A 57,671-nucleotide genomic window follows, 5' to 3' on the forward strand; every position below is an offset into this window, starting at 1 on the left:
ACAAAATCTATATCCTGCTTTAAAAAACCAATCTTCACTTCTTTATCCATAGCTATTTGACCAGAATCTGGTTCTTGCTCTTTGGACAAAATCTTAAGCATGGTAGATTTTCCTGCACCATTCTTTCCTATCAATCCAACTCGATCCCCTGCATTTAATCTGAAGCTTATTTCTTCAAAAAGGTACTCTCCTCCAAACGAAATCGATAAGTTATGTATGTTTAACATCTGCTTTTGAATATTTTGTGCAAAGATGATTAATTTTGCGTTAGAATAAAAACGCTCATGAACTTCTTAAAAGGAACAAAAATTTATAGCATTATCACTGGTAGCTGCCCTGTATGCCAGGAAGAAAGTATGTATAAGGAATCTAACCCTTATAAATTAAGCCAAACTTTAAAAATGCAGGAACGCTGTAGTCATTGTGGCACCAAATATAAAATAGAACCTTCTTTTTTTTATGGAGCTATGTATGTGAGTTATCCTGTAGGGATTGCTTTTGCGGTTGCGGCTTTTGTGGTTAGTAATCTCATTTTTAAGCTTGATCTAGTGGCTACTTTTATTATAATTTCTATAACGATGATTGCTTTTTTGCCAGTTATTTTAAGGTTATCCCGAAATATATGGATCAACTTTTTTATGCATTACAAAAAAGAAGAGCATTCTTCATAGGTAACTATACCGTTTACAATCTATTTCTTTGTCTAAAGAAATTCCTTTTTCTATATGGTTATATAGTTCTTTTGCCATAGTAGGAGCCAAGAGGATGCCTCTACTCCCCATACCATTTAAAATATGCATATTAGCATACCTCGTATGCGTTCCTATCAAAGGTCTTCGATCTTTAACTGTAGGACGTATTCCTGCTACCTGATCCACTATTTTGTAGGGCACTTTTAAAAATTTTTCCAGCTTTTTTTGCAATTCTTCCCTGGCAGTAGTTGTTATTTCTGGAGATTTATCCTGATTGTTATATGTTGCTCCCACTTTATACAAATCCTCTCCCAGAGGGATAATAAATATCGAAGATTTTATCGCTTCCTTTTGCTTAAGTGCTTCAGACTTAATAATAATATATTCACCTTTATTACCATATAATGGCAGATCATTAAAAAATGGATTGTTTTTTACTCCATAACCCTCAGCAAATACAATATGTCTGCATTTTATTTCTTTATATTGAATATAATCTTCTGTTACGGTGATTTTATCATACTCAAAGGATTCATCGATTAAAATATCGTTTTCTTTAAGTTCTTTCGCATAGGCAGAAAGCATATTGCTGATATCAATTTTCCCGGTATGTTTTACTTTTCCATAATGAAATGGAATATCTAGCGCCGAATTAGTATTTCGGATCAATTCTGAAGAAAGAAATTCTCCTAAAAGGGGTTTATCACAAGCTTCAAACCAGTTGTTTTGCTCCTCTACGGCATTAAATCTACGTAATATCGGAAGTTCTGAAACTAACGTTTTCTGGAGCTTTGTTTCTACATTTTTATAAAAAGAGACTGCTGTTTCAATTTGCTGCGAGGCTTGCCAAGCCATCGTAAAGCGCTTTAAAATTACGGGGTTATATAGGCCTCCTGCTACTCTTGATGATTTCTGTGAAGCGTCTTCGAAAACTACATATGATTTGTTATGACTTTCTAATTCTTCTACAAAAGATAATCCCGATAACCCTAACCCTACAATAATATAATCTAATAGCATTTAACTTCTGAATTTATGTAACTAGCAGTACTCATTTATAAATAATATAATCATAAAATGTAAGTTTGAGATTATAACCTAATTCGTAAAAATCATTTGGATTAAATGGTTTTATGATCTCAAACTCATATTAGCATAGTTCAAAAATAACAAAACGCCCAACTATAGTTGGGCGTTTCATCTATTATTTATTGAAGAATATCAGAGTCGTTAATAACTCCACATATCCATTTCAAAATTTCGGATACTTTCTTTAATTCTTTCACTTTCAAGTAGTTGCATCAAGGCATTATCAATAACATAATCTTTGATTTCGCGGTCACCTTGAATATTATCTTCTTTATAAATCACAGAATTAAAGCGTCTTGCATTAAGGATATGATCATACGTAAAAGGCATTGATGTATTTTTCCTATTAAATGCCATTGCATTATGAAATATTTCTCTAGCATCAGGATACCATATCCAGAATAATGCTACCATATCTGGCTCATCATCATCGATAAAGTTAACATCGGGTGCTACAGGTGCTAATCCAAGCAATCTGTATCTTAATTCCCCTAGTCTTTTATCAAAATACCAATATCCTCTTATTTTGTATTCTGATATATCTGCAGAAGTAATATCCCTTCTGTTAATGTACTGAGGATCTACTTCTTCTCCAGCATTATACTGCTCAAATCCTAAATCGGTAGTATCGATTTTAGACATTGTAGACTGAAGATCTTCAAAAGTACGTGTCTCAGTAAAATATGAATCTGAATAAATATTCTTGATTTTTCCGTTTTTGATATTTGTTACCAATACATCATATAAAGATCGACGATTAGCACCAATATTAAATGTATCAATAGGATAGTACAATGGGAAATTTATTCGCTCATCAAGGTCAATAGTTTCCCAAGTGGTTTTTGCCCACAATACATCACGTTTATCTACATATCCGTACTCTAAGGGACGATCATTGTCATACAAAATCTGCTCTTGAGTTTTCTTTCCAATCTCATCAGGATTATTGGCATTTAAAACATTTGCCTGCCCGAAAGAAAGAGAAGAAACCAATAGACCAAAAACGGTTAATACAAAATTTCTCAAATTCATAACTACGTAAGTTTATTTTTTAATTTGTTAACTCAATAATAACCGGAGATATTTTTTTCAACTTATATCCAGAGCTATTAGCTAACTGTGCTTTTATATCAATAATTTGAACAGAAGAACCTCTTTTTGCTTTACGCAAAGCTGATTTTGCTTTAGAGTTAAGCCTTCCTCCAGGAACACTTACTGTTGGCTGTCCTTCTACTTTAAATTTAAATCCTGTCACTTTTAATTTAATATCAAAGTCAAAATCAGGCAGAATAGCACCTACAGATGAAATTTCTAAGGCATTTCTCGCCATTTTGATTGCTCCATCTTCACCACGTACTGTTCCTACAGGTCTTGGTATACCTTTAATTCTAAATTTCTTACTGTCGCTTACTGTTGTACCATTTGCTAGTTTACCACTAACTTTGATATTAACTTCACGAGCTTTTACAGCAGTAACATTCATCATATATTTTCCTGCTCCTCCAATTTTTCTTAATCCAGGGGCAGAAGCATTTACAGCTGGTACACCAGGAATAGAAATAGTCATTGGGTTATTAACTCCACGATATACCACATTCATTTTATCTGCAGAAATTACAGCAGAATTTGGTCTAGGAATTACAGTATATGAACTCTTAATTGGAATCGTTACTGTAGAATCTCCTTCTTTAAATTGAAGTTCTCCAGCCACATCTCTTTCTCCTACATTTCCTGCAGGGAAATCTAACATGATTTGTCCGTTTGTAACTTCTGTTTGCTCTTTACCATTAACCATTACTTTGGTTGGTTTTAGTGTAGCATCAAAACGTCCAAGAACGATTCTACCTTTAAAACTCTCTCCACTAAAGAAAGCTGTTTTATCTGCAACTACAATCGCCTCATAGTTACTAAAAGAAAGTTCAGACGCTTGTTGTCCAGCTAATAACGCTGAAAGCACTTTACTTTCTGTTGTTTTAACATCGGCTTGCATTTGAGTAAGCTTAGTTAAAGAAGCAACCAAAGGAAATCCTTCAAAGTTATAATTTAACCATTTTTTAGTTACTCCAGATCTGTCTTTTACATCAGCTGTAGAAAAGGTTTTAATCACATCATCAGCAACCGAAGCATCTACTTCTTTTACTTCTTTGATTGCAGCAGATACACCATCTCTATATTTTGTGATTTTATCCAAAAATTCCTGAGCCCCGGCAGTAACCTTACCACCTTCAAAAAACTTTTGGTCTAATCTATCTGGTCTATCCATAGTTTCATAATCCGTAGGATCTTCTCTATCGTCAACCAATTCAGCTTTAAGTTGATCTAGATATGAGTTAAATTCATTAGATAAAACACTTATCTGATCTGCTTTTTCTTTTAATGGGGTATATTTTTCTGGCTGTTCTGAAACCTTTTCGGCCAGACCTGCCATAAATCCAGTATTTCGTTGAGTAGCCAACTCATTTGATTCTGTCAATTTTTCTGACATTAAACCAAATGCAGTTAATACTTCTTTTGACATATTTAATGCCATCATCGCGATGAAAACCAAGTACATCAGGTTAATCATCTTCTGCCTTGGGGATAATTTTCCTCCTGCCATATTCTTTTTAGATTTTGGTAGTTATTATAAAATATTTAATTAAAAAATGTTAACTTCTGTTCATTGCAGTTAACATACCACCATATACTCCATTAAGCGAAGAAAGGTTACTAGCAAGGCTTTCCATTTGACTTTGAAGCTTAGTTGCGTTTTCAGCAATAGCCTGGTTAGCTTCAGCCTGACGTGCAGAAGATTCTAACTGAACTTTGTATAAGCTATTTAAAGATTCAAGGTGCGATGCTGCGCTTGCCATCTCTTCACTATATTTTTTAGTTCCTGCTATAGCATCTGTTGTAGGACCAAGGTTTCTTGCTGCTCCTTCAAAATTACGGATGCTATCACCAAGGCTACTCATAAGAGTAGTATCAAGTCTAGCCTCTTTAAGCATATCGTCTAATTTTTGAGACAATAATCCTTCTGGAGTTTCTTTTTCTTTTTTGTCTTTTTTGTTTCCTCCTGCTAATTCAGGGTACACTAGAGACCAATCTAGATCGTTGTCTACAGGTTCGAATGCAGAAACAGTAAATACTAATGCTTCTGTGATCAAACCAACAATAAGCATTTCATTACCAAATGGCCAGTGCATAATTTTAAAAAGTGCACCTAATATTACAACGGCTGCTCCCAGACCGTAGACCATGTTCATTAATTTCTTGCTTGCTTTTGAATTTGCCATAATAAATTTGTTTTGTTTTTTTAAATCTTAAGTTTTAAAAAAGGGTTAGTAATTAAGTTGATAGAAAATTTTGGGACTTAGTTTTGATTTTGAGTATTAGCTTCTCCAGTCGATTCAGTACCCATGTAGTCCTGAACTGTTCTAAATCCGATAAAACTCCTCGCAGAATCTGCGTATTCGTAATCTCTGGTACTTACCTGTAGGAAGTAAGCAACATCTTTCCAGGATCCTCCACGTACAACCTTACGTTTGTTTTCATCATCATTGACATTTGGGTTCATTGATGACACATACTCGTAAGCTGCGGGATCATAAGACGACTGTACCCACTCAGAAACATTACCCGCCATGTTATATAGGTTATAATCATTAGGGTCGAATGTTTTGGCTTCTACAGTATATAAAAAGTTATCTGCTGCGTAGTTTCCTCTAAGAGGCTTAAAGTTTGCTAAGAAGCAACCTCTATCATTTAACGCATATGGGCCTCCCCATGGATACGTAGCTGACTCAAGGCCTCCTCTAGCGGCATACTCCCATTCTGCCTCTGTAGGCAGTCTGAAGTAATTCACGAATTCTTTACCTTTTTTCTTTTGATAGGTATTTTTCTCGATAGTTCTCCAACGACAGAAGGCTCTAGCTTGTTCCCAAGAAACACCTACTACCGGGTAGTCATCATATGCACTATGCCAAAAATAGTCATTATGCATAGGCTCATTATATGAGTAGTTAAAATCCTTGATCCAAACTGTAGTGTCTGGATATACTTTTATAACTTCTTCTTTTACAAAATCTTTTCTTCCTCCTTTTCTAGCACGTGCAGCTGCCTGGATATCCATCCATGTAAATCTGAATTCAAATTTACTTACATCTAAAGTACGTCTACCATTATAAGATTCTTCTAGAGGAATATACATAGTATCCATAACTTCGGCATAAAACTCATCGGGATAATCATTTACATCCCATTCGATATCTACATCCTTATTAAGTTTTCTACCTTCGTAGCCAGTTTCTCCTGTACCACTATAGTTATCGTACATATATTTTTCATAGACGGACATGTTTTCGGTATCAGCATCTAGAAATGCAAATTCTCCAATACCGTCATCACCTGGGGTTTTACCCAGCTCATCAGCCATTATTGCTAGCCTCATCCTAACAACAGAATCGCGAACCCAATTTACAAATTGTCTATACTCGCTATTAGTTACCTCAGTTTCATCCATATAAAAAGAACGAACCGTAACCATTCTTGTAGGGGCATTTGCAAGTGCTGCTTTATCATCATCCGACTTACCCATAATAAATGAACCTCCGGGGATGAGGGCCATACCATATGGTTTTTGCGGGTGCCATTTTTTCCCTTGTGCTCCTACCAGTTCTCCTCGGTTTCCACCACCACAACTGTAGAGCATTGCTAAAATAGCAAAGAGTGATACAAATTTCTTCATAACGTGTTTTAGGTTAAGATCTTCTAGATTTAAGGACGTAAACCTATTTATTTATTTCCAGAAAAACAATTTTTTTCTAAAAAAAACCTTAAATCGACCTAATAAAAATGTTAAACTTCGTTTTTTTGTTTTGCCTTATACCATCTTTCAGGTATTTCCTGATTACAAGCACGCTCATAATCGTTGTATGTGCAAGGTAATAACGTATGTCTTTTCAATTTATTATTACCAGATGAAATAAATGGTATTTCTATCCACCATCTTCCAGTCATAATACTTTTATAAAAAGACAAAATTTCGTCTTCTATCGGCACATTATAATGTAGTGTACTTTTTAAATTTTTAATATCAATTTCGTTAGATCTGTAATTGATTCCTTCTACAAAATACCATATCATCTGTGCAATCAACAAGGAAGCAGTTTCTTCGTTTTTAAAGTTTTTAAATTCATAAATTCCAAAACTTTTAACCTTATCACTTATTCCTGCATATCTCGAAATCGCACAAATTTCGCGACCATCAAAACCATTAGGAGAAGCAGCATACCCACTTAAACTTGTAGAATTAACAACTCCCAAATCTATAGAAACGATATCAGCATCTCGCATAATTGGCTCTACAACAGTTACGTCCGAAATAACCTCTCCCAAACGATAAGCATCAAAATATAATTTTTCTATCAGATCTATTTCTTCTTGAGTATTAAAATACGTTTGATACCCTATATTACTATAGTTAAACAAATTATACGGTTGTTCTACAATAATTTTACCTACAAATGAAGTATTCGTGATAGGCTTAGAAGAATTTCCTAAGTCAAATTTACTATCTACATTAACCAAATTTACCATTCGTTCTAAAATATCGAATGATCTATATTGCGCATAGACTAAATCTTGACTCCCCCCTATAATAATGGGGATAATATTTTTCACCAATAATGCAGACAATACTTCCTGCACCAAATAGTAAGTATCGCTAACCTCGTTACCTGGAGTGATATCTCCCAGATCTACCATATTAGTACTCCAGTTCCCGGGGTAAAGCTCGTATAACGATTTACGAATGGTATCAAAGTTTAAGTTTTCACCTAAAAAATTAATATCATTCCTATTCTCCCGAATACCGAGAATAGCAACATCTATTTTTTCCAGATCAGGTACTCCGCTAGCTGTTGTATGAATTTTAATTTGATTTCCTAATGCATGTTCAGAAAGTAAATTAGTATGAGCAGTAACTAAATCACTAACTGGTATAAGAAATTCGAAAGACATATATTGGTTTATTTCTTTTTAGTGGTCTTTTTTGTAGTTTTCTTTTTTGCTGCAGTTTTTTTCTTGGGAGCATTTTTCTCTATGAGATCTTTTACTTTATCCAGCGTTAATTTTGAAGCATCAACGGTCTTAGGCAGTTCAATTTTAACTTTACCTTTTATAATATTACTACGACCCCATCTGGCTTTTTCAACTCGAATCCCTTCTTCTTCCCAATTATGAATAACCTTATCAATTTCTTTTTGCTTCTTCTCTTCTATAAGTGACACGATATCATCATCAGATAGATTATCAAAGTCATACTTCTTATTTACATTGATAAACATTCCGTTCCACTTAATAAAGGGGCCAAATCGGCCTTTTCCTTTTTGAACAGGAAGGTTTTCATATACATATATAGGTGCATCAGCTTTTTCTTTAGCGTCGATTAACTCAATAGCCCTATCTAAAGAAGTACTTAATGGATCTTCTCCTTTTTCTAAGGAAACAAATTTTTCGCCAAAACGCACATAGGGTCCAAAACGGCCATTATTAACTACAATAGTCTCTCCTTTATACACACCAAGTTCTTTTGGCAGTTGAAACAAATCCATTGCTTCTTCATAGGTAATACCACTTAATGTTTGTCCAGGAGGCAAACTAGCAAATTTTGGTTTATCCTCATCATCGGCAGTACCAATCTGAACCATTGGTCCAAATTTACCCAATCGCACACTTACTACCTTACCTGTAGCCGGATCTTCTCCCAAAATACGCTCTCCCACTTCTCGCTCTGCATTCTGTGATACATCCTCTACTCTTGGATGAAACTCTTGATAAAATTCTTTCATCACATGAGTCCAATCTTCCTGACCTTCTGCTATTTCGTCAAAATCCTGCTCTACTTTTGCGGTAAAATTATAATCGAGAATTGAAGCAAAATGATTTACCAAAAAATCATTTACAACCATCCCTACATCGGTTGGAATTAACTTTCCTTTATCGCTACCTACTTTCTCAGATAGTTTTTTCTCATTCACAGCATCTCCCGAAAGAATCATTTGAATATAATTACGAACCTCTCCTTCTTTAGATCCTTTTTCTACGTAGTTTCTATTCTGAATTGTAGAAATCGTAGGAGCATATGTTGATGGTCTTCCTATCCCCAGTTCTTCTAATTTTTTAACCAGCGAAGCTTCTGTATATCGCCCTGGCGCTCTTGTAAATCTTTCTGTTGCAGAAATATATTTATTAAACAAGCTTTCTTGCACTTTCATTGCAGGAAGGATTCCTTCTTGCTCTTCATCCTCATCATCATTACCTTCTAAGTATACTTTTAAAAAGCCTTCGAATTTTATCACCTCTCCATTGGCAGTAAATTGCTCTTTATGTGTATTGGCATCAATCTTTACATTAGTTCTTTCTAATCTGGCATCACTCATTTGCGAAGCAATAGCTCGTTTCCAAATCAATTCGTATAAACGTTGTTGATCATAATCAACATTTACACTATGTCTTGAAAAATCTGTAGGACGTATTGCTTCGTGAGCTTCTTGTGCTCCTTTAGATTTCCCTTTATATTGTCTTGGATTGCTATATTCACTACCATAAGCCGAATCAATTTCTGCCTTTGCTCCATTTTGAGCTTCTACAGATAGGTTAACACTATCTGTTCTCATATAAGTAATCAAACCTGCTTCATACAACCGTTGCGCCATCGTCATTGTTTTACTCACAGAGAAGTACAATTTTCTTGAGGCTTCTTGCTGTAATGTTGATGTTGTAAATGGCGGAGCTGGTGATTTTTTTGCAGGTTTTGTAGAAAGATCTGCTACCTTAAACGATGCTCCAAGGTTTTTCTTTAAAAATGCTTCTGCTTCTTCTTTGGTTTTAAAATTTTTAGGAAGCTTAGCTTTAAAAGATTTACCAGCTTGATTAGAAAATTCTGCATCAATCCTATATGAAGCTTCTGGTTTAAAGCCTAAAATATCACGTTCTCGTTCTACGATCAATCGTACCGAAACAGATTGTACTCTTCCTGCAGACAACCCTCCTTTTACCTTTCTCCACAATACAGGAGACAGCTCATACCCAACCAAACGGTCCAAAACACGTCTGGCCTGCTGCGCATTTACAAGGTTGTAATCTATAGAGCGAGGATTCTCTATTGCTTTAAGAATAGCATTTTTAGTAATCTCATGAAAAACAATACGACGTGTTCTGTCTTTATCTAATTTAAGAGTTTCTGCAAGGTGCCATGCAATAGCCTCTCCTTCTCGATCCTCATCACTTGCCAGCCATACCATATCAGCATTCTTAGAAAGATCTTTCAGTCTTTTCACAACATCTTTCTTATCCTTGGAAACAATGTATTTGGGCTTAAAATCCCCATCCACATCAACTCCTAATTCTTTGGAAGGTAAATCTGCAATATGCCCAAAACTGGATGCTACTGTATATTCTTTTCCAAGAAACTTTTCTATCGTTTTGGCCTTAGCAGGCGACTCCACAATCACTAAATTCTTAGCCATAGTCCTTTAATTTCTGACGACAAAAGTATATCAATTTTTTGATATCAAGATTCTTTATCAAAAAAATTAGTTCAAAAAAAACCTGCTGATCAGCAGGTTTCTTATTTTTTATTTTACAAATAATGTTTCTTTGTTTTCAAATTCATCATCTTCAAAACCCAATGCATCCTTATATATAAAATAGATTGGCAAATAAACAAAAGAGGCTGTAAAAAACACCCCCACAAAACACAAAATCATCCCTACTAATTGAGATAAAATAGACGCTACTAGTATTAAACCAAAACAAACGCCCCAAACTTTATTCCCTAATTTAAAGCTAGCTTTTATAAGATCTGAAGCACTATACTCTGGATTAAAAGCAAATATAGCACCTAACAACTGCAGAGGAACCATTACATAAAGAATCGGAAGGTAACACAATAGTGCAGCTAAAATTGCTATCCCAAATATTGCTATTGCCAACGTAAATACTTTTCCTAAATATTTTCCTTTAAGAAACATAAAATATGAAGATGTCTCTGGCAAACCTAAATCTACCTGTTTACAAACTCTATAAAAATGTGCGGTAATCCCAAATTGAAGTGCAGAAGCAATCATACTCATAATCAAAACCAGCACAATAAATAAAAACATTAGACCCACAGACAATTCTTCACCAGGGTATCCGTAGTCACCATAACTTTCATAACTATTTTCGAATCCTGATATGCCGGCAAGGGCAATAATAGGAATATACATCACAAAAAATAAAGGAAGCATAACCAATATCGTAATAAGCAAGTGTACAAACCCCTGAAGCCATACTTTTTTAAAAAGCTCAATACTTTTATTAAAAATATCACCAAAATCAATGGCCTTACTGTTTTCTATTTTCTCAAAGAGTGTATTTGTCATTACATCTACATTTATGGGTTGAAAGTTATCAAATATAGATTTTTTAGAAAATAAATCCCTGCCACTTTGTCACAAATCGTATTAAAAAGTATCTTTGCACACTATTTGACCCCAATCGGTAAGGAATTATTTTATGGAGAAGATTATTGACGAAAGTATACAGGGACAGTCGCTTGCTCTTGATCAGAACAAAGAAAATAAACGTAAGCTTTTTATAGAAAGTTACGGTTGCCAGATGAATTTTAGTGATAGTGAAATTGTTGCTTCCATTCTGGCCAAAGAAGGTTTTAACACTACACAACATCTTGAAGATGCTGATTTGGTATTGGTAAACACTTGTTCTATTAGAGAAAAAGCCGAACAAACAGTTAGAAAAAGACTAGAAAAGTATAATGCAGTAAAAAGAATCAATCCAGGAATGAAAGTTGGAGTTCTGGGATGTATGGCAGAACGCCTAAAAAGTAAATTTCTTGAAGAAGAAAAAATAGTCGATCTTGTCGTTGGACCAGATGCATATAAAGATCTCCCTAACTTGATCGAAGAAGTAGATGCAGGGCGTAATGCGGTTAATGTTGTCCTTTCTAAAGAAGAAACTTATGGCGATATTGCACCTGTTCGTTTACAAAGCAATGGCGTATCTGCTTTTGTATCTATTACCCGGGGTTGTGATAACATGTGTACGTTTTGCGTAGTACCATTTACCAGAGGTAGAGAACGTAGTCGCGACCCCCAAAGCATCTTAAAAGAAATCGATGACCTGGTAGCTCAAAATTTTAAAGAAATTACTTTATTAGGGCAAAATGTAGATAGTTATTTATGGTATGGTGGTGGCCTGAAAAAAGATTTTCAAAAAGCCAGTGATTTTCAAAAAGCTACAGCAATAGATTTTGCCAAACTATTGGATATGGCAGCCCAAAGACATCCAAAATTACGTATTCGTTTTTCTACATCTAATCCCCAGGATATGACATTAGATGTGATAGAAATTATGGCAAAACATAAAAATATCTGTAAGCATATTCACCTCCCTATACAAAGTGGTAGTGATCGTATTCTTGCAGCAATGAATCGCTTACATACGCGACAAGAGTATATGGATTTGATTGATAATATTAAACAAATAATCCCAGATTGCGCAATTACTCAGGATATGATTATTGGTTTCCCTACAGAAACAGAAGAAGATCATCAAGATACATTGTCTCTATTAGAATATATAAAATATGAGCACGGATATATGTATGCTTATTCTGAAAGACCAGGAACACTTGCCGAGCGTAAATTAGAAGATGATGTTCCTGAAGATGTAAAAAAGCGAAGACTCGCAGAAGTTATTGCTTTACAACGAACACACTGTGCCTATAGACATCAAAGTTATATTGGACAAACTTTTGAAGTATTAATTGAAAAAGAATCTAAAAAATCTGATCAACATTGGAGCGGGAGAACTACAAAAAATATTGTAGCCATATTCCCAAAAGGAGAATATCAAATTGGAGATTTTGTAATGGTTCGTATCGATGAGTGTACCAGTGCGACTTTACTTGGTGAAGCAATTGGATATTCTGACAATAATTAACGATAACTTTATAGCACGCATTTAAAACAAAAAACAAACTCCATAAATGGAATCAATTCAAGCCATAAAACAACGATTCGGAATCATAGGAAACGATCCTAAGTTAAACCGTGCTGTGGAAAAAGCGATCCAGGTAGCTCCTACCGATATTTCGGTTTTAGTGACCGGAGAAAGTGGTGTAGGTAAAGAAAGTATTCCTAAAATTATACACTCTCTGTCTCATCGTAAACACGGCAAGTACATTGCCGTAAACTGTGGAGCAATACCCGAAGGCACAATAGATAGTGAGCTTTTTGGTCACGAAAAAGGAGCCTTTACAGGAGCGACACAAACCCGAAATGGTTATTTTGAAGTAGCCGATGGCGGAACGATATTCCTAGATGAAGTAGGAGAATTACCACTTACTACACAAGTACGTTTGTTAAGAGTATTAGAGAATGGTGAATTTATTAAAGTAGGATCGTCAAAAGTTCAAAAAACAGATGTTCGTATTGTAGCAGCTACCAATGTTAATATGTTTGATGCAATTAAGAAAGGTAAATTTAGAGAAGATCTTTACTACCGTCTTAGTACAGTAGAAATTCTTTTACCTCCACTTAGAGATCGCAAAGAAGATATTCATTTACTATTCAGAAAATTCGCTTCCGACTTTGCTACCAAATATAAGATGCCTACAATTCGGCTAAGTGAGGATGCAGTTATCTTATTAGAAAAATACCACTGGAGTGGTAATATCAGACAATTACGCAACATTGCAGAGCAAATTTCAGTCCTTGAACAAAACAGAACGATAACAGGAGCCACCTTACATGGATATCTACCAAATATCGGAAGTAATTTACCCGCGGTGATTTCTGCAGATAAAAAAGAAAGTGATTTCAGTAATGAAAGAGAAATATTGTACAAAGTGCTTTTTGATATGAAAAGTGATCTTAATGATCTCAAAAAACTAACCATGGAGCTAATGCAAAGTGGTAACACACAACAAGTACAAAAAGATAATGAAAGGTTAATTCAAAAAATTTATCAGGAGAAGGAAGAAGAAACACATTTTGAAGAACCTCAGAGACCAACAACCTCTGAAGTACTCGAAATACCGCCTCAAATTGCAATTCAGCGACAAGAAGATGATAAATACCATTTTGCCGAAGAAATTGAAGAAGAAGAAACATTATCATTGCATGATAAAGAACTAGAATTGATTAAAAAATCTCTAGAACGCCATAGAGGTAAACGTAAAGCAGCAGCAGAAGAATTAGGAATTAGTGAACGCACCTTATACAGAAAAATAAAACAATACGATTTATAACATTGATGAGAAAATTAATATATATAGCAGCGATACTAATTGTAATGGTCTTGCTTCAAGGATGCGGAGCATACTCCTTTACAGGAACAAATATTTCTCCCGATACAAAAACATTTCAGGTTAATTTTTTCCAAAACCAATCCCCAAGAATTTTTCCTGGAGCCGATCAAACTTTTACAAATCAGCTACAAGATTTAATCCTTAATCAAACTAATCTTAGTTTATCTACTTCTGGAGGAGATATCATCTACGAAGGAGAAATCGTACAAGATTATGTTTCACCAAATACAGCAACATCAAACATAACAGCTGCTCAAAACCGATTAACGATTGCGATAAACATGAGGTTTTATGATACAAAAGATCCAGCTCAAGACCTAGAACAACGTTTTTCTTTTTTCTTTGATTATCCCGCGTCTTCATCAGAAAATACGATAAGAGATCAGGCCTTGGATGTAATTTTTGAAAGAATCACACAAGATATGTTTAATGCCACACTGGCCAGATGGTAAAAACAATAGTAAACTCTATCAAAGAGTTGAATAATATATATATAATTAGTACTAGTTGAATATTAAAGAGTTTTCATATTTGCTTCAAAATCCTGCCCAACTTAATAAGGAGCAGGCAAAATCCCTTGAAAAAATCACAAGGACATTTCCTTATTTTCAGTCGGCAAGAGCATTGGCATTAAAATCCTTAAAAGATCAGGAAAGTTTTAGGTACAACCAGGAATTAAAGACCACCGCAGCATACACTACAGATCGCAGTGTATTATTTGATTTTATCACCTCTGATCTTTTTAAAGAAAATAACATTACCGAAGAAGTAAAAAAGAAACATAAGTCCGATATAACAGTTATCGATCCAGAAGAGATTAAAATGCTTCCGAGAATAGCTATGGATGATGCTGTAAGAATGAAAATGAAAGAAGCAGAAAATGTTCTGGATCCCAAATTATTTTCTAAAAGAAAAGAAAACAGCACTCTTAAACAGATCGAAATTGCTAAGTCTGCAACTCCTGATATAACAGAACAAGATCAAACAAAAAATATTCAAGATAAAAACAAAACTCCAGAAGAAACTTTACAAATTGATAAACCTCTGGATTTTAATAAAAAAGAAACACATTCTTTTGCAGAATGGTTAAAACTAACCTCTTTACACCCAATAGATAGAGATTCTGATCAGGAAACCAAAGCTCCGATTCCTGAAATTGAAGAACAAAAGCCTGTTAAATCATTAGATCAAAAACATAAATTCGATTTGATAGATGAGTTTATCGCTAACAATCCTAAGATACAACCTGCTGCCAAGAATACTCCTGCGCGTAATCTGGCTAAGGAAAATCTAGTTCCTTCAGACGAATTAATGACAGAAACTTTGGCCAGAGTATATTTGGTTCAGAAAAACTATAAAAAAGCAATTCAGGCTTATAACATATTAATTTTGAAAAATCCCGAAAAAAGTGGTTTCTTTGCAGACCAAATTCGAGCGATAAAAAAATTACAAGAAAATAAATAACAATATAATGACAACGTTTTCAATATTCTTAATCCTAATCGTTATCGTATCTTTTTTACTGGTAGTAGTAATTATGGTACAGAACCCTAAAGGAGGTGGATTATCTTCTTCTTTTGGTGGTGGCGGAACACAACAACTAGGTGGTGTAAAAAAGACTACAGATTTCTTAGACAAGAGTACCTGGACATTAGCGACACTATTACTGGTATTAATCCTACTATCTAATATAGATTTAATGGGCGGAAGCTCTATTCCCGAATCAAAAGTTAATACCGAGGATGTTCAGATAGAAACTCCTGTTACTCCTCCGGCAACAGAAAATGATGACAAAGAATAACATCTATTAAAAAAAACAACAACAAAAATGTCGACTTGTCATATAGTCGACATTTTTTGTTTCAATTTGTCAGTATCGTCCCACTGGCATAATTTCTGAAATAAGAAGCATCGAAGATTTCATTTTAATTTTAACAAAAAAAAACAACAAATCATAATGGGAGTAAACATCAAACCTCTTTCAGACCGTGTGGTTGTAGAGCCACTTCCTGCAGAGACGCAAACAGCATCAGGATTATTTATTCCTGACTCAGCCCAGGAAAAACAACAAAAAGGTAAAGTAGCTGCTGTAGGTGGCGGTAAAAAAGATCACGATATGACTGTTAAAGTTGGTGATACCGTACTTTATGGTAAATACGCTGGTACCGAATTAAAATTAGATGGAAAGGATTATTTAATCATGCGTGAGGATGATATCCTTGCTATCGTATAAGAAGTATCAATTTAAAAATCACAAAAAACAAATCCACTGCTTTATTCAATATATTCTATGAAAATATTCTGGAAGTTTTGAATGTTGAGATTTGGATTTTAATTTTTTAAAAAATTAATTATGGCAAAAGACATAAAATTTGACATAGAAGCACGTGATGGTATCAAACGTGGTGTAGATGCATTAGCTAATGCGGTAAAAGTAACTTTAGGACCTAAAGGTCGTAACGTAATTATTAGTAAATCTTTTGGAGCTCCTACAGTAACCAAAGATGGTGTTTCTGTAGCTAAAGAAGTAGAACTTGAAGATGCTCTTGAGAATATGGGAGCACAAATGGTAAAAGAAGTAGCTTCTAAAACTAATGATCTTGCAGGAGACGGTACTACTACCGCAACTGTATTAGCTCAAGCTATCGTAAAAGAAGGACTTAAAAATGTAGCTGCTGGCGCAAACCCAATGGATCTTAAGCGTGGTATCGATAAAGCTGTAAAAGCAATCACAGAAGATCTTTCAAAACAAACAAAAGAAGTAGGTGACTCTTCTGATAAAATCAAACAGGTAGCAGCTATTTCTGCTAACAACGATGAAACTATTGGAGACCTTATTGCCAAAGCTTTTGAGAAAGTTGGTAAAGAAGGAGTAATCACAGTAGAAGAAGCAAAAGGAACTGATACTACTGTAGATATCGTAGAAGGAATGCAGTTTGACAGAGGATATCTTTCTCCATACTTCGTAACCAACAGCGAAAAAATGACAGCTGATCTGGAAACACCATACATCTTACTTTACGATAAGAAGATTTCTGCTATGAAAGATCTGCTTCCAGTTTTAGAGCCTGTTGCTCAAACCGGAAAACCACTTTTAATTATCGCAGAAGATGTAGACGGAGAAGCATTAGCTACACTTGTAGTAAATAAACTACGTGGAGCTCTTAAAATTGCAGCTGTAAAAGCTCCAGGTTTTGGAGACAGACGTAAAGCAATGCTAGAGGATATTGCCATCCTAACGGGAGGTACTGTAATTTCTGAAGAGCGTGGTTTTACACTAGAAAATACTACTATTGAACACTTAGGTACTGCTGAAAAAGTAGCTATCGACAAAGATAATACGACTGTAGTTAATGGTGCTGGTGGAGAAGATTTAATCAAAAACAGAGTAAATCAAATCAAAGCACAAATAGAAACTACTACTTCTGATTATGACAAGGAGAAATTACAGGAGCGTTTAGCAAAATTAGCTGGTGGTGTTGCTGTACTATATGTAGGTGCTGCTTCTGAAGTAGAGATGAAAGAAAAGAAAGATCGTGTAGACGATGCACTTCATGCTACTCGTGCTGCTGTAGAAGAAGGTATTGTTGCCGGTGGTGGTGTTGCCCTGGTAAGAGCTAAAGCTGTATTAGACAAAGTAAAAACAGAAAACGCTGATGAAGCTACTGGTATACAAATTGTAAACCGTGCAATTGAATCACCGCTTAGAACGATTGTAGAAAATGCAGGAGGTGAAGGATCTGTTGTAATTTCTAAAGTTCTTGAGGGTAAAGATAATTTTGGATATGATGCTAAATCTGAAGATTACGTAGACATGCTTAAAGCTGGAATTATCGATCCTAAAAAAGTAACACGTATAGCTCTTGAAAATGCAGCTTCTGTATCTGGTATGATCCTTACTACAGAATGTGCACTAATAGACATTAAAGAGGATGCTCCTGCTGGAGGCGCAATGCCACCAATGGGCGGAGGTATGCCAGGAATGATGTAGTCGCCTGGCGACAGCAAAAACATTTAGCAAGTTTGCGAATATAAATTTGTTAAGAATACAAAACCCCATTCTGAAAATTCAGGATGGGGTTTTCTTTTATCGAAAAGACAGTCTTTAAACTTATCTAACACTAAGAATATTGTTTCATGATACCTTCTACCAACTCTGCTGTCTTTTTATGTTTTTCCTTAGCTAATAGTTGCTTGGGAGGAGCCATCCTAGCTTCACAATCTACCAACGAACACGATTCGCAAGTGACCCCCACTTTTTCTTTTAATATTTTTGCATCATTAACAAAATTGATTTTTTTCTCTAGAGTAGAAGATTTCAAAAACCCAATCCCTATACTACGATAATAGTCTTTTTTAAAAGGGTCCTTTGTCGCCGAAGTAAATACCAAATATTGCTGATCTGTATCTACATAATCAGAGATTTGAATATTAAATGCATACTCCAAATCTTTAGTAGCCGTATGCTGCAAAATCTTAATAGCCATCCATCGTCTACAATAATGCTCGTTTACCTCATTAGCATGAGGTTGCTGCTGGTGCGTGATATGTAACTCTTTAACCAAATTAAATTTCTCTGCCCCTAATTTATGAGTAAACCGAAGAAAGAATACATTCTGCATACCAAAATCTTTTGGTAGTACATTAGTAAGACGTTGGTAAAAAGATTCTGGAGAAGCATTATACAATTTCATAATTTTATGAAAAGCTTTCTCAGAGAATCGTTTCATTAAAAATAATTCTTTAAGGTGCTCTTTCAAATGAGCTCTGGGAATAATTAAAGCACCAGCAAAGTACGACGCGTAAAAATTGTGTAATACTTCTTCAAAATTATCATACTTTATCCATGAAAAGGTATAAGGTCTTTCGGTAATTTCCAGGTATTGATATCCCAATTCCTTGGCATAAATAAACGTTTTTTGAGCCTCATCTACTCGATCTGACAACAATAGTGTTTTTGTAGAGGGCACAAATACCGATCTCAGGTTATCCAATTCTTCCTGTTTTGGAATCCCGGCAACATTAATTGTATATCCATATTCTTCCTTAAGAATATCTTCTAAATCAGCCGAAGTAATTTTTCCACTTAAGTCCAACTGATATGAGTTAGCACATCGCAAAGCCTTATCCTCTAGATCTTTAAAAAAGTTGTTATGCGCTTCTTGATAAGATCGTAAAGAAGCCAGATAAAAACCTTCACGACTCATGTTATAATGCTGTGCAATTTCAATAATCGTACTTATAAACGCATTTACTTTTGATGGTGCATTAGCTATAATATCAATTAAATCGCTTTGCTGTATACCAAACAATTCTAACGGAATCTCATCTAGTATTCCAGATTGTAAAATTTCACCAATTGGGGCCAGGTTTTTATCTAATTTTAGAGAAACCAAATTATCATAAGGAACATCAAATGTCTCTGCAAGTTTGATAATTTTATCTGTCTTAGGGTATTTTTTTCCTTTTTCTATTTCATTTAAATACGATTTAGAAAGCCCGCATAACTTTGACAATCCGAAAAGAGACAAATCCTTCTCTGTTCGTATCTGCTTGATTTTCAGACCGAAAATCAACCTAATATATTCTTCTGCTATCGCCATAAGTTCAAAAGTAACCATTTTTGCGTAATTCACGAAAAAACAAAAAGTTCACATTTAGCGAACGTTCGCTTGTTTTGTAAAAAACTTTTTTATAATATTGTTCACTCAAACGATATTAGTTATGGAAACACAGACAAACCTTAATCAGAAAATTAGCTTCACCAAAGAAGTTAAAAACTACCATCCAGAAATATTGACCGATGGAGCCCTGATTTTTTTAGAGGCCTTACAAAATCGTTTTAACGAAAGACGATTAGTCCTTTTAAAAAATCGCCAAAGCCAGCAACAACTATTTGATCTGGGAACCCACCCTTCTTTCCCAGAAAACACCAAAGAGATTCGCAATAGCGAATGGGCAGCTGCACCAATTCCTATGGATCTACAAGATCGAAGAGTCGAAATCACAGGGCCTGTCGACAGAAAAATGGTAATTAACGCTCTAAACTCTGGAGCCAAAACATTTATGGCCGACTTCGAGGACAGCAATGCTCCGCTTTGGGAAAACTGTCTTCAAGGGCAAAAAAACCTAAAAGATGCGGTTAACAAAACTATTTCGTTTTATAACCCTAAAAAAGATAAAACCTACAGGCTTAACGAAAAAACAGCCACATTAATCGTACGACCCAGAGGCTTACATCTTAATGAAAAACATCTTTTATCAAAAGGTGAAGAAGTATCTGCTTCTCTATTTGATTTTGCTTTGTACCTGTTTCATAACAATGAACAGCTTAAAGAAAACGGTACCGGGCCTTATTACTACATCCCTAAACTAGAGCATTTTACTGAAGCCATATGGTGGAACGATGTAATTGATTTTTCTGAAAACTACTTAGGCATCAAACACGGAACAGTAAAGGTGACAGTTTTGGTAGAAACTATTACAGCAAGTTTTCAACTCGATGAAATTATCTATGCATTAAAAGATCACATCGTTGGACTGAATTGCGGAAGATGGGATTATATTTTTAGCTACATCAAAAAACTAAGAAATCACCCAGGTTTTGTAGTTCCTGATCGTGCCCAAGTAACAATGACCAGTCCTTTTATGGATGCATATAGCAAGCTGGTAATTCAAAGATGTCACAAAAGAAATATCCTGGCAATTGGTGGTATGGCTGCACAAATCCCAATTAAAGATGACGAAGACAGAAATGCAATTGCATATGCCAAAGTACAAGCAGATAAAGAGCGAGAAGTAAAAAACGGTCATGACGGTACATGGGTAGCACATCCAGGATTGGTAGCACTGGCAATGCGCATATTTGATACTCATATGCCAAATCCAAATCAAATGGATGTAAAACGTGATGATATAAACATTACCGAAAATGATCTTTTAGCCATCCCAAAAGGTACGATTACCGAAAAAGGAATCCGACAAAACATTAATGTAGGAATTCATTATATCGCCACCTGGTTGGGAGGGAATGGAGCAGTAGCATTATATCATCTTATGGAAGATGCCGCTACTGCAGAAATTAGCAGAACTCAAATATGGCAATGGCTACAACATGAAGTAGTTTTAGAAGATGGCAGAACACTTAATAACTCATTATTCACTACTCTTTTCAAAGATGAACTTGAGGTAATTAAAAAGCAGGTAGGAAACGTACTCTTCGAAACCGAAAATTATCAAAATGCCATCCAGATATTCGAAAAACTGGTAACCTCAGATGAGTTTGAAGAATTTCTTACCACCAGAGCATATCAATACATATAAAGTAAATCAATATATAGTAAAATCAATAAGTCATGAACACAGAACAAAGAATAGAAGAATTGATTATCGATTGGACCACAAATCCAAGATGGAAAAATGTAGAACGCCCTTATACTGCCCAAGAAGTAGTAAAGTTACAAGGTTCATACAAAATCGAGCATAGTGTAGCTAAACAAGGTTCTGAAAAACTATGGATGAAACTAAAAACTCAGAATTTTGTAGCGGGATTAGGAGCACTAACAGGCAACCAGGCTGTACAGGAAGTAGAAGCAGGATTAGAAGCAATATACTTAAGTGGGTGGCAAGTGGCCGCCGATGCAAATCTTGCCGGACAAATGTATCCAGATCAATCTCTATATCCTGTAAATAGTGTTCCGCAAGTTGTAAAGAGAATTAATAATGCATTACTGCGAGCAGATCAAATACAAGTAGTAAATGGCGAGGAAAACAAAAAGGATTATTTGGTTCCTATCGTTGCAGATGCCGAAGCCGGTTTTGGAGGAAACCTAAATGCTTTTGAATTGATGAAGTCTATGATAGAATCGGGTGCCAGCGGAGTTCATTTTGAAGATCAATTAAGTTCTGCAAAAAAATGCGGCCATCTTGGCGGAAAAGTATTAGTTCCCACCCAGGAAGCTATTAATAAATTAGTTGCCGCTCGTCTTGCCGCAGATGTAATGGGAGTACCTGCAGTTATTATTGCACGTACCGATGCTGATGCTGCTAATTTATTGACCAGTGATGTAGATGAACGCGATAGAAAGTTTGTTACAGGAGAACGCACAGATGAAGGTTTCTTTTATGTTAAGAACGGGATAGAACAAGGCATTGACAGAGGGTTATCATATGCTCCTTATGCCGATCTTATTTGGATGGAAACCAGTAATCCCGACTTAGAACAGGCTCGTGAATTTGCCGAAGCTATCCATGCCAAATATCCAGATCAAATGCTGGCATACAATTGCTCTCCTTCTTTTAACTGGGCTGCAAAGCTTTCTGTTTCAGAAATGGAAACATTTAGAGAAGAGTTGGCTGCTATGGGGTACAAATTTCAATTCATTACTCTTGCAGGATTTCATGCATTAAACACAAGTATGTTTGAATTATCTAAAGCATATAAAGAAAGAGGAATGGCTGGCTATTCTGAATTACAAGAAAGAGAATTTGCGCTACAAAAAGACGGATTTCGTGCAGTAAAACATCAGGGATTTGTAGGCACCACATACTTTGACGCTGTACAAAATACAGTAACTGCAGGTAAAGCTTCGACTGTAGCTATGGAAGGTAGCACAGAAGTCGAGCAGTTCTAAACATAAAGCATGATTTTTTTCCGATTTTTACAATTATTGTGCTTTAAAACGGCACTCATTAAGGTGAGTGTCGTTTTTTTTAATCATTACTCGCCTCTAAAAACAACAAACGTTAATCACATTTCCACCTAAAATCTGATATTTTATACTTTGTGTTTCCTTTAAAATTATAGTGCCACCATTCTGTTCTAATGGTCTTAAAGCCATGCTTCTCCATAGTTTCCTTTAACAACTTACGATGCCCAAGTACCGTTTTCGAAAGCGATTTATACGAATGATGCGCTTCTTTTCCGAAATGATCAAAACCTGTCCCCATATCAACATGCCCACCTGCCGATCTAACCAAAGTTATATCTACAGCTGCTCCTCTATTATGTACAGATCCTCCTTTTGGGTCTGCGACATATCCAGGGTTAGGAAAAATCTTCCACATTTTTTTCTGTACACTATATGGTCGATAGCAATCAAAGAATTTTATTCTGTATCCTTGAGTAAGCAAATCATTATTTACCTTTATAAGTGCTTCTGCCACGTCTTTTCTAACAAAGCATTTGGCGCAAGAATATACTTTTTCTTTTAAAAAATTATCAGAAGTAGCATATTTCATATCCAAAATAAACTCATCAGACAAGCTTTCTATGTTTACAAAATCCTTATCATTCGAAGAAACTTCTATACTCGGTCCACCGATAAGCATTACTATCGAATCTTTTTTTCTGAGCATACTCTGTTCTACTTTCTTCCCTCGTAACTGTAGTGCTTTAGATTTTTCTATAAGAGCAATCGTCTGGACCGTAGGTCCAGGAGTCATTTTTGCTTCACTACAGGAAAAAAAGAGTACAGAAAAAATCAACAAGATTAATTTTTTCTCAATCATATCCTTTTTGTTTTATCCCAATTACAATACTAATCCAGTACGTATTAATGTCTTAAATTTCCCTCAAAATTCAGTTTATTTACGCACTTGATTCCTTATAAATATAATCAATATTTCCATTATAAGTATTTTCTTACTTCTCTATAAGTGAAATATATTTTATACTTTATGTTAAATAACACGAATTTACCTGTTACTTAAAGGTTTTTTCTACATTTCCGCAGGCAAGCATTTTTTTTCCATAATATGGATTTCTAACTTCTTTAGAATCAGATAACCAATACCCTCCTTCTCCATCAAATGCCATAGGACAAAATTGCTTATACACTTCACCCGATGTAATTTCTGCTTTACCTATCAGTTTTTCTACTTCACTAGTTAGTGTTACAAAAAAATCACGTTGTTTTTTGATGTCTTTGGTTAGTGAAATGAGTTTTGAAACTGCTTTAAGCTGCTCATTCTCTTTTGAATCCTCTATAACTGCTTCTAATTTTTTTGTTTCTGCCTGCACAATACTACTTTCAGAATTTACTAAAGCTGCTTTTACAGATAGATACAAACCATATATTTCTTGAATTTTTACATCAGAAAACTTAACTTCTGATCTAGAATCGGTCTTATTATAATCGGCAATTTCATTTACACTATCATCTACAGTAACTGATTCGGGTTTCTTATCTTTATTACAGGAAACTCCTGCCAAAGTTATAAATACTATTACTATAAAAAATCTTCCTGTTGTTCTCAAAATACTACTACACATGCAATTATACACTAAAAATTAGTCTAGTTTCTTTACTATTAAGATGTCAAAAATACTCTATATATAAAACAATCGCCAATGCATTTTTACTTTTTAAATGATTTTTTAACAAAACAATACCATTCTAAATAAGAGGCTTTTATATTTTTTTTAGATATTTTTGCCGGGAAAAAATTGTTAGGAATGCTTTTTGAAGATTTAAAACCCCAGATTACTTATATACTTAAAGACAATGACGAATCTGTTACAGACAGATTGTACATGATTTGCAAACTACTTAAAGACAATATAGATCACTATGATTGGGTTGGTTTTTATTTTAAAAACGAAGACAAAGAAGAATTAAAACTTCGTACATACGTTGGTGAAAAAACAGATCACGATATTATTCCTTTCGGAAAAGGAATCTGTGGTCAGGTTGCTATTTCTAATGAGAATTTTGTGGTTCCTGATGTGCAGGCACAAAATAATTATATTGCATGTAGTCTAACTGTAAAATCAGAAATCGTAATCCCTCTATTTAAGAACGGAGAAAATATTGGACAGATTGATATTGACTCTGAGAGCTCAGATCCTTTTACTGAAAAAGATGAACGATTTTTAGAATTTGTAAATCAAGAAGTTGCTAAAATCCTTTAATTATTGTTCCTTCGTTGGTGCAAATATTAAATCATTTTACATATGAAAATCTTAGTCACGGGGGGATTGGGGTTTATTGGTTCTCACACCGTTGTAGAGTTACAAAACAAAGGGTATGAAGTTGTTATTATCGACAACTGTTCGAATTCATCACCCGATGTGATTAAAGGAATTTGTGAAATCACAGGAAAAGATCTCATTTTCGAAAAATTTGACCTTAGAGAAAAGGATAAGGTTCAAGATTTTTTTAACCGTCATAATGATATAGAGGGGGTTATTCATTTTGCAGCATCAAAGGCTGTAGGTGAAAGCGTAGAAAAACCTTTATTATACTACGAGAATAATTTATCGACTCTGGTATATATCCTTCAGCAATTAGCTAATAAACCATCGGCAAGTTTTATTTTTAGTTCTTCTTGTACGGTATATGGTCAGGCAGATGAGTTACCAATTACAGAAGATGCCCCGGTTAAAGCAGCAGAGTCTCCTTACGGAAACACAAAACAGATCGGGGAAGAAATCATAAGAGATACCTGTAAGGTATATCCTGCCTTAAAAGCCATTGCATTACGTTATTTTAATCCAATTGGAGCGCATCCTTCGGCAGAAATCGGAGAACTTCCTATTGGAGTTCCTCAAAACCTGATTCCTTTTATTACACAAACAGCAATAGGGCTAAGAGAGCAATTATCTGTATTCGGTGATGATTACCCCACATCAGACGGAACCTGCATTAGAGACTACATACATGTCGTAGATCTTGCAAAAGCTCATGTAGTAGCCCTACAACGATTATTAGAAGGCAAGAATGCTTCTAATTACGAAGTATTTAATGTAGGCACTGGTACAGGAAGTTCTGTTCTAGAAGTGATACAATCCTTTGAAAAAGTATCTAAGCAAAAACTAAACTACAAAATTGTAGAACGAAGAGAAGGTGATATCACAGCAGCTTATGCAGATACTACTAAAGCAAATAGTGAACTAGGTTGGAAAGCAAAAAGTAGCTTGGACGACTCTCTTACTTCTGCCTGGAAATGGGAACAAAAGGTTAGAAGCTAGACACAAAAAAATAGAACTAGTATATAAAAAACCCTGAAGAATAACTCTTCAGGGTTTTTTATTTTAATATATCAACCTACTTTTTAGTAGAATTTAGATCTCTTATCTTCTATTTCTGCAGCTTCTTTAAGTGCTTCAAAAACTTTGGTATTCACTGCTCCTGTCTGAGCTTTGGAAACTTGTGATGCATAACTCATATATGTATCTAAACCGCTAGCTGGTGTTTTCTTAGTTACTTCTATAACATATACTCCGTTGTTACCAACAATAGGACCAGATACTTTTCCTGCTTCTAAAGCAAAGGCTGTTCCCACTACTTTTGGCTCTGTTCCTGCTCCGCTAATAGTTGGAGTTTTCATAGTTAATGCAGAAGCGACTTTTACAGTTTGCCCCTGACTTTGAGCAATTGCATCTAGTGCGCTACCAGAAATTTTACTTTTTAATTTTTCTGCCTTCTTTTTATTAATCAAGATCGGCTTTATAGTTAGACTTGCATCTTCTACTTTCATTGATCCCTTATCTTCTTTTTCGGTTAATTGAACTACCGCATATCCTTCAGGGATATCAAAACGTTTTATTTCACCTACTTTAGATTCTTCATTAAAAGCCCATTGCACAACTGCTCTTCTAGCTCCTAATCCAGGGATATTCTCATCTAATTCTTTGATTTTATTTACAGGTCGTACTGTTAATTCATTTTCTTTAGAAACTTCCTCAAAATCTTTGTCTCTAGCCGAAATCTGAAACTTGGTTGTTTCTGTAAAAATAGCATTGATCGTTTTTTCACTTGGCTCAACCTTTTGAGCTACTGTAGCTACTTTTATAGCTTTTTGCTCATTTTTTTGATCTTCTATATTTATAATATGATATCCAAATTGTGTTTCAATAATTCCCTGATCTCCAGTTTTATTTTCGAAACAATAATCATTAAAAGCAGGAACCATTCTACCTGGTGAGAAATACCCAAGATCTCCTCCTTTATCTTTACTAGAAGTATCTGCAGAGAATTGTGTTGCCAGCGCCGAGAATTTTGTATTATCTGCTTTGGTTACTGCAATAATACTATCTGCTAAGGTTTTTGCTTCTTCTTTAGTTCGTTTTGTATCACCTGCAGTACCTAATCCAGCCCAAGAAACCAAAATATGACTTGCTTTAACCGAGTCTGGCATTTGTTTTTGGGCAACTACTTTTGAAATTTTAATATAATCTCCATCTTTATATGGCCCATATACATCTCCTATACCTAGATTATAAATTGTATCTGCTTCTGTAGTGGGTAAATCTTTTTTAAACTTGAATCCCCCATCAAATTTTAAAGCAGAATTTTGATTTACAAACTCTTCTGCATCTTTTACATCAATGTTTTTGAATCCTAAAACCGAATCGTTCGTTTTGGTTGCTTCATTAAACTCTACTTTATCATCTAATAATGCAGCTACTTCTGCTTTTATTTGATTCTCATCTTCTTCACTAGGAACTTCATTAAATAGCACATAACGTATACTTCTCGAAGCTTCTGCCTTATATTGATCTTTATGAGCATCGATATATGCTTTAATTTCTGCATCCGTCACTTCTACTTCTGTATCTTCAATACTAGAGAATGGAAGCTGTACATATTTGATATCTACATTATCATTTTCCATTTTATAAGCCAACTCTCCTTCTTTTAGTGTAGACCCTACACCAGCTTTAATCATATTGAGATAAGTTTGCTCTCTAGCACCTTTACTTACAGAAACTTCAAAATCTAACCATTGTTGATATGCTTGTGGCGAAGTAGCTTTTACATTAGCAACATATTCTTGCATTTTGGCTTTATCAAAAACTCCAGCTTCATTCAAAAACGTTGGGTTATTTGCTAATGACTCTTCTAATAACTGGTTTACCTGATCTTCTCCTACTCTAATGTTCAGTTCTTCGAATTGCTCTTCAAAAACTGTTTCTCTCAATTCTTGATTCCATACATAATTTACAGCCTGAATACTTGATGTTCCTCCTCCAAAACTTCTTGATGCTAGCTCTACTTTTCTAGCAAACTCTGTTCGATCAATATCTTTTCCGTTTATTGTTGCAATCGTATTTTCAGCTTTCTGGGAAATAGCTCCTCCATTACGAATCAAATCTGCTAACACAAAAGAGAAAAGTGCTAATGCAATGATTACGATTAGAAAAACCGAACGCTGTCTGATTTTATTTAAAACTGCCATGGTATATTATAATTTATTCAAAATATAGTGGGCGAAAATACCATTTTATTGTAATAATACCAATTAAAAAACTGAAAGTCTTATGAAGTTTTAACTCTTTCGGTTTTTAATATAGAATAGTGTGGTTTCTACGTACTTTTATTACTTTAAAAAATTTGATTTTTTTGTCTTAAAACACCACAAACAATCAAAAGCTGAGCTGTTGCATATGTAGTCATAATCCATATGTTACTCATAGGCAAAGGTTGATAAAACATTGTAAATGCCAAAATGCTATCAGAGATCATAAAAAACAGGGAACCTATAAAAACCATAAGAAAACTCATTTGAGAGACTCGTTTCTCTCTTAAATATGATGCATTTGACATTAACAAAATCACGATCATATACACCATCACAGGGATTAACATATCTCCTAGCCCAGGGTATAACAAATAGAACAAACCTGCTCCATAAGCAACGGTTAGCATAAGAAAAATCTTGTTTTTTTTGTGCTTATTATGCTTTTTAAGAAACACCAAAATATACATTACATGTGCCAACAAAAACATAACTAGTCCTGCAATAAAGAAAAGTTGAGATTGTATAACAAATAAAAGTAGTATATCTCCGGCCAAAGAAAACAACAAGGCCAATATCATTAATCTAAATATAGAAATACCCAGTCCTTTTCTATGTGCCAAAAAAAAGATGATTAATGAACCCAGAATTGAAGGTTTCGTAATATTTCTAAGATCCGAGTACGCTTCATTACTACTACAAACCAGATCACATATCACAATAATGATATAAAATACAACAAATACTACAATCCCCTGGTTTCGTGTTTTTTTGCTCATCGCAATAGTATTATTAATCCTCTGGTATCACATGTAATTCTACAATCTCAATTTTGGTATTAGAAGTCTCTATAATTTTAATTTTGAAACCATCTATTTTCACTTCTTCTCCTTGTTGAGGAATTTCTTCGGTATGGTTTACAATCATCCCTCCCAATGTTTCATAATTTTCATCTTCTGGAAGGTCTAATTTATAGGACTCGTTGATGTGGTCTACTTCTATTCGTGCAGAAAATCGATAATCATTTTCTGACAATTGTTCTTCGATAAGTTCTACAGAATCATGTTCGTCTTCAATTTCACCAAAAAGCTCTTCTACAATATCTTCTACTGTAATAATACCACTGGTACCTCCATACTCATCGATCACCACTGCTATACTTTTATGTTTTTTGGTAAGAAGATTAAGCACATCTTTAACAAACATTGTTTCTGGCACAAAAACTACTGGCAAAAGAATTGATCTTAACGATTTAGGTTTTTTAAATAACTCGAAAGAGTGTACATACCCAATGATATCGTCTACAGTATTGTTATACACAATTATTTTTGACAGACCTGTATCTATAAATAAGGTACTCACTTCTTCTATTGATTGTAATTTCTCTACGCCCACTATCTCTGTCCTGGGAACCATTACTTCTCTCGACTTAACGTCTGAAAAATCCAATGCATTTTGAAAAATCTGGATTTCACTATCAATTTCGTCATGCTCCTCGATAGTTTCCATTTGCTCGTTTATATAATCTCCTAATTCTGTTTTACTAAAAGCAAGTTGAACTTGATCCCCATCTGTTTTCAGAAATTTTTTGAGCACAAAATCAGAAACCCAAATTACAAATGATGAAATAGGTGTAAATACAACATAGAAAACATATGCCGGAAATGAAAAGGCTTTGAGTAACGTATTAGAATAAATTTGAAAGAATACTTTAGGTAAAAATTCTGCTGTAATTAGAATCACCAAAGTCGAAATACATGTTTGCAATAGTAACGTAATACTACCTGCTATTTCAGGAAAATACCCAGCTATTATTTTCATCAGTATTTCACCCATATAAAACCCATATATAACTAATGCTATATTATTGCCTACAAGCATTGTTGCAATAAATTTGGAAGGTTTTTTTGTTAAACGGGCTAGGATATTTGAGATAAATCCCCCTTGTTTTTTCTCAATCTCTATGTGTATTTTATTAGAAGAAACATAGGCGATTTCCATTCCTGAAAAAAAAGCTGAAAGAATAAGGGAAAGAATAATAACAATGATATGTAATTCCATGAATTAGTCTTTGTTATTGGCGTCAAATCGTTTTCTAAAGTTTCTTTTAAAGAAAAACATAAAAATTGCGGCAATTGCAAAGAAAATATAGAGCATACTTCTTCCGCCTTCTTGTCCCCATTCTGCATATGCTTCGTAGATAAAAAAACACATGATCGCCAAATAGGCATATTCAAAAAATCTAAATACTTTCATCATAGTACTGGATTACTCCTCTATAAACATTACCCCATCATTTATTCTTGAATTCAAGATAGTAAAATCCTGATTAGCATCAAAACCATCTGCTTCATTAATTGTTCCATCTGGCAAATAACTTTTATAGGGCTGGTCTGTAAATATCCAATTAATATTTTGGTCCCAATATAACTGCTTGGCTTGCAAATGGGTACTATCTGCAGTTCGTATATCTACATTACCTCTCATATCGATTAAGCCTGTTTGCTGGTAAGAAATTGCATAATCTGAGGTAACCACACTTACTTTTCCTTCTTTATCAATAATATCTAACACAATACCTTCTGGGAATTCGTGATATACGAAAGGTTTATTAGAATAATCTAATATTTTTGATGTTTTAAGTATTGCTGTAAGCCTTCCTGAGTCTGTATATTTAAGATTTATCTCATACCCTTCTGCAATAGGGGCGTCTTCTAAGATTAAACCTCCCAGATCATTTTTTGTTGTTGATTGACATGAAAAAAACATTGTCACAGCAAATGCTGTGACAATGTTTACTATTGTATATATATTTTTATTTTGCATTATAGCTTTGGCACTCTAACCGTTTCACCAATCCAGCATCCAATACTTACAGATTTTTTTTCTGGGTTGTTAAAAATATCAGTTTTTGATGGTGCTTTAGCATGATAGTTAGCTGCAAATTTATTTGCCGTAGATTTTAAACTTGGATCTACTTTTCCTGCTCTTCGAGCATAGTTTTCTGCCAACCAATATACTGCTCTTTTACTAAACACATCGTCTCCACAGCTATTTGCACTACTTGCTATCATACTTGCAATTCTAAGATAACAAACTCCCATAGATGGTCTATGCTTAAGTGCTTTTCTATAGTAAGATCTAGCTTTTCCTTTACTTCCTTGTCTTTTCATCACTTCACCAATCTTGAAATAAACTTTAGCCTTATCTCTCGTTTTAGTTTCTAATTCTGCAGATTGATTAAAATACTTTAATGCAGTTGTTGTCTTCTTATCTTTTAATGCTAATATCCCTAAATAATAAGCTGATTTTGCAGATGGTTCTGTTTTATGTAGTGCTTCTACTAACTTAAAAAACAATGGATCATCGGTACAATCTTTAGACGACATTCTTCCTGCGGCTCCTTTTAACCAACCTGCATCTGTTTTTTTAGATTCAAACTGTCCAGTATAAAGAGGTATTAGGTTTTTACAATCGGCTAACTCCCCAAGTTTCTGGTTAATCCCTGCTTTTACTTTACTAAAGGCATTTAGGTTAATACCAGAATTTTTTAGTTTTCTTTTTTCTTTAGACGATAATGTAGTTCCTGATTCTTCTTTTTCTGTAAGCTCTGCTATTGTTTTTGCCAACCTACTTTCTTCATTCTCTATCTTTTCTGTAATATCATCATATAGATCAAAAACTCCTTGAAGTTCTTTTTTTCCTTCACCATGAAGATCAACAAAAAGAGAGAAATAAGTATATAATTTCTTAGGTCTTTTAAAGTTTTTCTTATCTTTTGTATATGCTTTATCAAACTCTACAAACTGATTTTCTTTACTATCAATTTTATTATCATACATTAACTGACCTATATCAGAATGCATATCACCTATTTTAGTTTTTGCCGGGAAGTACTGAAAACGCTCTTTCCATAATGTAATGATTTCATTTGCAAGAGCAGATTTCTCTGCAGCAGAAGCTTTTTTATATTTAGCTGCTAACAATTTTTGTCCAAATTGATATGTTGCGACGCTATATGTAGGACATTCTTTTCTCACCTTCCACAGAGGTTCCTCTGCAGCAGTATAATTCTTTACCTTAGCATGCTCATAAGCGATGGATGCTGTAGTTGCACAGTCTGTAGCCTGAGCACTTACTTTTGTAGCACTTAAAACTAATCCTGTTGCTATTATAAATAAAACTTTAGTATTCATAGCTGTAGTAATTATTGTATTTAATTAAATTTTATTTTTCTGAACCATTTATCATTTAATGACAAACTTAAAGAGATATTAAAAAACTCTTCTTTAACAAGTCCAAAATTTGTTGTTCCCCGTTGACCATACTCAAAACCTATATTAGTATTCGAGAATAATCTACCAACTGGTAAGCCTACTCCAAAAGATATGCCAAACTCATTAATCGAACCGTTATTAATATTTAATCCTGTCTCTTCATAACGAAATCCAGCACGGTATACAACCCTGCTAAAATAGCCTGTTAACGAGTTATAATTAGGAATATAATATCCTCCCGTTTTGAATTTTGAAGCGTTCTCGTATACAACATTATCCTGGTTAGATACAAGATTCGTAAATTTTCCAGAATCCATGTATATATATTCTGCGCCTACAAACCATTTTTTAGGTTTCCCAATCCCGGCACCAAATTTAAATTCGGCAGGAAGATCTATTTCTTTGTCTTCTACAGCAACATCTTGTCTTTCTATAACTCCTTCTCTACCACTATTATCAATTACAATAGTAGCAAGTTCCCTCGTACTATCTGTTGTTAATTCAAAAGAAGGTGTTGACACTGCAGAAGCAACTAGTTCTAGTTTTTCTGTGATCATAGTTTTATACGTCACTCCAAAAGATAAGCTAAAGGATGATAAATCTGAACTATTTATTTCTCTTGTATCAAATTGAACACCTGGTCTTCGTAATATTGTTTTGTTTTCAATATTCCCAAAGTTATAATTTAAATCTAAACCTACGCTTAGATTCTTGTTAACTTTGAACCCTGTAGACAAAAAGACCTTATTCAATCCTCCTTTTCCGGTGAATCGAAGCTCGCTTCCATCATCTTTAATACTATTAAGTTCATACCCTACAGAAGTAAGGGGAATAACTCCAAAACCAAAACCAAATTTGCCAGCAGGAATACCAATAGCCAAATAATCTAATGAGGCGTTTTCTCCAGATGATGATTGATTGGCATTACTAATCTTATATCTACGATATGAGGCTCCTACTGTATATGTTGTGAGTCTCAATTCTCCATAAGACGCAGGATTTTGAAGATTTAAATGGATACTATCTGTATATATACTCAATCCCCCCATCGACCTGTTTTCTACTGTTCCTTTGAATTTCGGAATCCCTATCCCATAAAAAGAATACGGAGACGAAGTCCCTTCCTGAGCGTAAGATATTATGGTAACGTGTACCAATATGATTACTAAAATCTTCTTTATCATTTACTATTATTAAAAGCTAAAATGCGGTTTAATCCCTCCAACAAAAAATTAGAAGTGGCAAATATGCTATTTTTTAATCTTTTAGACAAAAAATGTGCATCTCCACCAGTTAAAATAACTGTTAAATCAGTATAAATGTTGCAATATTCTTCAATTACTCCATCAATTTCATGCAAAATTCCAAAAACTACTCCCGAATGTATTGCTTCTTCTGTACTATTTCCTATGTGATTTTTTGGATCAGTTACCTGTAACAATGGTAGTTTTGCTGTATAATTATGAAGACTCTCATATCTAAGTCGCACTCCCGGCCCAATTGCGCCACCAAGATACTCTTCTTTTTTGTTTTTAAAATCATATGTTATACAAGTTCCTACATCAATTACCAATACATCCTTATTAGGAAACTGATCTACCGCCGCTGCTACCAAAGCTAATCGATCTATTCCTAGTGTAGTTGGGGTCTTATACAGGTTTTTGAATGGCATTTCTACCTGATGATCTAACATAAGCGTATTATACAAACGCTTAACATCTGTTATATGATTCTCTTCTATAGTAGATACTGAAGAAATTATGGCATTGGTGATCAAAGGGTATTCTTCTTTGATATTTTGGATTGTTTCTTTAAAATGATATTGTTCAATCCTTTTTTTATAGACAATTTTCGATTCTTCAAAAACTCCTATTTTGGTATATGTATTCCCTACATCAATAATGAGATTCATACTTTTATTTGTAAGTCGTAAAAATACAAAACGATTTTTTTAATTTTTTCTTTTGAGTATTAAAAAAAGCGTTCTATATTTGCATCCGCTTACAGCAAGGTGCCTTAGCTCAGTTGGTAGAGCAAAGGACTGAAAATCCTTGTGTCCCTGGTTCGATTCCTGGAGGCACCACCTTAAAAAACCCGAACAAATGTTCGGGTTTTTTTATTACATATCATTAAAAGGTTTATACTATTCCTCTACCGGAACTGTTTTTGTTGGTATCGTGAAACACTTATTCTCTGTATTGCACAACCTTTGAGAGGCAGGTGGTATATTACCTCCCTTAACTACGCTTGTGTTCACCAATTTGGTGATTTTTATCTTTTCTAACCCTAATGATTTTATATTCTTATTTGTGCTCATAACAATTCGGTTTATAGGTTCTCGATACTAAAAATATAGTTTTTAACTAACTTCCAATACAATATACTAATTGATATTTATAAATTTAAAGCATAAAACACTGAATTTGATACTACAGGGCTTTACCTCATATCTCTAAATGCTTGATAAAATAGGATGGATAAATACCTGTTTTTTTATAGAATGCAGAAGAAAACGATTGTGCATTTTTAAACCCTACCTCTTCTGCAATGGCCTTTATCGTATAAGAACGTAATGATTTATTGGACGTAAGCTCATCTACCGCAAAATCAATCCTTAAATTATTAAGGTAATTGGCAAAGTTGACATTTTTATACACATTTATAATCTTTGATAAATATGCGCTATTCGTATTCAGCTCTTTAGCTAATGAATTAAGTGTGTAATGTTTTTTAGAAAATTTAACCGAATTCTCAAAATTATGAAGCTTTTTTAATACCGTTTCTACAACATCTTTTGGGATATCTATATCTTGTTTTTTTGAAATATTAGTATTGATATCAACAAACTCTAGTAGATTATGTTCTTTATTTTTTTGATCTTCAAGTAATCTTAAAAAACGTTTTCTATTTACATAGCTTTTGCGAAAACCATATGTAGCAAGTATGATCAAAACAACAAGAAATACAATTAGAATAGTTATCGTTTCTTCTTTTAAGAATTTATCGCGCTGCAATTGATCTATTAATTTTTCTTTTTCAGAAATTAATTCTACAGTATCGTATCTCTCATTAATATTTTTGGTTAAATATATTTGATTAGCATGTCTTATGCTATCTAATCTTAATAATGTATTGATGTATTCAATTTGTTTTTCAAGATTTTTTTTTGCTTTAGAATCAGCAATCAAATAATCATACGTATCGATTAATTCGGGAATAACATCTTCAGTTTCTTTGAGAATACGATCTACATTTCTAAAATATTGCATACCCTTCTCTACCATACCCTGATCCTGATATGAACGAGCAATATAATAATCACAGATAGCAACTCTTGTCTTTATCTCATCTGATTTTTGTATTAAACTTTTTCCTTTTTTTAGACTATCAATTGCCTTATTGTAGTTTTTAGAGAAATATTCATACATCCCCGAATACATCACAAAATTAGAATAGATAGATATATCATTTGTTTTTAATGCTTCCCGAATTCCTTTATCAATATAATCTTCGGCCAGTTTAAATTGATTACTATAAATGTATGAATCAGTAAGAGCAAATAGAACTCTATTATACGTGCTTGAGGTTTTAAATTTAGGGTTTTGATCTAAAAAGTTTAAATACTCCAAAAATATAGTTTGAGCCTCTTCCCTTTCTCCTGCCGTATTTTTTAATAATCCTATATTAAATTTCAGCTTTAGATATAACAGCTCATTCCCATTTTCTTTAGCAGATTTTGATGCTATGAGATAAAGTTCTAAAGCCTCTTTATAGTTTCCTTCTTCATAACGCGTATTACCCTTACGTAAATAACCCAATGCCGGATATCTTTCATAATTTTTATTCTTGGTAATTGCAATAAGACTATCTGCATAATGTAATTGATTAGAACGGCTTAGTTTGGATAAAAAATAATATGCATCGGCCATACGCAATGTATCTAATTGATATATAGCTTTATCGAGGGAGACCTGTGCTATTTTTAATTTTAGGGAGTCTTCTTGTTGCTCTGCAATTATCTCTTTTAACTCATCAAAATCTAGTAAAACCTGAGCATCATTAGGCCTTTTAACTTGTCCGCGTAATGGCTGCACAAAAACAAATAAAATTAGCAGATAACCTAAAAATGAATACTTCCTGATCATTAAAGTGATTTTTATAGTATTTGAAACCTGCTCAACAGAATTCGAAAACCATATCTTATTAATTCAATATATAAGTGAATGACATAAAAAATAATACGAAATAAAACTACCAAAAAAAACAATGTGAATGATTTATTCAATACATAGTTTGGTATACAATAGCAAAAATCAAACTCTTGCAACATACACAAAGTATCAGTTTAAATTTATAAATATCAAGAATATTACTTTGTATTTCATGTACTCATCGTCATATTTTTGAATTCTGTAGAAGGTGAAATACATACCAATCTTAAAACTAATTTCATCAAATACTAATTTTTAAAACTCTTAAAGCCATGAAAAAAACCAAATTCTTAGTTTCAATTTTAAATTTGACTTTTGTAATATGTTTACTACTGACTTCTTGTGAATCAGAAAATGAAGAGTTACCTCTAGAACAAGTTTCTAATGCAACCGAAAACAGTAGCAACACCAAATCAAGGGCCTTGAGTTCTCAAAATGTGTATCGATATTATAGTGGGGGGTCTGCATCTCTTCATACCTATAAAACACAAGGAGGTCAAGGTATTGGAATAGGTCGTAGAGAAGGGGTTTCCTTTAGGACCGACGTAGCCAGATCTCGTCGAGAAATTGATTTTAACACATATAACGAATTATACTTTTTGTTACATCCGAGAAAAATAGATTTCGTTTTAACAACTAGCCCTACCGAAATTTTAACTTTAATAAGTAAAGGGTGGAAAGATGTTTCCCGACTTGTTTTAATACATAAAAAACCAGGTAACGGAAGAAAAAAACTCTATCGCTTTTACAATACTCAACACTCTGATCACCTGTATACCAAAAATTATTCTGAAGGTATTAACGCCGGATATAAATATGAAGGAGTAACTGGCTGGGTGTATTAAAAATATAATCGATAAGAAAAGGTGCCTTCAAAAATCATTTTGAGTTTGTGAGTAAAATACATGTTGATATTTATCTGAAGGAGTTACACCACGAAAAACCCAAACAGATGTTTGGGTTTTTTGTTTTTATAACATGAGTCAAAAGTCTAACATTCTAGGTTTATCCCGACACTTTTATGGTCTCTGTTAGAACATATCCATCGGTTGTATTTCCTGTTACAGAATTCGCTATACTGCGATTAATATCACCAGAAAAAATACCATCCTGAGCATTCGAAGTATCAAAATCTCCTTTATAATTCGTAGTAGCATAGACTGCTTTAGAAATATCTTCGGGAAAAGCAACTTGAGTAATAAGCAATGATTGCCCCGATGATTTTAAAATTTCTAAGTGAAGATGAGGAGCTCTACCTGGGTACCATCCAGGATATATACTTATAAACGAAGCGTTACCACTGGTATCTGTAGTTTGTCTTCCTCTTAAAAATTTTTGACTTGTGAAATCTCCATCTAACTGACCAGAATATTCAGAATAATTTCCCTTTGCATCACATTGCCAGATATCTACAAACGCTCCTGCTAATGGTTTACAATTGTCATTTACATTTTGCACCTGTATTGTTATTTTTAAAGGAATTCCTGTACGATCACCAATTATATTTTCTTTTACCAAATCTGCTGGTGTTTTTATTGGAAACGGCCCTGCTGTTTCTACTGGAGAGACAACACATGATCCTGCATCTACTACGCCTCCTGCATCATCATCTTTATTACAAGATGTTATTAACGTTGGAATTGCTATAATAGAGCCTATTCCTGCCATTCCATTTTTTAAAAATTTCTTTCTATCCATAATATCATCATTTGTGGTTGCAGGGGCGTAATTACATTACTATAATATAGAAACGCCCCACAACACTTTATTAATCTGTATTTTCTATTACAACATTTACTATGAATAACACCTCGGCTACTACCTCCTCTCTCAAAAGACTGAAATACATTTAAATGTTACAAAATGTTATATATAAACAACAACTAAAGTTAATTATACCCTATTTTTTACTTTTTCCTAAATTCTTAAAAAATTACTTCTTGTCTAATTCAGAGGTATTGGTGACCATCGAGGTTCATACACATCTACAGAAGTCTGCAATTGAAATCCGACATTAGAAGTTTCAGTGGTTTTAGCAATGCCTCCTTTTCTATTTTCATCACCAATTTCAAAGACAATATAATTACCTCCTTCTGGTGATAGTGAACCTCCAGAAACTTCTTTAGAAATCCCAGAAACAGTAATTTGTTTTATACGGCTATCTAAGAAACTGTAATAACTTAAATCCAGAAAAGACAATTTCTTATTATCAATACTCCAGATTGGCTGATCTTTATTCTCAGCAATCAACGTATTAGAACTTCCGTCTGGTTTGATAGTATAAGCATGAGTATAAGACACATCATCTTCATCATAACGCCAGGTTTTTGTATATGCCAGTACAGGATTAGTTGCGTCATGATTCCAACTCAACTCTTCGTACCAAAATTGATCTTTATTAGGCGAACTTTGAATAACCGTAAGATCACTCATTACTATTTGAGTTCCCGAATCAATTTTTGACTCTACAGTAACCATTGGGATTGTATACAAATTAGTGGAAAATTTCGTCAAATCATCATTGTTACCATCAATATTAGAATTACCGGTCATTACAGAGATTGCTAATGTTTTTCCATCAGGGGAAACTCCTAGAGATCTTACATCCAAACCAAAATTTGATATTTTGGACAACTCTTTTGTTTTTACATTTACTCTAAAAGCTTCCCAGGCACTTTTTGCTGGTCCCTTTGCACTAGCAAAATATACGTATTTGGCATCTGGACTCCACGACACATAACCAGATACCGGACCGGCATCTGCTAATTCGACCACATTAGAACCATCTGGATCCATCATATATATTTTCCTGGTATCACCAAAGGCAATTTTATGGTTCCCAAGATCTTTTTTTATCTCTTGTAATATGGTACTGGTTGGTTTCGTTGTAGTTGGTATTGTATCTGGAGTATCATCTGCTTCGCAAGAAAGAAAAAAAGTAATGCTTACTACAAAAATCACACCCTTCATTAAAACTTTATTTTTCATTTTATTTATTATTCTTTTGTGGTTTTTGGATTATAATAACAATCTCTAGATCAAAGAAAACGCCCATAATACCTCATTAATTCTTAATATGACGTACTGCTTCTACTATGTGAATATCTTCTCCTGCTGTAACTTGGGCAGTGGTAGGTATAGATAATATATCGGGAGTTATACCAATTCCTTCAAAAGATTGAAACGTATTGTTATATTTAATTTCTACATCATGAGTTGAAACCCGGGTTTTCCATTTTCCTCCTCCATTAGTTAAGGTAAAAATGTCGCTCCCTGCAAAGATTCCAAAAGTCGTACTTCCTATTGTTCTACTATGAGATTGGGTTTTCATTGCAGCTGTAAAATACTCTGCTGCACTTGCCGTTCCTTTTGAAGTTAGCACTGCAACTTTTTTGGTAAATTGAAATGCCCCTGAAGCTACAATGGTATTATCTTCTGGAAAAACTCCCGCGACAAAACCTCCTTCTACTCTCGCATCAGGATATCCTTCGAACTCCTTTGTTGCCCATTCGCCAAGAGAAGCAACAGTACTTCCTGTAGCTATTTTTATTCGTTGTCGTATCAATTCTATCGGGGTATTATTTGTAAAAAATCTACCTGCCAAATAATATGCAAATGGTCCTTGCCCACCTCCATTAGTACGAACATCTATAATAATTCCTGCTTTATTTTGTAGTGCTGTTAATGCTTCGTCAACAATAGCTTTAAAATTATTAAACTCACTGTCATTTTCATTTACAGGTTCAAAATTTTTGGAATTGATATATCCAATATTAGAATCACTTGTTACAGTACCATACGATAAATATGGGTTATTGGCACTGCTCGAGACGATACTTACTTTACCAGCAGTATTGTTTTGGATCATATTTTGAATATTCCTATCAAATTCTGGTTCAAACCCTGCTTCTTGATTAGCATTAAAAGTTAAACTACTATGCCCATCTTTGACAATAGTACCCATTATCGTTTCGAAAATCCCAAACAACTGATTATCCGAAGTTGTACTAGTGATTTTCGGATAATATGTATCATACACATTCTGCCAGTCTATATTTTTTCTGTGCATTAAAGGATAATGTCTATCATAGATTTCCCAAAATTCTTTAAACACCTTTTGTTGTTCTATTAAAGTGCTATTACCATCTGGTATTGTTACATCATCATCTTTACTACAAGAACCAATAATCAATACCAACAAAAAACCTAATAGCGGCAATCTAAATATATTCTTCATCATTATTTTCTTTCAGTAGTTTAAAAACCGAACACATCTTTTAAACATTTCAATTTATCTGGGTTGTAATCAAAAACCAGATGTATTCGGTTAATTTTATTTATTATCTTTTATAGGTACCATCTGGCAATTTTGCTGGCATTTTATATGCTGGATTTGTAAATATTGCCCAGGCTTTTGTATCGATTGCTTCTACTTTGGCTCTAGTGTTTAACCTCCATTCATTGTCAATTTCACTTAATCTATTTTCTTGTGCCCCAAGCATAGAACTCATCACCCAATATAAATATTCGCCAACCTGGCAATTGTAGTCACAGGTAGTATCATCATAAGTATACCAGGCACTGGCAGGATAGCTAGCTGGCGGAGATTGAAAGTTCCCTCCACGGGCAACATCCATTGCTTTACTGATTTCTGATCCCGATTGAGAACTAAAGACTCTAGGATAAGCTCTTTCATGCCCGCCATTAGTGATAATATGCCACACTTCTTCTAAAGCAGCATCAAATGATCCCGTATGCCCATTTGTATGCCATGCTGGCACGGTTTCGTCTGCTCCTAGGTCTTGGCCAACTTTAAACCCTGCAGGAGGATTAAAATTATCTCTATCTGCTTCTGTTTTCCACATAAATAAAAAAGCTTTGTTAGATTTCATCGAATTGTGAATCGTTGTATTATCAATCGAACCATCTTCGTCATTATCTAAATATTGAGCCATTAAATTAGCTGCATGTAACAGCTTAACATCTTCTACCGCAGCTACAGCATAAATTGGAATATCAAAAACCATAACTTTTCTGTTAAATGCACTAAAACCCGTATCTGTATTTTCTACAATTTTAAAATTTGGATCATTACCTGCATTAATCGTTCCTGTTGTTGGTATTGTTGCAATATCATCGTCATTTGAGCAAGCTACACAACTTAAAATGGTGCAGGTTACTACTATCACATTTACTATTCTAAAATGGTTTTTCATACTTTATTATTTTGTTATTTTATATTGGGTTATTTCTTCTTCAGTCATCCAGTGAACCCTTTCTGCAGGAGCAGCATTAATCGTGAAATAATAAAAATCTTCTGCTTCTTTCTGTGTAAATCCAACCGACTTGTAATAATTGATATATGGTAAATGCACAGCGTGACCTACAGGATATGAAGTAGCGATTGGTTGTCCGGGAGCTGCTCCCCAGGAATGTACTCCGATGCGACTTCCTTGTTCGCGTGTTCTTTTTACCCCTCCTACATACATATCTACTGCTCCAGAGGCGATGACAGAACGTGCAGACAAATGAAATTCTATTCCGCTATCATGCATTTTTTTGGAAACTATCAAATTAGCATCATCATCTTCAGAACCAGGGCAATCCAACATATTTATCTTTTTCAACTTGGGATATTTTGCCAGTAGGTTATTAAAATGAGCAGGGGTAGCGCTTGTAATCGTACCATTCATTTCTGCAGTCGTTTCATTTATTGATTTAAAAATTCCAAAATCACCTTGAGCTACATTGTTATCATCATCATTAGTACATGCCAAAAAGCTTACAGAGATTAAAAACAGGATGATAAGTTGATTTTTTTTCATTTTCATAATTCTAAAATTTTATTGTTTATATCTACAACATCTAAATGACGCTAAACCCTAAAAATTATTCCACAGAACAAGTCCGAATGCTTCTATCTGGACTTTTTTTAATTACTGCCAATTTGATTTACAGCACTTACGGCATTGACAGTAAAATTGCCCAGGACAACTTTATTTGAGCCTGAGTTTGTAATATTTCCCAAGAGATTTACGGGAGGTGTTGCAAACAATTGACTCGGATCTCCAGAGCTTTCACTATCATTTGCTTCTAATTGTAAACTTTGATTTAAGTAGAATTGGTAAGAGTCGAAATTGATATTACAAAAAGTAACTTTTATTTCATCATAAAGAACTGTAATATCATCATCATCATCCTGTAACCTAAACAAATCAACTTCTACAGATGCACTTTCTTTGCCATTAAATACTACATCATTAGATTGTGATGTATTAGATGAGACTAATTGTCCTTCACTAAATAACTCTACAGTAAACTTATAAAAGTTGGTATCATCACCTGGGTCACTAAACTCTATCTCTAAAATATCTCCATTTTTAATACTTGTATTGTTAATAAGAACAACAGGTTTTAACAGCTCTTCTTTTGATTTAAATAGAGTTCCATCATTTAATCGTACTTCTATCCAATACGAATAACCTATTGTAGTTGAAATAGATTGAGCTGAAGTATAAACGCCTTGATCAATCACAAAATCATTTGTAACTAGATTTGTATTTCCCGAAGTATCTTTTGCATACAACGATACCGAAGCATCATTTACAGGTTTTGAAGATGATGAATCTTGTAAAGGAACCGATTGCTGAATACGTATGGAAACCGGAACATTTTCATTAGAAATAGAACCAAAAATGATAGTTTGAGGCTCATGAGTAACATCGAGGCTTATTTCTTTGGTACAACTGGTAATACAAAAGATAAGCAAACTACTTGCTATTATTTTTATATATATACTTTTCATCTTACTTAAAATTTAAAATTATAGGTTATAAAGGGTACTGGTGCTCCGATTACAGAATATTGAAATGTTTTTAGTTGATTATTTCTCACAGAAGAATACACCGAGAACGGGTTTTTATGACTGTATACATTATAGACTCCGAACACCCAATTACCACTCCACCTTCTGTTTGGTTTCTTTTTAGGTGTATATGTAAAAGAGATATCTAATCGGTGAGTAGGTTTTAAGCGAAATGCATTCCTGTCTGAGTAGGTAAAAAACTGGTTGCCACCCACTTCAAACTTGCCTGTTGCATAAGTTGTTGGTCTCCCTGTTTGATACGTAAAAAAGGCTCCGACACTCCATTTTTTAGACAATTCATAATTAGAAGTAATATTAAAAATATGAGGACGATCGTAATTAGAAGGATAATAATTTCCACTATTAATATTCTCAGAATTAAATGAACTTGTAGTTTTTCTTTTGGTTACTGAATACGTATAATTAGCATTTCCTGTGAGCTTTCCTTTTGTTTTATATCCACTTAATTCTAAGCCATATGAATATCCTTTTGCAGTTAATAGTTGAGTTTCTAAATTTTCATTCAAAAACAAATCTGCTCCATTTTTATATTCTACCAGGTTTTTAAAGGTTTTGTAATATCCTTCTACAGAAAAATTATATTTCCTGTTAGGAGTATCATAAGCATATCCGGCAGAAATTTGATTCACTTCCAAAGGTTTTATATGATATCCTGCAGGTTTCCAAATATCAAAGGGTAGGGTAGAATAACTATTAGAAATCAAGTGTATATATTGAAACATCCTATTGTATCCCAATTTTATAGCTTTCCTATTATTAAGATCATACTTAAGTGCTAATCGAGGCTCAAAACCATGGTAATTTTTAATCACTTCATTACTTTTATAACTACGTGATCCTGTAATACTACTTACAGTTTGTGGTACCTGTGCATCATAGAAGGATACTTTATTCGGCCCTAGATTTCCGAACCAGGAGTATCGCAGGCCTATATTTGCAGAAAACTTATTTAATTTCTTTTCGTAGGACACATAAGGTGCTATTTCCAAACCTTTTTCTGTACCAAAGTTTACTGTATTTATAGAAGTATCATTTCCTGTAATCTTTGCAGGAGTAAAACGATATAATGTACTATTAACTCCAAAACGAATTTTGGTGTCTGTATTCTGAAAGAATGTAAAATCGGGTTTAAGTATCCAATTTTCTACGGCCGATTTCCAGGTAAAATTACTAGCTGATCCTGCTGGCCCACCACTACTATTTTCTGATGACAATGAATAATTATAACGACTGAAGACTCCAGATAAGTTCATAAATAATCTTTCAGAAAAAATATGATTCCATCGTACTGTAGCTGTACTGTTTTTCCATGAGAAATTTATACTCTCATTAGTATTTTGCTGTGTGTTTTGTTGATCCTCATCGGTATCATCAAATTTTAGTTTCATCACATCGGCTCCAAAATATCCAGAGGCAAATAATTTATTTTTCTCATTGATATCCCAGGAGAGTTTAGCATTTAAATCATAGAAATACACTTTATTTCCTTTTAAGCTTTTTATGAGCGGAAATGCTAAATCAAAATAGGAACGCCTACCAGAGACTAAATAACTTAGTTTATCTTTTTTAATAGGGCCTTCGAGAGTTAATCTAGAAAATAAAAGCCCCAGTCCTCCTTCTCCTTTAAATTGTTTATTACTCCCCTCTCGCTGTCTAATATCTAATACCGAAGAAGCTCTACCGCCATACCTTGCTGGGATTCCTCCTTTGTATAATTTCATATCTTTTATCGCATCCGAATTAAAAATGGAAAAGAATCCCCAAACATGCGAAGAATTATAAATGGGGGCTTCGTCCAGAAGAATCAAATTTTGATCAATATTACCTCCTCTCACATTAAAACCAGATGTACCTTCTCCTACAGAAGATACTCCTGCTTGTGTAAGCATAGCTCTGGTTACATCTGGTTCTCCTAGCAAAGCTGGTAGTTTTTTTATATCCTGAGGTTTCAGGTTTATAGAACCTGCAATAATGTTTCCTGTCTGACTTTTGTTATTTGTATTGGTGGTTATAATAACTTCATCCAAATTATTGCTGATTGGCTTTAATTCGATGTTTATTTTTTTATTTCCCGTTAGATCAATATTTTGAATTATATCCTCATAACCTAGATAAGAAATAATCAATGTATGTTCTCCTTCTTTAAGGGTTAAAGAAAAGAACCCATATTCATTGGTTACAGCTCCTTTTCCTGATTGCTTATCATAGATTGTAGCTCCCAATAGTGTTTCTCCCGTCGTGCTATCATTAATAGACCCACTGATACTATGAGACTGGGCCTGTAACGTATAAAAGGCAGAAAAAAAAGTAAAAATTAAAAATAGGTGTTTCATAAATTGTATGTATAAAAATTAGGTACATACAAAATAACGCCCCTATCCAGGCATAGTTTCACTCAACAAGTCCAGCTGCTTCTATTCGGACTTTTTTAGCGATAGTTCATACTGCTTAGGAGTCATACCTTCTAAGGTCTTGAAGGTGTTATAAAATGTTGATTTAGAAGAAAACCCTGCTTCTTGAGCTATCCCTAAAATCGATAATTGCTGAGCCATTGGGGTTTGTACTAATCTTTTGAATTCGGTGACCCGAAAACCATTTATAAAATGATAAAAATTAGTTTTAGTATGAATATTTATAAGCCTGGAGAGTTCTTTTTCTTTTATTTGAAGAGATTCGGAGAGTGTTCGCAAATTTAATTCAGAATTTGCATACAACTTTTCTTTTTCGATTGTACCCTTAACTTCTTCAAATAGTTTTCGATCTTCAGCACTAGTTTCATCTATAGTAATCGTATGCGCTCCGAATGATTCTGAAGGTAGATCTTGCGAATCATGGATAAAAAGAGATGCTTTAAATATCTCTGATTGAGAAAACCCATTGTAGGCTATCCAATACACCATTATAAATGAAAGCACTATCGAAATCGAACCTAGGTACGGGTCTACCACTTCTTCTTCAAAACCTATAAAACCTTCTACAAAATCAAATACAATAAATGCAAGACTAATATAAATGATAGTTTTTATCCAGGATAATCTCTTATTTTCTAATTCTGAATAGAAATTATTTAATTCTGATTTAAGTCCTTGTAATTTTTTCAAAATCAATACGTATAATATAATTTCTATTATATATTCGATTAAATCGATACCCCAAATCATTTCTTCAGAGTTTATAACAAATAGAATAACCAAATAGGTTACAAATAAAGGGATAAACAAATACTTCAACATTTTTATGTAAGGCTTATTTATCGTTTGATAGGTATACATGTATAAAAGCGGAGCAATACATAAAGAAATAAGAAAAAAAATACGATCAAGTAGAGCACCCTCTTCCATTTCGTAATCCAATAAATCCATAAAAATACCAAACGAAAAAATCCAAAGAAATAGCCCCAAAAAAATATTAGCTTTTTTATTGGCAGACTTCATTGTAAAAAAGAGAAGTCCCAACATAAGGGCTCCAGAAAATGTAAGAAGCTCTAAAATTGAGAAAAAAGATAGCTCTATAACCATAGATCCAAAGTAAGAATTATTTAATAAGATTTTAAAGAATCTCCTTTTGTTTTCTATTATTAAAATTCATTTTTAAACAATAAACCCTTGCGAGTAATTATTCGCAAGGGTTCCTATCATAAAAAATCAATCCTCAATTATGAAATAATCACATTTCATATTTTTTTGTAATCCTGTTAGTTTACTATTTAGAACTATTGATTTCCTTAACAATATCTTTGGTAGTAAAAACATGACTAGCGATCATCTGAAAGTTTACCACTGCTGCCTCATAGGCATTTAAACCTGGTAAAATAGCTCCTGCCGTAGCGTCTTTTACTACAGCTACATCAAAACCTGATTCTACAAGATCTCTCATATGTGATTCTGTACACAGGTTCGCAGACATACCTGCCAATATTACTTTACTATATCCATGTTTGCGTAATTGTAAAGCTAAATCATTAGATTCTGGCCCATATACTTTGTGAGGACTTGTTACAATTACATTATCCTTTTTAATATATTTTTTATACTTATCCAACCAATCTGCTCCAGAGCCTTCAAAACCTTCTGTAGATAATGCATCTTTTCTATCAAACATATTAATTTTATGCATTAATGCTTCTAGTGCTCCTTCTATTTCCCAGGTATGATCATGAGGATAATAATAATGTGGAGAAACAAAAACGGTAATGTTTTTTTGTTGCGCTACTTTAAATAATGCTTCGATATTATCAACAGTATTATTAGCTGTAACACTTTCTCCTACTACTCCCCAGGTTACACCGTTAGGACTTAAAAAATCGTTTTGAGGATCTGTAATTACGATGGCTGTATTTTGATCTACAGTAAATCCCGGATCAGGCAACTGTGCATATACACTTGTTAAACCTGATATGATTAATGTTAATGTTATTACTAAATTTTTCATTGTCTTATTCTTTAGATTAATACTTAATTTGACAATGCAAAGATGGTGTAGAGAAGCAAGTCTTTGTTAGGTAACTATTCCCGAAGTGTTGGCAATTTTTCCTAGCTTACTTTTTCTTTGAATTCTGAAGGAGAAATCCCTTCCTGATTTTTAAAAAATCTACTAAATGCCTGGATATCCTCATACCCAATTTCATAAGCGATTTCTTTTATTTGCATACTTGTATAGTGTAAAAGTCTTCTTGCTTCCAACATTTTACGATCTTGTATATATTGCAAAGGTGTTTTAGAGCCCATCTTTGAAAAAATATTAGACAATGTCTTTGGAGACTTATATAATAACTCGGCATACTCAGATACATGATGCTTTGTCTTGAAGTGTTGTTCTACCAAAAAATTAAACTCTCTTACAATATCAGAATCAGCTTTTTCATTGGGATAATTCTCTTTTGACTTATATATTCTGGCACAAAGAATCAAATATCTTTTAAGCATCATTTGCAACATTTCTATTTGCAAACTATCATTAGATTGCATCTCTATGGTAAACATTTTCCATAACGTCTCGAATTTGACTAATTCTTCTTCTGGAATTTGAATGATTGGTAATTGTGATGCCCCAAAGAATAAAATACCTTTACAACCTACCTCGGTATCATGATCAAGAATACAATAGAAAGGTCTATTAAATCTTAAAAATCTAATGCAGTCAATTTTTTCGATTACCACATTGTGAAACTCTGTTAAGAAAACAATTTCATTCTTAGAAAATGCCTGCTTTTTTCCATCAATTATGAGTTCATTGTAATCAGATTCAAACCATAAAATAGTTAGACTACTTTCTATAGTTTCATTTATTATTTTACTATTTTGATTATTAATGGTCTCTAATTGAAGATACTCCTTTATGTTTCCTAAAAATATCATACAAAGTAAGTTACGGTAATTCTGTTTCTTTTGTACCTTCTCGAATAAACGAATTAGTTAATTCTGGTTTATTTTGTGCTTTTCTGGTAAACAAATATATCCAAAATATCCTGGCATACTTATAATTTGTAGTGCTCAACAATACAGCACTCACAGATAAAATAATAAAGAAATGAACTGGTCTTGTTATAAAAAAACTACTTAACAAATAAATTATAATCCCTTCGGCAACGGTTAGACCATAACTCACATACATTGCTCCATAAAAGTAACCCGGTTCAATCAAAAATTTATGATTACAATGCGGACATTTCTCATTCATTTTAGGCAATTGTAATGTAAATACTCCTCCTTTTTTAATAAAAACATCTCCTTCTTCACATTTTGAACATTTTCCCTTTAGGATATTTATCACGGTTTTCATAAAAACTATTATTTTTACTGCAAAATATGGACATTTTGGTGTTTTTATATTTCACTATTTACACTTTTATTTGTATAATTAAGACATTTATTACATCTTATGAATCTTCCTATTTTAGATATTACGCAATTTCACGATACCGGAAGTGTTGAAAATTTTTATGCAAATGACTTTGCTACTCATCTATCAAATAATAGAGATATCATATCTCATCCCCACAAGCATAATTTTTATCTTTCTGTTTTATTTATTGAAGGAACAGGAGTTCACGAAGTTGATTTTGAATCGTATCAAATTAAACCCGGTAGTGTTTTTCTTTTAAGGCCCGGTCAGACACATTTTTGGAAATTTACTACAAAAGGCAAAGGGTATATTATTTTTCATTCTAAGGAATTTTACGAAACCAGAGGGCAGAATAAAAATCTTTCTATTTTTCCGTTTTTTTTCTCTAATCAAAACTCTCCCTGTATCTATCTGGATAAAAAAACACAGACATTGATTGAGCCTCTTTTTATTTCTATTTTAAATGAATCTCGATCTAATGCACTATTAAAAAAACAGAAACTAGTTAATCTTATTGATCTCATTTATATAGAATTATCACGTCTTGTTCTAAAGGACAATTTTGAGGATCTGGTAAATTCTAAAAATATTACGATGAAACTACATCAGTTTGAACAATTGATAGAAGAAAAATATAAGAGGCAAAAATCTGCTATTGCCTATGCAGAATCTATGAATATAAGTGTAAAACATCTAAATCGAATATGCAAAGAGACCATCGGTAAAACGACAACAGATCTTATTTTGGAAAGAGTTATTTTAGAAGCTAAAAGACAAATTCTATACTCAGAAAGTAATCTAACAGAGATTGCCTGGGATTTAGGATATGATGATTATTCTCATTTTTCAAAATTATTTAAACAAAGAAGTGGTATATCTCCTTCTCAATTTCAAAAAATGTATCTAAAAAAAGCTTAAGTTTTTATTCTTGCATCACATTTCGATTTTTTGCTCAAATATTTCCGGTCGTATGATTTATTTATGAATAAGTTACTATTTTTGCATTGCAAATCCCTACTATGAAGTACACTAAATCACTGCTAATCTGCATTTTATTAGCCTCTACATTCTCTATTTACGCTCAGGATTCTCATGACATGCAAGATTCTCAAAATGTTGGTGATACACTAGACACTAAGTCCAAAATGACCACCTGGCAAATGATAAAACATGATGGTGTGTCTGTATATGGTGGTGTAAAACATGTTTATACAAGTCCATTAAGGTGGAAAGGAAAAGACTGGTTAACTTTTGGTGGAGTTATTGCCGGGAATGCCATTCTTTTGGCAGTAGATGAGCCTGCCAATGATGTTTTCAGAAAACAAGGCGATGGGGTTCCCGACCTTATAAAAGAAGCCGGTTTTAGATTTGGAAAACCATTGTTAAACTATGGTTTAACGACTAGCGTTTATACTTTAGGACTTATTACAAAAAATGAAAAAATCAGACGAACTGGTGTTCTTCTTATTGCATCTGCAACTGCGGGAGGGCTTCTTCAAACATTAGGTAAAACTGCTGTGGGTCGTGCACGACCATTAGAAGGTGAAGGGAACTTAAGTTTCCGTTTTTGGTCTAATGAAGCTGGATATCATTCTTTTCCCTCTGGGCATGCAATTTTGGCGTTTACTACAGCACATGCATTTGCTAAACAATTTGATAACTTATTTGTAAAAGGTGGAATTTATGCTCTAGGCTTGGTCACTCCAGTTTCGCGATTGTGGGATGGTGCACATTGGTTGACCGACGTAACACTTGGAATAGTAATGAGTGTATTTATTGTTGACAGTGTTGATAATTATCTAAAGAAGGATAAACGTTATGCTTTTGGCTCTAAAAAACATAAAATTCGATGGAATTTACGAGTAGGTGTAGGGCAAATAGGCGTTGTTGGTAGGTTTTAACCTATTTTACATAAATTCTTTTTCATAATAAGTAGTAGCATCCTGTAATAACAAATCAAGATATCTATTTTCGGTTTCGATACGAATTTCATCCCAGTTTAAATATTCAACAATATCTTCTTGAATCAATAATCGATATTTATGAACACTATTAATATTGAAATAGAGTCTCCCCGTTCTTCTTACAAAGAAATCTGCTAAGCCATTGGTCATTTCATAGTGAATACAATACCACAGTTCTGCCCGTATCAATCGTTCTATCATTTCATCATTTGAAAAACGCTTCATATTATCTATAATAATATCTGCTTGTTTACCATAAGTCGAAGTAAGGTACCAACCATAATAAAAATCCTCTAGTTTTAAAGCTTTGAGTTGTTGAATAATCTTATACTGGTATGCATGTACTTCTTCGGTATCTTTAAGAGGTGTACTGGTAAGTGGTATTTTCTGTGTATGTGATTCAGAAAACTTACTACTCGTTTTATTACTCATTGTTTTAAGTACGGTATCGATTACACGTTGTGCCATTTTACGATATCCTGTAAGTTTTCCTCCTGCTATAGAAATTAATCCTGTTTTTGACACAAAGATTTCGTCTTTTCTAGACAATTCTGAAGGGTCTTTACCATCTTCATGAATTAAGGGACGTAATCCCGCCCAATTCGACTCAATATCATTTCTGGTAAGTTTTAAATCGGGAAACATGTGATTTACTGCTTTCAGTAAATAGTCTGCATCTTGTTTTGTAGCGACTACCCGATTAAGGTTTGCATTATAATTAGTATCTGTGGTTCCTACATATGTTGCTCTTCCTCTGGGAATAGCAAAAATCATTCTACCATCTGGCACATCAAAGTAAATAGATTGTGTAAGAGGAAACCGGACTCTCGAGAAAACAAGATGCACACCTTTGGTCAAATGCAAATGTTTACTACTCATCGAGTGATCTTTTTCTCTTAGCAAATCTACCCATGGCCCTGCTGCAGAAATATAGCTTCTAGATCGAATTGAAAAGCTTTTCTTTGTATTATGATCTATACATTTTAGACTTTTGATCTTACCTTCTTCATTATAATTAAAAGAAGTCATTTCACAATAATTGATACTATTAGCACCAAAAAAAGCTGCTTTTTTTAGCAATTCTATAGTAAGTCGTGCATCATCTGTCCTGTATTCTGCATAGTATCCTCCTCCTGTAAGTCCTTCTTCGCTAAGCAAAGGTTCTTTATTTAATGTTTCTTGCGCGGTAAGCATTTTTCGCTTGTCATCACCTTCTACATTAGCCAAAAAATCATAAATTTTTAATCCTACAGATGCCATTAACTTACCGTATGTTCCTCCTTCGATAATAGGAAGTAACATCTTTTCTGGCATTACCAAATGTGGTGCTAACTTATGTACTATTGCCCGTTCACTTCCCGATTCTTTAACCAGGCCGATTTCCATTTGTTTTAGATATCTAAGTCCGCCATGAATAAGTTTAGTAGATTTATTACTGGTACCCGAGGCAAAATCATTCTTCTCTACCAGGCAAACTTTTAAACCTCTAGAAGCAGCATCTAATGCAGTTCCTGCTCCTGTAACTCCTCCTCCGATCACAACAAGATCATACGTTTCATTTTTTGCATTTTGCAACTGCATATCACGGTCTAAAACCGAAAATCTAATCGAATTTTCTTCTTTTGCGATACCCTTATCTTTATTCACTATACTTGTTTAGATGTTTACCTCTGCTTATATTTTAATGGGTAGAATCTCTTAAAATTAAAGATGTTTTAACGATTTCGGTATTGGTTTTGTGATTTTCAACAAAATCATCTAATTGGTTTACTAAAATCTGGGCAGCTTTTACTCCTAAGTCCTCTGCATGTTGAGAAACAGTTGTAAGTTTTGGATACGAATATTTAGACAACAAACCATCGGTAAACCCAATAACCGAAATATTTTCAGGGATTTTGTACCCTAACTTATGTGACATATTTATAGTGATAGCAGCAGCCGTCTCATCTAATCCAAGAACCGCATCAATATCATTATTTTTAAGAAATTTTTCTATTTCTTGCTCATTATTATTAGAGTCTTTTACCACCAATTCTATTAAGGATACCTGATCATTAACACCTATAGCTTCTCTTGCTCCTTCTAAACGCAAATTGGCGACACTTAGACCACCAATTGTTGTAATTACCGCTATCTTTTTACAACCTGTATCAATGAGATATTTTACAGCTGTTTTTGAAGCTTGTTTATCGTCAACAATCACTTTATCACAATCGATCTCTTCTGTAACTCTATCAAACATTACAATCGGTACATTATCTCTTTTTAACTCTTTGAAATGTTCGAATTTATTGAGAACCTGAGTTTCCTGACTTAGTGATACAATAAATCCATCAACACTACTATAGTTTAACATCTCTACATATTCTACTTCTTTTTTATACGATTCGTTTGTAATGCAGGTCACTATTTTATATCCATTTTCTGAAGCTTCCTGTTCAATTCCGTAAAGTACTTTTGCAAAAAAATGATTAAGAATTTCGGGTAGTATTATTCCTATAGTTTTGGTTTTATTACTTTTTAAACTTACCGCCAGAGCATTTGGTTTATAATTATAAAAATCTGCAAGTTCATGCACTCTGGTAATAGTCTTTTGACTAATCTCTGAGTCGTTTTTTAACGATTTTGAAACTGTAGAAATAGAAAGATTTAATTCTCTGGCAAGTTGTTTTAGGGTTACTTTTTTCCTCATAGCTTCAATTTTGACTTCATAGTATTAGAAGAAGAACTGTCGAACTTCAACGCCTAAATTAAGCTTTTTTCTTAACGTAATATTAATATAGTGATGAGTTTGTAGTGTAATTCCTATATTTTTGCCAAAAAAATAGTTCATTTATTAATTAGGGTTTTTTATCTTACATATCTTTAAGAATTCGCATACTTTTTAAAGAAATAAACAATTTCTAATGTAAGTATAACATACCATCAACGACATAATATTGCATGTCTGTAACTCAAAAAAAATAATTCCATATGTCAAAAACATATTATGACCCTGCCGACTTAAGAAAATTTGGAAAAATCACTGAGTGGAGTGAAGAATTAGGTACTAAATTCTTTGATTACTACGGTAAGGTCTTTGAAGAAGGAGCGCTAAGTGCTCGAGAAAAATCATTAATTGCACTTGCTGTTTCTCATGTTGTAAAATGCCCTTATTGCATTGATGCTTATACCAAGGACGGACTACAACGAGGGATTACAAAAGAAGAAATGATGGAAGCAGTACATGCAGGTGCTGCTATAGAAAGTGGCGCTACTTTGGTTCATGGAGTACAGATGATGAATAAATATGATAAGCTTTCTATGTAGGTAAATTTGGATGTATAGAAGCAAAGCTTTATGAGTCTAAATATTAGCTTGTATTGAGGGAAGTGAAACCAAAAAAGATCGCCCAAATTAGATTAGCCCCAAAAGAAATATAACCCAAGAACAGAAGATGTCAGAAGTTAAATCAAAACAATCTTTACATAAACGAAATGATCAGTTAGCAAATGCAAACAGACAACTAGAAATCCTAAACAACGGTATTTTTGCTAGTGGTGAACTCCCTCGGTTTTCTGATAAAATTGCAGAAATTGGTCACTCTACTTTGCGCCCTAATAAGTTAGAAATTTTGCAAATTAATGTAGGGTATATGTGCAATCAGGTTTGTGAACATTGCCATGTAGATGCAGGTCCTGATCGTAAAGAAATTATGACTAGGGAAACCATGCAGCAATGCCTGGATGTTATAAAAAAAACCGGGGCTCATACTTTGGATTTAACAGGAGGAGCTCCCGAAATGAATCCTAACTTTAGATGGTTTGTAGAAGAAGCAAGTAAAGCAGGAATCAAAGATTTTATTGTACGTAGTAATCTTACGATTATTAGAGCAAATAAAAAATATTATGATCTTCCTGATTTTTTCAAAAAACATAATGTACATGTAGTCTCTTCTATGCCCCACTGGACCAGAGGAAAAACAGATAAGCAACGTGGTAATGGTGTTTTTGACAAATCTATAAAAGCACTTCAGGAGCTTAATGACAGAGGGTATGGTATGCCGGGTAGTACCTTAAGGCTAGATTTGGTATACAATCCTTCGGGAGCATTCTTACCAGGAGATCAGGCATCAATGGAGAAAGATTTTAAAAAGGCATTGTTAGAAGATTTCAATATTCAATTCCATAATCTTTTTGCAATTACCAATTTACCCATTAGCAGGTTTTTGGATTACCTAATTGCTTCAGAAAATTATGAAGATTATATGTATGCTTTGGTAGAAGCGTATAATCCGGATGCTGTAGCAAATGTAATGTGTACTAATACAATCTCTGTAAGTTGGGATGGATGGTTATATGATTGTGATTTTAATCAGATGTTAGATCTTAAAGTAGCCAGTAAAGTAAAACATATAAGTGAGTATAACGAAGAATTACTTCAGGACAGAAATATTATCATTTCGCAACATTGTTATGGGTGTACAGCGGGAGCAGGAAGTAGTTGTCAGGGAACAGTAGCCTAATATTTCTTGAAACCCAAAATGAGGATTTTTATACTTTCAATATCATTATTTTTTTCTATTATAGCTAGTGCTCAGAGTTCATTAGATGAATTACTACGTCTATACAATAACCAAAGTATTCCTTATATATCAGTTTCAACATTAAAAACTATTCAGGATACAGTACTAGTACTGGATGCAAGAGAGAGAAAAGAATATCAGATCAGTCATTTAAAAGAAGCAATTCATGTTGGATATGATAACTTCAAAATAGATTCTATTACAAAACAACATATTCCAAAAGACTCACATATAGTCGTCTATTGCAGTATTGGCATTCGATCAGAAGATATCTCAGAACAGCTTAAAAAAGCTGGATATACTAATGTTTATAATTTGTATGGGGGTATTTTTGAATGGAAAAATAGAGGCATGCCTATTCTAAACGCTAAAGAAGAATTAACAGATGAAGTTCATACCTATTCTGAAGAATGGAGTAAATGGCTATTTAAAGGAAAAAAAATCTATTCAAATTGAAAGAAAAAAATCTACTTCTAATCTTTACCCGAAATCCAGAATTGGGTAAATGTAAGACTCGGCTGGCAGCCACTATTGGGGATCAGGCAGCTTTGGATATCTATAAATTTCTGCTACAACATACGGTTGAAATTACTAAAAATCTAGATGTTCATAAAGAAGTTCATTATTCTGTAAAAATAAGAGATAATGACTCTTGGAATCCTGAGATTTATACCAAAAAACAACAGGTGGGAGATGATTTGGGGCAGCGAATGGAGTATGCTTTTGCAGCAGGTTTTGCTAATGGATATCAAAATATTATCATTATCGGAAGTGATCTGTATGATGTAACCCAAAAAGATATTGAAAATGCGTTTCTGGCTTTGGCATCTCATGAGTATGTAATTGGCCCCGCAGAAGATGGAGGATACTATTTATTTGGAATGAAATCCTTAAATTCACAAGTTTTTAAAAACAAAACCTGGGGAACAGAAACTGTTCTTAAGGATACATTAAAAAATATTCAAAACGAAAACCTAAAATTATTAGAAGAACGCAATGATATTGATTATTATGAAGATATTAAAGACATTGCAGTTTTTCAAAAATTTCTAAGCTAACAAACAATATGATCAAGTACATCGAAGAAACCACAGAATTCCTTCAGAAAAAAGGCTTTGAAAATCCTGAAATAGGAATCATACTAGGAACAGGGTTAGGACAATTAATTAATGAAATAGAGGTCATTAAAGAAGTAAGTTATAATCATATTCCTAATTTCCCGACAGCTACTGTAGAATTTCATAAAGGAAAACTAATTTATGGAAAACTAGGAGGCAAAAATGTAATCGTTATGCAGGGGCGTTTTCATCTTTATGAAGGATATTCGCTTCAGGATGTGACCTATCCGGTGCGTATTATGCATAAACTGGGAATCAAAACCTTATTAGTTTCTAATGCCTCTGGAGCTGTTAATCTCAATTTCAAAAAAGGAGAATTAATGCTTATCGATGATCATATTAACTTACAAGGAGGCTCGCCTCTGGCTTTTAAAGGTGTAGAACAATTAGGAAGTCGTTTTACAGATATGAGTGCTCCTTATAATGCAGA

At 33.7% G+C, this 57,671-nt stretch carries 55 protein-coding genes and 1 tRNA gene (2 of these 56 cut by a window edge); 21 read left to right on the forward strand and 35 right to left on the reverse strand.

Going from position 1 to position 57,671, the window contains the following annotated elements:
• Nucleotides 1-227: the start of an ABC-F family ATP-binding cassette domain-containing protein gene (locus Z053_RS0101885; protein WP_025663339.1), read on the reverse strand. Its footprint begins 1,696 nt before the window's first position; the window shows 227 of its 1,923 coding nt (coding positions 1-227); the start codon lies at nucleotides 225-227; its stop codon lies off the left edge, out of view.
• A 57-nt stretch (nucleotides 228-284) separates the two neighbouring features.
• On the opposite strand from Z053_RS0101885, the gene Z053_RS0101890 reads away from it, so the two are divergent.
• Nucleotides 285-671, forward strand: a complete 387-nt coding sequence (locus Z053_RS0101890; protein ID WP_025663340.1) for a DUF983 domain-containing protein — start codon at nucleotides 285-287, stop codon at nucleotides 669-671.
• On the opposite strand, the gene Z053_RS0101895 is transcribed toward Z053_RS0101890, so the two are convergent.
• The 8 genes from Z053_RS0101895 to Z053_RS0101930 all read right to left on the reverse strand — a co-directional run bounded on the left by Z053_RS0101895 (nucleotide 666) and on the right by Z053_RS0101930 (nucleotide 11,188).
• Entirely contained in the window at nucleotides 666-1,712 is a 1,047-nt protein-coding gene (locus tag Z053_RS0101895) for an NAD(P)/FAD-dependent oxidoreductase (RefSeq protein WP_025663341.1), read from the reverse strand. The genes Z053_RS0101890 and Z053_RS0101895 overlap by 6 nt on opposite strands.
• A 210-nt stretch (nucleotides 1,713-1,922) precedes the next feature.
• Nucleotides 1,923-2,813, reverse strand: coding sequence for a type IX secretion system ring subunit PorN/GldN (gene porN / locus Z053_RS0101900; protein ID WP_025663342.1), 891 nt, complete (start codon nucleotides 2,811-2,813; stop codon nucleotides 1,923-1,925).
• 19 nt (nucleotides 2,814-2,832) lie between these two features.
• Nucleotides 2,833-4,380: a type IX secretion system motor protein PorM/GldM gene (gene porM / locus Z053_RS0101905; protein WP_025663343.1), complete on the reverse strand. Its 1,548-nt coding sequence runs from the start codon at nucleotides 4,378-4,380 to the stop codon at nucleotides 2,833-2,835.
• A gap of 49 nt (nucleotides 4,381-4,429) precedes the next feature.
• Nucleotides 4,430-5,056 (reverse strand): type IX secretion system motor protein PorL/GldL, encoded by a 627-nt coding sequence (gene porL / locus Z053_RS0101910; protein ID WP_025663344.1) that lies wholly within the window; start codon nucleotides 5,054-5,056, stop codon nucleotides 4,430-4,432.
• Nucleotides 5,057-5,133: 77 nt separating this feature from the next.
• Nucleotides 5,134-6,507 (reverse strand): T9SS ring complex lipoprotein PorK/GldK, encoded by a 1,374-nt coding sequence (porK, locus tag Z053_RS0101915; protein ID WP_025663345.1) that lies wholly within the window; start codon nucleotides 6,505-6,507, stop codon nucleotides 5,134-5,136.
• Between the two features lie 110 nt (nucleotides 6,508-6,617).
• Nucleotides 6,618-7,781: a formimidoylglutamase gene (locus Z053_RS0101920; protein ID WP_025663346.1), complete on the reverse strand. Its 1,164-nt coding sequence runs from the start codon at nucleotides 7,779-7,781 to the stop codon at nucleotides 6,618-6,620.
• A gap of 8 nt (nucleotides 7,782-7,789) precedes the next feature.
• On the reverse strand, nucleotides 7,790-10,291 hold the full coding sequence (gene topA, locus Z053_RS0101925; RefSeq protein WP_025663347.1) for a type I DNA topoisomerase: 2,502 nt from the start codon (nucleotides 10,289-10,291) through the stop codon (nucleotides 7,790-7,792).
• Between the two features lie 108 nt (nucleotides 10,292-10,399).
• Nucleotides 10,400-11,188: a hypothetical protein gene (locus Z053_RS0101930; protein WP_025663348.1), complete on the reverse strand. Its 789-nt coding sequence runs from the start codon at nucleotides 11,186-11,188 to the stop codon at nucleotides 10,400-10,402.
• A 133-nt stretch (nucleotides 11,189-11,321) separates the two neighbouring features.
• Between Z053_RS0101930 and miaB the strand changes: the two genes are divergently transcribed.
• From miaB to groL, 7 genes are all read left to right on the forward strand, one after another.
• Nucleotides 11,322-12,767: a tRNA (N6-isopentenyl adenosine(37)-C2)-methylthiotransferase MiaB gene (miaB, locus tag Z053_RS0101935; protein ID WP_025663349.1), complete on the forward strand. Its 1,446-nt coding sequence runs from the start codon at nucleotides 11,322-11,324 to the stop codon at nucleotides 12,765-12,767.
• Between the two features lie 46 nt (nucleotides 12,768-12,813).
• Complete coding sequence (locus tag Z053_RS0101940; protein ID WP_025663350.1) at nucleotides 12,814-14,076, forward strand: sigma-54 interaction domain-containing protein; 1,263 nt, start codon at nucleotides 12,814-12,816, stop codon at nucleotides 14,074-14,076.
• A 5-nt stretch (nucleotides 14,077-14,081) separates the two neighbouring features.
• The gene (gene lptE, locus Z053_RS0101945) at nucleotides 14,082-14,588 is read left to right on the forward strand and encodes an LPS assembly lipoprotein LptE (RefSeq protein ID WP_025663351.1); all 507 of its coding nucleotides are present in this window, start codon (nucleotides 14,082-14,084) and stop codon (nucleotides 14,586-14,588) included.
• Between the two features lie 55 nt (nucleotides 14,589-14,643).
• Complete coding sequence (locus Z053_RS0101950) at nucleotides 14,644-15,600, forward strand: hypothetical protein (RefSeq protein ID WP_025663352.1); 957 nt, start codon at nucleotides 14,644-14,646, stop codon at nucleotides 15,598-15,600.
• Between the two features lie 7 nt (nucleotides 15,601-15,607).
• Nucleotides 15,608-15,937, forward strand: coding sequence for a preprotein translocase subunit SecG (gene secG, locus Z053_RS0101955; protein ID WP_025663353.1), 330 nt, complete (start codon nucleotides 15,608-15,610; stop codon nucleotides 15,935-15,937).
• A 156-nt stretch (nucleotides 15,938-16,093) separates the two neighbouring features.
• Nucleotides 16,094-16,369: a co-chaperone GroES gene (locus Z053_RS0101960; protein ID WP_025663354.1), complete on the forward strand. Its 276-nt coding sequence runs from the start codon at nucleotides 16,094-16,096 to the stop codon at nucleotides 16,367-16,369.
• 120 nt (nucleotides 16,370-16,489) lie between these two features.
• Nucleotides 16,490-18,127: a chaperonin GroEL gene (gene groL / locus Z053_RS0101965; protein WP_025663355.1), complete on the forward strand. Its 1,638-nt coding sequence runs from the start codon at nucleotides 16,490-16,492 to the stop codon at nucleotides 18,125-18,127.
• Between the two features lie 130 nt (nucleotides 18,128-18,257).
• On the opposite strand, the gene Z053_RS0101970 is transcribed toward groL, so the two are convergent.
• Nucleotides 18,258-19,757: a helix-turn-helix domain-containing protein gene (locus Z053_RS0101970; RefSeq protein WP_231389154.1), complete on the reverse strand. Its 1,500-nt coding sequence runs from the start codon at nucleotides 19,755-19,757 to the stop codon at nucleotides 18,258-18,260.
• Nucleotides 19,758-19,860: 103 nt separating this feature from the next.
• Between Z053_RS0101970 and aceB the strand changes: the two genes are divergently transcribed.
• Both aceB and aceA read left to right on the forward strand, forming a co-directional pair.
• Nucleotides 19,861-21,459, forward strand: coding sequence for a malate synthase A (gene aceB, locus Z053_RS0101975; RefSeq protein ID WP_025663357.1), 1,599 nt, complete (start codon nucleotides 19,861-19,863; stop codon nucleotides 21,457-21,459).
• Between the two features lie 32 nt (nucleotides 21,460-21,491).
• A complete protein-coding gene (gene aceA / locus Z053_RS0101980; RefSeq protein ID WP_025663358.1) occupies nucleotides 21,492-22,769 on the forward strand; it encodes an isocitrate lyase in 1,278 nt (425 codons plus the stop codon).
• A gap of 112 nt (nucleotides 22,770-22,881) precedes the next feature.
• Here the strand turns inward: aceA and Z053_RS0101985 are convergent, their stop codons facing one another.
• Together Z053_RS0101985 and Z053_RS0101990 are read right to left on the reverse strand one after the other, a co-directional pair.
• Complete coding sequence (locus Z053_RS0101985) at nucleotides 22,882-23,646, reverse strand: M15 family metallopeptidase (protein ID WP_025663359.1); 765 nt, start codon at nucleotides 23,644-23,646, stop codon at nucleotides 22,882-22,884.
• 193 nt (nucleotides 23,647-23,839) lie between these two features.
• Nucleotides 23,840-24,409: a DUF3347 domain-containing protein gene (locus Z053_RS0101990; protein WP_025663360.1), complete on the reverse strand. Its 570-nt coding sequence runs from the start codon at nucleotides 24,407-24,409 to the stop codon at nucleotides 23,840-23,842.
• Between the two features lie 183 nt (nucleotides 24,410-24,592).
• Between Z053_RS0101990 and Z053_RS0101995 the strand changes: the two genes are divergently transcribed.
• Nucleotides 24,593-25,048 (forward strand): GAF domain-containing protein, encoded by a 456-nt coding sequence (locus Z053_RS0101995; protein WP_025663361.1) that lies wholly within the window; start codon nucleotides 24,593-24,595, stop codon nucleotides 25,046-25,048.
• 42 nt (nucleotides 25,049-25,090) lie between these two features.
• Nucleotides 25,091-26,107 (forward strand): UDP-glucose 4-epimerase GalE, encoded by a 1,017-nt coding sequence (gene galE / locus Z053_RS0102000; protein WP_025663362.1) that lies wholly within the window; start codon nucleotides 25,091-25,093, stop codon nucleotides 26,105-26,107.
• A gap of 83 nt (nucleotides 26,108-26,190) precedes the next feature.
• Here galE and Z053_RS0102005 read toward each other — a convergent pair whose 3' ends face one another.
• From Z053_RS0102005 to Z053_RS0102040, 8 genes are all read right to left on the reverse strand, one after another.
• Nucleotides 26,191-28,317: a peptidylprolyl isomerase gene (locus tag Z053_RS0102005; protein WP_025663363.1), complete on the reverse strand. Its 2,127-nt coding sequence runs from the start codon at nucleotides 28,315-28,317 to the stop codon at nucleotides 26,191-26,193.
• Nucleotides 28,318-28,463: 146 nt separating this feature from the next.
• Nucleotides 28,464-29,156 (reverse strand): lysoplasmalogenase, encoded by a 693-nt coding sequence (locus tag Z053_RS0102010; RefSeq protein WP_025663364.1) that lies wholly within the window; start codon nucleotides 29,154-29,156, stop codon nucleotides 28,464-28,466.
• A 13-nt stretch (nucleotides 29,157-29,169) separates the two neighbouring features.
• The gene (locus Z053_RS0102015) at nucleotides 29,170-30,438 is read right to left on the reverse strand and encodes a hemolysin family protein (RefSeq protein WP_025663365.1); all 1,269 of its coding nucleotides are present in this window, start codon (nucleotides 30,436-30,438) and stop codon (nucleotides 29,170-29,172) included.
• A 3-nt stretch (nucleotides 30,439-30,441) separates the two neighbouring features.
• Nucleotides 30,442-30,636: a hypothetical protein gene (locus Z053_RS0102020; protein WP_025663366.1), complete on the reverse strand. Its 195-nt coding sequence runs from the start codon at nucleotides 30,634-30,636 to the stop codon at nucleotides 30,442-30,444.
• Between the two features lie 9 nt (nucleotides 30,637-30,645).
• The gene (lptC, locus tag Z053_RS0102025; RefSeq protein ID WP_025663367.1) at nucleotides 30,646-31,203 is read right to left on the reverse strand and encodes an LPS export ABC transporter periplasmic protein LptC; all 558 of its coding nucleotides are present in this window, start codon (nucleotides 31,201-31,203) and stop codon (nucleotides 30,646-30,648) included.
• A complete protein-coding gene (locus tag Z053_RS0102030; protein ID WP_025663368.1) occupies nucleotides 31,203-32,573 on the reverse strand; it encodes a tetratricopeptide repeat protein in 1,371 nt (456 codons plus the stop codon). Before Z053_RS0102030 ends, lptC begins: the two co-directional genes overlap by 1 nt.
• Nucleotides 32,574-32,593: 20 nt before the next feature.
• Nucleotides 32,594-33,838 carry a membrane protein gene (locus Z053_RS0102035; protein WP_025663369.1) on the reverse strand — a complete coding sequence of 415 codons (1,245 nt, stop codon included), beginning with the start codon at nucleotides 33,836-33,838 and terminating at the stop codon, nucleotides 32,594-32,596.
• Nucleotides 33,835-34,566, reverse strand: coding sequence for a type III pantothenate kinase (locus Z053_RS0102040; protein ID WP_025663370.1), 732 nt, complete (start codon nucleotides 34,564-34,566; stop codon nucleotides 33,835-33,837). Before Z053_RS0102040 ends, Z053_RS0102035 begins: the two co-directional genes overlap by 4 nt.
• A 98-nt stretch (nucleotides 34,567-34,664) precedes the next feature.
• On the opposite strand from Z053_RS0102040, the gene Z053_RS0102045 reads away from it, so the two are divergent.
• A tRNA-Phe gene (locus Z053_RS0102045) sits at nucleotides 34,665-34,737 on the forward strand.
• 60 nt (nucleotides 34,738-34,797) lie between these two features.
• Here Z053_RS0102045 and Z053_RS31295 read toward each other — a convergent pair.
• Together Z053_RS31295 and Z053_RS0102055 are read right to left on the reverse strand one after the other, a co-directional pair.
• Nucleotides 34,798-34,971 (reverse strand): hypothetical protein, encoded by a 174-nt coding sequence (locus Z053_RS31295; protein ID WP_160170042.1) that lies wholly within the window; start codon nucleotides 34,969-34,971, stop codon nucleotides 34,798-34,800.
• A 127-nt stretch (nucleotides 34,972-35,098) separates the two neighbouring features.
• Nucleotides 35,099-36,799: a helix-turn-helix domain-containing protein gene (locus tag Z053_RS0102055; RefSeq protein ID WP_025663371.1), complete on the reverse strand. Its 1,701-nt coding sequence runs from the start codon at nucleotides 36,797-36,799 to the stop codon at nucleotides 35,099-35,101.
• Between the two features lie 338 nt (nucleotides 36,800-37,137).
• Here Z053_RS0102055 and Z053_RS0102060 point away from each other — a divergent pair, with 338 nt between their 5' ends.
• A complete protein-coding gene (locus Z053_RS0102060; protein WP_025663372.1) occupies nucleotides 37,138-37,710 on the forward strand; it encodes a hypothetical protein in 573 nt (190 codons plus the stop codon).
• Nucleotides 37,711-37,870: 160 nt separating this feature from the next.
• On the opposite strand, the gene Z053_RS0102065 is transcribed toward Z053_RS0102060, so the two are convergent.
• From Z053_RS0102065 to Z053_RS0102115, 11 genes are all read right to left on the reverse strand, one after another.
• A complete protein-coding gene (locus tag Z053_RS0102065; RefSeq protein ID WP_025663373.1) occupies nucleotides 37,871-38,563 on the reverse strand; it encodes a dioxygenase family protein in 693 nt (230 codons plus the stop codon).
• A gap of 246 nt (nucleotides 38,564-38,809) precedes the next feature.
• A complete protein-coding gene (locus tag Z053_RS0102070; RefSeq protein ID WP_025663374.1) occupies nucleotides 38,810-39,853 on the reverse strand; it encodes a TolB family protein in 1,044 nt (347 codons plus the stop codon).
• A 76-nt stretch (nucleotides 39,854-39,929) separates the two neighbouring features.
• Entirely contained in the window at nucleotides 39,930-41,105 is a 1,176-nt protein-coding gene (locus Z053_RS0102075; RefSeq protein ID WP_081748195.1) for a S41 family peptidase, read from the reverse strand.
• A 100-nt stretch (nucleotides 41,106-41,205) separates the two neighbouring features.
• Entirely contained in the window at nucleotides 41,206-42,081 is an 876-nt protein-coding gene (locus tag Z053_RS27720; RefSeq protein ID WP_035094618.1) for a hypothetical protein, read from the reverse strand.
• Nucleotides 42,082-42,087: 6 nt separating this feature from the next.
• Nucleotides 42,088-42,696, reverse strand: coding sequence for a hypothetical protein (locus Z053_RS27725; RefSeq protein ID WP_051475963.1), 609 nt, complete (start codon nucleotides 42,694-42,696; stop codon nucleotides 42,088-42,090).
• Nucleotides 42,697-42,797: 101 nt separating this feature from the next.
• Nucleotides 42,798-43,670 carry a DUF4249 family protein gene (locus tag Z053_RS0102090; RefSeq protein WP_025663376.1) on the reverse strand — a complete coding sequence of 291 codons (873 nt, stop codon included), beginning with the start codon at nucleotides 43,668-43,670 and terminating at the stop codon, nucleotides 42,798-42,800.
• A gap of 5 nt (nucleotides 43,671-43,675) precedes the next feature.
• Entirely contained in the window at nucleotides 43,676-46,084 is a 2,409-nt protein-coding gene (locus Z053_RS0102095) for a TonB-dependent receptor (RefSeq protein WP_025663377.1), read from the reverse strand.
• An 81-nt stretch (nucleotides 46,085-46,165) separates the two neighbouring features.
• Nucleotides 46,166-47,269 (reverse strand): helix-turn-helix domain-containing protein, encoded by a 1,104-nt coding sequence (locus Z053_RS0102100; RefSeq protein ID WP_025663378.1) that lies wholly within the window; start codon nucleotides 47,267-47,269, stop codon nucleotides 46,166-46,168.
• Between the two features lie 184 nt (nucleotides 47,270-47,453).
• Nucleotides 47,454-48,182 (reverse strand): isochorismatase family protein, encoded by a 729-nt coding sequence (locus Z053_RS0102105; protein ID WP_025663379.1) that lies wholly within the window; start codon nucleotides 48,180-48,182, stop codon nucleotides 47,454-47,456.
• A 101-nt stretch (nucleotides 48,183-48,283) separates the two neighbouring features.
• On the reverse strand, nucleotides 48,284-49,108 hold the full coding sequence (locus Z053_RS27730; protein ID WP_035094620.1) for a helix-turn-helix domain-containing protein: 825 nt from the start codon (nucleotides 49,106-49,108) through the stop codon (nucleotides 48,284-48,286).
• A 10-nt stretch (nucleotides 49,109-49,118) separates the two neighbouring features.
• Nucleotides 49,119-49,532: a hypothetical protein gene (locus Z053_RS0102115; RefSeq protein ID WP_025663380.1), complete on the reverse strand. Its 414-nt coding sequence runs from the start codon at nucleotides 49,530-49,532 to the stop codon at nucleotides 49,119-49,121.
• Between the two features lie 99 nt (nucleotides 49,533-49,631).
• Here Z053_RS0102115 and Z053_RS0102120 point away from each other — a divergent pair, with 99 nt between their 5' ends.
• Both Z053_RS0102120 and Z053_RS0102125 read left to right on the forward strand, forming a co-directional pair.
• Nucleotides 49,632-50,513, forward strand: a complete 882-nt coding sequence (locus tag Z053_RS0102120; RefSeq protein ID WP_025663381.1) for an AraC family transcriptional regulator — start codon at nucleotides 49,632-49,634, stop codon at nucleotides 50,511-50,513.
• 101 nt (nucleotides 50,514-50,614) lie between these two features.
• Complete coding sequence (locus tag Z053_RS0102125; protein ID WP_025663382.1) at nucleotides 50,615-51,496, forward strand: phosphatase PAP2 family protein; 882 nt, start codon at nucleotides 50,615-50,617, stop codon at nucleotides 51,494-51,496.
• Between the two features lie 6 nt (nucleotides 51,497-51,502).
• Here the strand turns inward: Z053_RS0102125 and Z053_RS0102130 are convergent, their stop codons facing one another.
• Both Z053_RS0102130 and Z053_RS0102135 read right to left on the reverse strand, forming a co-directional pair.
• Nucleotides 51,503-53,206, reverse strand: coding sequence for a glycerol-3-phosphate dehydrogenase/oxidase (locus Z053_RS0102130; RefSeq protein ID WP_025663383.1), 1,704 nt, complete (start codon nucleotides 53,204-53,206; stop codon nucleotides 51,503-51,505).
• A gap of 34 nt (nucleotides 53,207-53,240) precedes the next feature.
• Complete coding sequence (locus Z053_RS0102135; protein ID WP_025663384.1) at nucleotides 53,241-54,251, reverse strand: LacI family DNA-binding transcriptional regulator; 1,011 nt, start codon at nucleotides 54,249-54,251, stop codon at nucleotides 53,241-53,243.
• Between the two features lie 281 nt (nucleotides 54,252-54,532).
• Here Z053_RS0102135 and Z053_RS0102140 point away from each other — a divergent pair, with 281 nt between their 5' ends.
• The 5 genes from Z053_RS0102140 to Z053_RS0102160 all read left to right on the forward strand — a co-directional run.
• Complete coding sequence (locus Z053_RS0102140) at nucleotides 54,533-54,868, forward strand: arsenosugar biosynthesis-associated peroxidase-like protein (protein WP_024771685.1); 336 nt, start codon at nucleotides 54,533-54,535, stop codon at nucleotides 54,866-54,868.
• A gap of 127 nt (nucleotides 54,869-54,995) precedes the next feature.
• Nucleotides 54,996-56,063, forward strand: coding sequence for an arsenosugar biosynthesis radical SAM (seleno)protein ArsS (arsS, locus tag Z053_RS0102145; protein WP_025663385.1), 1,068 nt, complete (start codon nucleotides 54,996-54,998; stop codon nucleotides 56,061-56,063).
• Between the two features lie 18 nt (nucleotides 56,064-56,081).
• Nucleotides 56,082-56,579 (forward strand): rhodanese-like domain-containing protein, encoded by a 498-nt coding sequence (locus Z053_RS0102150; RefSeq protein WP_025663386.1) that lies wholly within the window; start codon nucleotides 56,082-56,084, stop codon nucleotides 56,577-56,579.
• Nucleotides 56,576-57,181, forward strand: a complete 606-nt coding sequence (locus Z053_RS0102155; protein WP_025663387.1) for a TIGR04282 family arsenosugar biosynthesis glycosyltransferase — start codon at nucleotides 56,576-56,578, stop codon at nucleotides 57,179-57,181. The genes Z053_RS0102150 and Z053_RS0102155 overlap by 4 nt, the downstream gene beginning before the upstream one ends.
• Before the next feature lie 8 nt (nucleotides 57,182-57,189).
• Nucleotides 57,190-57,671, forward strand: partial view of a purine-nucleoside phosphorylase gene (locus Z053_RS0102160; protein WP_025663388.1) — the 5' portion only. The gene runs 331 nt beyond the window's last position; 482 of the gene's 813 nt are visible here — the first part of the coding sequence; it begins with the start codon at nucleotides 57,190-57,192; its stop codon lies beyond the right edge, outside the window.

Origin of the sequence: Aquimarina megaterium XH134, assembly GCF_000520975.1 — a bacterium.
GTDB lineage: Bacteria > Bacteroidota > Bacteroidia > Flavobacteriales > Flavobacteriaceae > Aquimarina > Aquimarina megaterium.

Coding starts and splice junctions, on each gene's coding strand:
- Z053_RS0102015 (WP_025663365.1), bottom strand. CDS start 30,438: ATGGAATTACATATCATTGTTATTATTCTTTCCCTTATTCTTTCAGCT.
- Z053_RS0102095 (WP_025663377.1), bottom strand. CDS start 46,084: ATGAAACACCTATTTTTAATTTTTACTTTTTTTTCTGCCTTTTATACG.
- aceB (WP_025663357.1), top strand. CDS start 19,861: ATGGAAACACAGACAAACCTTAATCAGAAAATTAGCTTCACCAAAGAA.
- Z053_RS0102055 (WP_025663371.1), bottom strand. CDS start 36,799: ATGATCAGGAAGTATTCATTTTTAGGTTATCTGCTAATTTTATTTGTT.
- Z053_RS27725 (WP_051475963.1), bottom strand. CDS start 42,696: ATGAAAATGAAAAAAAATCAACTTATCATCCTGTTTTTAATCTCTGTA.
- porN (WP_025663342.1), bottom strand. CDS start 2,813: ATGAATTTGAGAAATTTTGTATTAACCGTTTTTGGTCTATTGGTTTCT.
- Z053_RS0102010 (WP_025663364.1), bottom strand. CDS start 29,156: ATGAGCAAAAAAACACGAAACCAGGGGATTGTAGTATTTGTTGTATTT.
- Z053_RS0101995 (WP_025663361.1), top strand. CDS start 24,593: ATGCTTTTTGAAGATTTAAAACCCCAGATTACTTATATACTTAAAGAC.
- secG (WP_025663353.1), top strand. CDS start 15,608: ATGACAACGTTTTCAATATTCTTAATCCTAATCGTTATCGTATCTTTT.
- Z053_RS0102035 (WP_025663369.1), bottom strand. CDS start 33,838: ATGATAAAGAAGATTTTAGTAATCATATTGGTACACGTTACCATAATA.
- Z053_RS0102040 (WP_025663370.1), bottom strand. CDS start 34,566: ATGAATCTCATTATTGATGTAGGGAATACATATACCAAAATAGGAGTT.
- Z053_RS0101895 (WP_025663341.1), bottom strand. CDS start 1,712: ATGCTATTAGATTATATTATTGTAGGGTTAGGGTTATCGGGATTATCT.
- Z053_RS0101990 (WP_025663360.1), bottom strand. CDS start 24,409: ATGTGTAGTAGTATTTTGAGAACAACAGGAAGATTTTTTATAGTAATA.
- Z053_RS0101920 (WP_025663346.1), bottom strand. CDS start 7,781: ATGTCTTTCGAATTTCTTATACCAGTTAGTGATTTAGTTACTGCTCAT.
- Z053_RS0102070 (WP_025663374.1), bottom strand. CDS start 39,853: ATGAAAAATAAAGTTTTAATGAAGGGTGTGATTTTTGTAGTAAGCATT.
- groL (WP_025663355.1), top strand. CDS start 16,490: ATGGCAAAAGACATAAAATTTGACATAGAAGCACGTGATGGTATCAAA.
- Z053_RS0102065 (WP_025663373.1), bottom strand. CDS start 38,563: ATGGATAGAAAGAAATTTTTAAAAAATGGAATGGCAGGAATAGGCTCT.
- galE (WP_025663362.1), top strand. CDS start 25,091: ATGAAAATCTTAGTCACGGGGGGATTGGGGTTTATTGGTTCTCACACC.
- porK (WP_025663345.1), bottom strand. CDS start 6,507: ATGAAGAAATTTGTATCACTCTTTGCTATTTTAGCAATGCTCTACAGT.
- Z053_RS0102105 (WP_025663379.1), bottom strand. CDS start 48,182: ATGAAAAATTTAGTAATAACATTAACATTAATCATATCAGGTTTAACA.
- Z053_RS0102100 (WP_025663378.1), bottom strand. CDS start 47,269: ATGGTTATAGAGCTATCTTTTTTCTCAATTTTAGAGCTTCTTACATTT.
- Z053_RS0102030 (WP_025663368.1), bottom strand. CDS start 32,573: ATGAATACTAAAGTTTTATTTATAATAGCAACAGGATTAGTTTTAAGT.
- Z053_RS0102060 (WP_025663372.1), top strand. CDS start 37,138: ATGAAAAAAACCAAATTCTTAGTTTCAATTTTAAATTTGACTTTTGTA.
- topA (WP_025663347.1), bottom strand. CDS start 10,291: ATGGCTAAGAATTTAGTGATTGTGGAGTCGCCTGCTAAGGCCAAAACG.
- Z053_RS0102140 (WP_024771685.1), top strand. CDS start 54,533: ATGTCAAAAACATATTATGACCCTGCCGACTTAAGAAAATTTGGAAAA.
- Z053_RS27720 (WP_035094618.1), bottom strand. CDS start 42,081: ATGAAAAACCATTTTAGAATAGTAAATGTGATAGTAGTAACCTGCACC.
- arsS (WP_025663385.1), top strand. CDS start 54,996: ATGTCAGAAGTTAAATCAAAACAATCTTTACATAAACGAAATGATCAG.
- Z053_RS0102125 (WP_025663382.1), top strand. CDS start 50,615: ATGAAGTACACTAAATCACTGCTAATCTGCATTTTATTAGCCTCTACA.
- lptE (WP_025663351.1), top strand. CDS start 14,082: ATGAGAAAATTAATATATATAGCAGCGATACTAATTGTAATGGTCTTG.
- Z053_RS0101890 (WP_025663340.1), top strand. CDS start 285: ATGAACTTCTTAAAAGGAACAAAAATTTATAGCATTATCACTGGTAGC.
- Z053_RS0102135 (WP_025663384.1), bottom strand. CDS start 54,251: ATGAGGAAAAAAGTAACCCTAAAACAACTTGCCAGAGAATTAAATCTT.
- Z053_RS0101940 (WP_025663350.1), top strand. CDS start 12,814: ATGGAATCAATTCAAGCCATAAAACAACGATTCGGAATCATAGGAAAC.
- Z053_RS0101930 (WP_025663348.1), bottom strand. CDS start 11,188: ATGACAAATACACTCTTTGAGAAAATAGAAAACAGTAAGGCCATTGAT.
- Z053_RS0102005 (WP_025663363.1), bottom strand. CDS start 28,317: ATGGCAGTTTTAAATAAAATCAGACAGCGTTCGGTTTTTCTAATCGTA.
- Z053_RS0102090 (WP_025663376.1), bottom strand. CDS start 43,670: ATGAAAAGTATATATATAAAAATAATAGCAAGTAGTTTGCTTATCTTT.
- Z053_RS0101985 (WP_025663359.1), bottom strand. CDS start 23,646: ATGATTGAGAAAAAATTAATCTTGTTGATTTTTTCTGTACTCTTTTTT.
- Z053_RS31295 (WP_160170042.1), bottom strand. CDS start 34,971: ATGAGCACAAATAAGAATATAAAATCATTAGGGTTAGAAAAGATAAAA.
- porL (WP_025663344.1), bottom strand. CDS start 5,056: ATGGCAAATTCAAAAGCAAGCAAGAAATTAATGAACATGGTCTACGGT.
- miaB (WP_025663349.1), top strand. CDS start 11,322: ATGGAGAAGATTATTGACGAAAGTATACAGGGACAGTCGCTTGCTCTT.
- Z053_RS0102020 (WP_025663366.1), bottom strand. CDS start 30,636: ATGATGAAAGTATTTAGATTTTTTGAATATGCCTATTTGGCGATCATG.
- lptC (WP_025663367.1), bottom strand. CDS start 31,203: ATGCAAAATAAAAATATATATACAATAGTAAACATTGTCACAGCATTT.
- Z053_RS27730 (WP_035094620.1), bottom strand. CDS start 49,108: ATGATATTTTTAGGAAACATAAAGGAGTATCTTCAATTAGAGACCATT.
- Z053_RS0102115 (WP_025663380.1), bottom strand. CDS start 49,532: ATGAAAACCGTGATAAATATCCTAAAGGGAAAATGTTCAAAATGTGAA.
- aceA (WP_025663358.1), top strand. CDS start 21,492: ATGAACACAGAACAAAGAATAGAAGAATTGATTATCGATTGGACCACA.
- Z053_RS0102120 (WP_025663381.1), top strand. CDS start 49,632: ATGAATCTTCCTATTTTAGATATTACGCAATTTCACGATACCGGAAGT.
- porM (WP_025663343.1), bottom strand. CDS start 4,380: ATGGCAGGAGGAAAATTATCCCCAAGGCAGAAGATGATTAACCTGATG.
- Z053_RS0102075 (WP_081748195.1), bottom strand. CDS start 41,105: ATGATGAAGAATATATTTAGATTGCCGCTATTAGGTTTTTTGTTGGTA.
- Z053_RS0101970 (WP_231389154.1), bottom strand. CDS start 19,757: ATGGTTACTTTTGAACTTATGGCGATAGCAGAAGAATATATTAGGTTG.
- Z053_RS0101960 (WP_025663354.1), top strand. CDS start 16,094: ATGGGAGTAAACATCAAACCTCTTTCAGACCGTGTGGTTGTAGAGCCA.
- Z053_RS0102150 (WP_025663386.1), top strand. CDS start 56,082: ATGAGGATTTTTATACTTTCAATATCATTATTTTTTTCTATTATAGCT.